Annotated in this window: 48 protein-coding genes and 5 pseudogenes; 27 read left to right on the plus strand and 26 right to left on the minus strand. The window is 70.7% G+C overall.

Going from position 1 to position 56160, the window contains the following annotated elements; translation table 11 throughout:
• The first annotated feature begins 281 nt into the window (after positions 1-281).
• Positions 282-1409 (plus strand): GNAT family N-acetyltransferase, encoded by a 1128-nt coding sequence (locus ACF07V_RS36410; RefSeq protein WP_392160093.1) that lies wholly within the window; start codon positions 282-284, stop codon positions 1407-1409.
• A 20-nt stretch (positions 1410-1429) separates the two neighbouring features.
• Here ACF07V_RS36410 and ACF07V_RS36415 read toward each other — a convergent pair whose 3' ends face one another.
• The gene (locus ACF07V_RS36415) at positions 1430-1888 is read right to left on the minus strand and encodes a hypothetical protein (RefSeq protein ID WP_392160244.1); all 459 of its coding nucleotides are present in this window, start codon (positions 1886-1888) and stop codon (positions 1430-1432) included.
• Between ACF07V_RS36415 and ACF07V_RS36420 the strand changes: the two are divergent.
• Positions 1862-2095: pseudogene (locus ACF07V_RS36420) on the plus strand (ATP-binding protein); the annotation flags it as partial. The gene ACF07V_RS36415 and the pseudogene ACF07V_RS36420 sit on opposite strands and share 27 nt — an antisense overlap.
• On the opposite strand, the gene ACF07V_RS36425 reads toward ACF07V_RS36420, so the two are convergent.
• The 3 genes and pseudogenes from ACF07V_RS36425 to ACF07V_RS36435 all read right to left on the minus strand — a co-directional run bounded on the left by ACF07V_RS36425 (position 2076) and on the right by ACF07V_RS36435 (position 6412).
• Positions 2076-2609: a DnaB-like helicase C-terminal domain-containing protein gene (locus ACF07V_RS36425; RefSeq protein WP_392160095.1), complete on the minus strand. Its 534-nt coding sequence runs from the start codon at positions 2607-2609 to the stop codon at positions 2076-2078. The pseudogene ACF07V_RS36420 and the gene ACF07V_RS36425 sit on opposite strands and share 20 nt — an antisense overlap.
• A gap of 20 nt (positions 2610-2629) precedes the next feature.
• Positions 2630-3412, minus strand: a pseudogene (locus tag ACF07V_RS36430) (replicative DNA helicase); the annotation flags it as partial.
• Positions 3413-3595: 183 nt separating this feature from the next.
• Positions 3596-6412 carry a BTAD domain-containing putative transcriptional regulator gene (locus ACF07V_RS36435; RefSeq protein ID WP_392160097.1) on the minus strand — a complete coding sequence of 939 codons (2817 nt, stop codon included), beginning with the start codon at positions 6410-6412 and terminating at the stop codon, positions 3596-3598.
• Between the two features lie 150 nt (positions 6413-6562).
• Between ACF07V_RS36435 and ACF07V_RS36440 the strand changes: the two genes are divergently transcribed.
• Complete coding sequence (locus ACF07V_RS36440) at positions 6563-6796, plus strand: hypothetical protein (protein ID WP_392160099.1); 234 nt, start codon at positions 6563-6565, stop codon at positions 6794-6796.
• Positions 6797-6986: 190 nt separating this feature from the next.
• Here the strand turns inward: ACF07V_RS36440 and ACF07V_RS36445 are convergent, their stop codons facing one another.
• From ACF07V_RS36445 to ACF07V_RS36465, 5 genes and pseudogenes are all read right to left on the minus strand, one after another.
• On the minus strand, positions 6987-7118 hold the full coding sequence (locus ACF07V_RS36445) for a hypothetical protein (protein WP_392160246.1): 132 nt from the start codon (positions 7116-7118) through the stop codon (positions 6987-6989).
• A 189-nt stretch (positions 7119-7307) separates the two neighbouring features.
• Positions 7308-7487: pseudogene (locus ACF07V_RS36450) on the minus strand (GNAT family N-acetyltransferase); the annotation flags it as partial.
• A gap of 392 nt (positions 7488-7879) precedes the next feature.
• The gene (locus ACF07V_RS36455; RefSeq protein WP_392160100.1) at positions 7880-9379 is read right to left on the minus strand and encodes a hypothetical protein; all 1500 of its coding nucleotides are present in this window, start codon (positions 9377-9379) and stop codon (positions 7880-7882) included.
• Positions 9380-9618: 239 nt separating this feature from the next.
• Positions 9619-10080 carry a hypothetical protein gene (locus ACF07V_RS36460; protein WP_392160102.1) on the minus strand — a complete coding sequence of 154 codons (462 nt, stop codon included), beginning with the start codon at positions 10078-10080 and terminating at the stop codon, positions 9619-9621.
• Positions 10077-10619 carry an NUDIX domain-containing protein gene (locus tag ACF07V_RS36465; RefSeq protein ID WP_392160103.1) on the minus strand — a complete coding sequence of 181 codons (543 nt, stop codon included), beginning with the start codon at positions 10617-10619 and terminating at the stop codon, positions 10077-10079. The genes ACF07V_RS36460 and ACF07V_RS36465 overlap by 4 nt, the downstream gene beginning before the upstream one ends.
• A gap of 531 nt (positions 10620-11150) precedes the next feature.
• Between ACF07V_RS36465 and ACF07V_RS36470 the strand changes: the two genes are divergently transcribed.
• Complete coding sequence (locus ACF07V_RS36470) at positions 11151-11630, plus strand: nuclear transport factor 2 family protein (protein ID WP_392160105.1); 480 nt, start codon at positions 11151-11153, stop codon at positions 11628-11630.
• 724 nt (positions 11631-12354) lie between these two features.
• Here ACF07V_RS36470 and ACF07V_RS36475 read toward each other — a convergent pair.
• A complete protein-coding gene (locus ACF07V_RS36475) occupies positions 12355-12777 on the minus strand; it encodes a MerR family transcriptional regulator (protein WP_392160107.1) in 423 nt (140 codons plus the stop codon).
• A 55-nt stretch (positions 12778-12832) separates the two neighbouring features.
• On the opposite strand from ACF07V_RS36475, the gene ACF07V_RS36480 reads away from it, so the two are divergent.
• Positions 12833-13804: an oxidoreductase gene (locus tag ACF07V_RS36480; RefSeq protein ID WP_392160109.1), complete on the plus strand. Its 972-nt coding sequence runs from the start codon at positions 12833-12835 to the stop codon at positions 13802-13804.
• A 127-nt stretch (positions 13805-13931) separates the two neighbouring features.
• Here ACF07V_RS36480 and ACF07V_RS36485 read toward each other — a convergent pair whose 3' ends face one another.
• On the minus strand, positions 13932-14525 hold the full coding sequence (locus tag ACF07V_RS36485) for a TetR/AcrR family transcriptional regulator (RefSeq protein WP_392160111.1): 594 nt from the start codon (positions 14523-14525) through the stop codon (positions 13932-13934).
• A 108-nt stretch (positions 14526-14633) separates the two neighbouring features.
• On the opposite strand from ACF07V_RS36485, the gene ACF07V_RS36490 reads away from it, so the two are divergent.
• Positions 14634-15545 carry a TIGR03620 family F420-dependent LLM class oxidoreductase gene (locus ACF07V_RS36490; protein WP_392160113.1) on the plus strand — a complete coding sequence of 304 codons (912 nt, stop codon included), beginning with the start codon at positions 14634-14636 and terminating at the stop codon, positions 15543-15545.
• Between the two features lie 347 nt (positions 15546-15892).
• Here ACF07V_RS36490 and ACF07V_RS36495 read toward each other — a convergent pair whose 3' ends face one another.
• Both ACF07V_RS36495 and ACF07V_RS36500 read right to left on the minus strand, forming a co-directional pair.
• Positions 15893-17167 (minus strand): MFS transporter, encoded by a 1275-nt coding sequence (locus ACF07V_RS36495; protein ID WP_392160114.1) that lies wholly within the window; start codon positions 17165-17167, stop codon positions 15893-15895.
• Positions 17168-17184: 17 nt separating this feature from the next.
• Positions 17185-17724 carry an ArsR/SmtB family transcription factor gene (locus ACF07V_RS36500; RefSeq protein ID WP_392160116.1) on the minus strand — a complete coding sequence of 180 codons (540 nt, stop codon included), beginning with the start codon at positions 17722-17724 and terminating at the stop codon, positions 17185-17187.
• 682 nt (positions 17725-18406) lie between these two features.
• On the opposite strand from ACF07V_RS36500, the gene ACF07V_RS36505 reads away from it, so the two are divergent.
• Complete coding sequence (locus ACF07V_RS36505; protein ID WP_392160118.1) at positions 18407-18820, plus strand: hypothetical protein; 414 nt, start codon at positions 18407-18409, stop codon at positions 18818-18820.
• 602 nt (positions 18821-19422) lie between these two features.
• Here ACF07V_RS36505 and ACF07V_RS36510 read toward each other — a convergent pair.
• The 5 genes and pseudogenes from ACF07V_RS36510 to ACF07V_RS36530 all read right to left on the minus strand — a co-directional run.
• Positions 19423-20569, minus strand: a pseudogene (locus ACF07V_RS36510) (IS1380 family transposase); the annotation flags it as partial.
• 122 nt (positions 20570-20691) lie between these two features.
• Entirely contained in the window at positions 20692-20871 is a 180-nt protein-coding gene (locus tag ACF07V_RS36515; RefSeq protein ID WP_392160120.1) for a hypothetical protein, read from the minus strand.
• 235 nt (positions 20872-21106) lie between these two features.
• Positions 21107-22090 (minus strand): GNAT family N-acetyltransferase, encoded by a 984-nt coding sequence (locus ACF07V_RS36520; RefSeq protein WP_392160122.1) that lies wholly within the window; start codon positions 22088-22090, stop codon positions 21107-21109.
• 42 nt (positions 22091-22132) lie between these two features.
• A pseudogene (locus tag ACF07V_RS36525) lies at positions 22133-22859 on the minus strand (IS256 family transposase); the annotation flags it as partial.
• A gap of 6 nt (positions 22860-22865) precedes the next feature.
• Positions 22866-23324, minus strand: coding sequence for a hypothetical protein (locus tag ACF07V_RS36530; RefSeq protein WP_392160124.1), 459 nt, complete (start codon positions 23322-23324; stop codon positions 22866-22868).
• 212 nt (positions 23325-23536) lie between these two features.
• Here ACF07V_RS36530 and ACF07V_RS36535 point away from each other — a divergent pair, with 212 nt between their 5' ends.
• From ACF07V_RS36535 to ACF07V_RS36550, 4 genes are all read left to right on the plus strand, one after another.
• Positions 23537-23953, plus strand: coding sequence for a hypothetical protein (locus tag ACF07V_RS36535; RefSeq protein WP_392160126.1), 417 nt, complete (start codon positions 23537-23539; stop codon positions 23951-23953).
• Positions 23950-28341, plus strand: coding sequence for a WD40 repeat domain-containing protein (locus ACF07V_RS36540; RefSeq protein WP_392160128.1), 4392 nt, complete (start codon positions 23950-23952; stop codon positions 28339-28341). The genes ACF07V_RS36535 and ACF07V_RS36540 overlap by 4 nt, the downstream gene beginning before the upstream one ends.
• A gap of 140 nt (positions 28342-28481) precedes the next feature.
• Complete coding sequence (locus ACF07V_RS36545; protein WP_392160130.1) at positions 28482-29021, plus strand: 2'-5' RNA ligase family protein; 540 nt, start codon at positions 28482-28484, stop codon at positions 29019-29021.
• A 176-nt stretch (positions 29022-29197) separates the two neighbouring features.
• Positions 29198-30259 carry an alpha/beta hydrolase family protein gene (locus tag ACF07V_RS36550; RefSeq protein WP_392160132.1) on the plus strand — a complete coding sequence of 354 codons (1062 nt, stop codon included), beginning with the start codon at positions 29198-29200 and terminating at the stop codon, positions 30257-30259.
• 401 nt (positions 30260-30660) lie between these two features.
• Here ACF07V_RS36550 and ACF07V_RS36555 read toward each other — a convergent pair whose 3' ends face one another.
• The 3 genes from ACF07V_RS36555 to ACF07V_RS36565 form a co-directional block, all read right to left on the minus strand.
• Positions 30661-31233 (minus strand): YrhB domain-containing protein, encoded by a 573-nt coding sequence (locus ACF07V_RS36555; RefSeq protein WP_392160134.1) that lies wholly within the window; start codon positions 31231-31233, stop codon positions 30661-30663.
• 410 nt (positions 31234-31643) lie between these two features.
• Positions 31644-32120, minus strand: coding sequence for a peptidase inhibitor family I36 protein (locus ACF07V_RS36560; RefSeq protein WP_392160232.1), 477 nt, complete (start codon positions 32118-32120; stop codon positions 31644-31646).
• A complete protein-coding gene (locus tag ACF07V_RS36565) occupies positions 32026-32361 on the minus strand; it encodes a helix-turn-helix domain-containing protein (protein ID WP_392160135.1) in 336 nt (111 codons plus the stop codon). Before ACF07V_RS36565 ends, ACF07V_RS36560 begins: the two co-directional genes overlap by 95 nt.
• Here ACF07V_RS36565 and ACF07V_RS36570 point away from each other — a divergent pair.
• From ACF07V_RS36570 to ACF07V_RS36580, 3 genes are all read left to right on the plus strand, one after another.
• Complete coding sequence (locus ACF07V_RS36570; RefSeq protein ID WP_392160137.1) at positions 32354-32587, plus strand: hypothetical protein; 234 nt, start codon at positions 32354-32356, stop codon at positions 32585-32587. The genes ACF07V_RS36565 and ACF07V_RS36570 overlap by 8 nt on opposite strands.
• Before the next feature lie 63 nt (positions 32588-32650).
• Positions 32651-33169 (plus strand): hypothetical protein, encoded by a 519-nt coding sequence (locus tag ACF07V_RS36575; protein ID WP_392160139.1) that lies wholly within the window; start codon positions 32651-32653, stop codon positions 33167-33169.
• The gene (locus ACF07V_RS36580; RefSeq protein WP_392160140.1) at positions 33166-34182 is read left to right on the plus strand and encodes a transporter; all 1017 of its coding nucleotides are present in this window, start codon (positions 33166-33168) and stop codon (positions 34180-34182) included. Before ACF07V_RS36575 ends, ACF07V_RS36580 begins: the two co-directional genes overlap by 4 nt.
• On the opposite strand, the gene ACF07V_RS36585 is transcribed toward ACF07V_RS36580, so the two are convergent.
• Both ACF07V_RS36585 and ACF07V_RS36590 read right to left on the minus strand, forming a co-directional pair.
• The gene (locus ACF07V_RS36585) at positions 34116-35549 is read right to left on the minus strand and encodes a DUF4158 domain-containing protein (RefSeq protein ID WP_392160142.1); all 1434 of its coding nucleotides are present in this window, start codon (positions 35547-35549) and stop codon (positions 34116-34118) included. The two genes, ACF07V_RS36580 and ACF07V_RS36585, sit on opposite strands and share 67 nt — an antisense overlap.
• Positions 35550-35915: 366 nt before the next feature.
• A complete protein-coding gene (locus ACF07V_RS36590; RefSeq protein ID WP_392160144.1) occupies positions 35916-36482 on the minus strand; it encodes a TetR/AcrR family transcriptional regulator in 567 nt (188 codons plus the stop codon).
• Between the two features lie 151 nt (positions 36483-36633).
• Between ACF07V_RS36590 and ACF07V_RS36595 the strand changes: the two genes are divergently transcribed.
• From ACF07V_RS36595 to ACF07V_RS36605, 3 genes are all read left to right on the plus strand, one after another.
• Entirely contained in the window at positions 36634-38103 is a 1470-nt protein-coding gene (locus ACF07V_RS36595) for an MFS transporter (protein ID WP_392160146.1), read from the plus strand.
• Between the two features lie 451 nt (positions 38104-38554).
• Positions 38555-39349, plus strand: a complete 795-nt coding sequence (gene ppk2 / locus ACF07V_RS36600; RefSeq protein WP_392160234.1) for a polyphosphate kinase 2 — start codon at positions 38555-38557, stop codon at positions 39347-39349.
• A complete protein-coding gene (locus tag ACF07V_RS36605) occupies positions 39349-41106 on the plus strand; it encodes a SulP family inorganic anion transporter (protein ID WP_392160236.1) in 1758 nt (585 codons plus the stop codon). Before ppk2 ends, ACF07V_RS36605 begins: the two co-directional genes overlap by 1 nt.
• 125 nt (positions 41107-41231) lie before the next feature.
• Here ACF07V_RS36605 and ACF07V_RS36610 read toward each other — a convergent pair whose 3' ends face one another.
• Both ACF07V_RS36610 and ACF07V_RS36615 read right to left on the minus strand, forming a co-directional pair.
• Positions 41232-42449, minus strand: a complete 1218-nt coding sequence (locus ACF07V_RS36610; protein WP_392160148.1) for a nitrate/nitrite transporter — start codon at positions 42447-42449, stop codon at positions 41232-41234.
• A 354-nt stretch (positions 42450-42803) separates the two neighbouring features.
• Positions 42804-43268, minus strand: a complete 465-nt coding sequence (locus ACF07V_RS36615) for a cyclic nucleotide-binding/CBS domain-containing protein (RefSeq protein WP_392160150.1) — start codon at positions 43266-43268, stop codon at positions 42804-42806.
• A 224-nt stretch (positions 43269-43492) separates the two neighbouring features.
• Here ACF07V_RS36615 and ACF07V_RS36620 point away from each other — a divergent pair, with 224 nt between their 5' ends.
• On the plus strand, positions 43493-44269 hold the full coding sequence (locus ACF07V_RS36620) for a universal stress protein (RefSeq protein ID WP_392160152.1): 777 nt from the start codon (positions 43493-43495) through the stop codon (positions 44267-44269).
• On the plus strand, positions 44266-44961 hold the full coding sequence (locus ACF07V_RS36625; protein ID WP_392160153.1) for a helix-turn-helix domain-containing protein: 696 nt from the start codon (positions 44266-44268) through the stop codon (positions 44959-44961). The genes ACF07V_RS36620 and ACF07V_RS36625 overlap by 4 nt, the downstream gene beginning before the upstream one ends.
• A gap of 214 nt (positions 44962-45175) precedes the next feature.
• On the opposite strand, the gene ACF07V_RS36630 is transcribed toward ACF07V_RS36625, so the two are convergent.
• Entirely contained in the window at positions 45176-46036 is an 861-nt protein-coding gene (locus tag ACF07V_RS36630) for a universal stress protein (protein ID WP_392160155.1), read from the minus strand.
• Positions 46037-46205: 169 nt separating this feature from the next.
• Between ACF07V_RS36630 and ACF07V_RS36635 the strand changes: the two genes are divergently transcribed.
• The 8 genes from ACF07V_RS36635 to ACF07V_RS36670 all read left to right on the plus strand — a co-directional run bounded on the left by ACF07V_RS36635 (position 46206) and on the right by ACF07V_RS36670 (position 56042).
• On the plus strand, positions 46206-47111 hold the full coding sequence (locus tag ACF07V_RS36635) for a universal stress protein (RefSeq protein ID WP_392160157.1): 906 nt from the start codon (positions 46206-46208) through the stop codon (positions 47109-47111).
• The gene (locus tag ACF07V_RS36640) at positions 47108-48190 is read left to right on the plus strand and encodes a universal stress protein (RefSeq protein ID WP_392160159.1); all 1083 of its coding nucleotides are present in this window, start codon (positions 47108-47110) and stop codon (positions 48188-48190) included. Before ACF07V_RS36635 ends, ACF07V_RS36640 begins: the two co-directional genes overlap by 4 nt.
• A gap of 82 nt (positions 48191-48272) precedes the next feature.
• Entirely contained in the window at positions 48273-48728 is a 456-nt protein-coding gene (locus tag ACF07V_RS36645) for an Hsp20/alpha crystallin family protein (RefSeq protein ID WP_392160161.1), read from the plus strand.
• Positions 48725-49228 (plus strand): flavodoxin domain-containing protein, encoded by a 504-nt coding sequence (locus ACF07V_RS36650; RefSeq protein ID WP_392160162.1) that lies wholly within the window; start codon positions 48725-48727, stop codon positions 49226-49228. Before ACF07V_RS36645 ends, ACF07V_RS36650 begins: the two co-directional genes overlap by 4 nt.
• Positions 49229-49277: 49 nt before the next feature.
• Positions 49278-49871, plus strand: coding sequence for a hypothetical protein (locus ACF07V_RS36655; RefSeq protein WP_392160164.1), 594 nt, complete (start codon positions 49278-49280; stop codon positions 49869-49871).
• Positions 49864-52560, plus strand: coding sequence for a cation-translocating P-type ATPase (locus tag ACF07V_RS36660; protein ID WP_392160166.1), 2697 nt, complete (start codon positions 49864-49866; stop codon positions 52558-52560). The genes ACF07V_RS36655 and ACF07V_RS36660 overlap by 8 nt, the downstream gene beginning before the upstream one ends.
• A gap of 318 nt (positions 52561-52878) precedes the next feature.
• Positions 52879-53652, plus strand: coding sequence for an HAD family hydrolase (locus ACF07V_RS36665; protein ID WP_392160168.1), 774 nt, complete (start codon positions 52879-52881; stop codon positions 53650-53652).
• On the plus strand, positions 53649-56042 hold the full coding sequence (locus ACF07V_RS36670; RefSeq protein ID WP_392160170.1) for a glycoside hydrolase family 65 protein: 2394 nt from the start codon (positions 53649-53651) through the stop codon (positions 56040-56042). The genes ACF07V_RS36665 and ACF07V_RS36670 overlap by 4 nt, the downstream gene beginning before the upstream one ends.
• The last annotated feature ends 118 nt before the right edge of the window (positions 56043-56160 follow it).

Here is a 56160-nt window from a genome sequence, read left to right on the forward strand (position 1 = left end):
GACCCACGGCCGGGAGTTCCTCTTCGCCACGAACGGACCAACGAGCAACCGAGCCGACAGTCACATGATCAACAGCTTCTGTTAGGACCTCTTAGAGGTGCCTGTGGGACCCCAACGAATCCTGAGGCCTCGCTTCTGTGTGCGGTGCTGCGGGTGGGCCCAGCTGAGCCGCGGCCTGGGGCAGGTTTCAGCGGCGGCGGGTGGGTAAAGGTCTCGCTTGCTCCGCGGCGCATGTCGCAGCGCCGCGCGATGCTGTGCGACCAGGAAGGCCGAGGGGATCCGTGTCGGAACATGGGCCAGCCGTCCGCTACACCGAAGTCGCGGACCAGGATGTGCGCAGTCTGCGGACGCGTTTGTGCCGGTTGCGCACCGACGCGGGCGCACCGGTCGCCGAACTCGAGGCGGTCTCCTTCCGCGTCCGCTTCGGCGCGGTGGCCGTCGCCGCGGAGGGCATCGGCGGCGTGCAGACCGAGCCGGAGTTCCGGCGGCGGGGACACATGGGCCGGCTCCTGCGCCAGGCGCTGGCCGGCATGGCACAACGGGTGGACGTCGCGTTCGTGTCCGACGGTGTCGAAGGGGTGTACGAGAAGTTCGGTTTCGTCGGCGCTGTGGCAGAGGGGGCTCTGGTCGTCCCCGTGCGCAACGTCGAACGCGCGACCGGGAACGACCCGGCGGCTGCCGTCCCGGGTGTCCGCAGCGGCTCGGCGGCGGATCTGCCGGCGATGGTCCGTCTGTACAACACCGCTCACGCTCAACGCCCCTGGACCCATGAACGGCATGTCGGCTGGAACCGGCTCGTTCCCCAGGCCACGTGGAAGCCCGGGTCGCAGACCCTGGTTCTGCGCAGCCACGACGCCCTGGCGGGCTACGCCGTGCTGGAGGGTCGGGCCTACGGTGACCCCTTGGGGTCGGTGGTCGTGGATGAGCTGGTGGCCGAACACGCGGCTGCGGCAGCCCTGCTGCTCGCGGCCCTCGCCCGGCTGTGCTGGCAGAGGCGCTTGAGCGAGTTCACGGTCCGGGAGCCGGCCGACAGCCTGGTGGGCCGTGTGGCGCGCCACATGGGCTGCACGGAGCAGCGGGGGTTTCGGTCGAGCGGTGGGATGATGGCGGCCGTTCTGAACCGGTCGGCGCTGGTACGCAGGCTGGAGCCCGAGCTGCGCCGCCGGGCCGCTGGACAGCGGCCGGACCAGGGTTACGACACGGCGCTCGCAGCACTGCGGCGCGGCGGTCTGTTCCCCGATGACACGGCGCTCGTCCGGCTGCTTCTCGGCCAGTGGTCGACCGGTGACGCCGATGCAGCGGGCGTGGCGCTGCCCGACCGGTACCTCGACCTTTGTGCGGCCTGGTTTCCCGGAGGCGGCACTCCGTCCCTGCCGACCCCGTACGCCCACCGCCTGGACCGCTACTAGGCGTTGATCGAATGTGCAGGTCACAGCCACTCGTTGACGGCTGCTACGAGGACCGTCGCCTCGTAGCGAGCCGCGAGCTTGTCGACCTCATGGCCACAGCGCGGTGCCTCTCGAGGCGATTGACGCCGCACTCGACCGCGTGCCGAGGCTTGTAGTCCTCCGGGTCGAACTTCGGTGGTCGACCGCCACGGGAGCGTGTTCCTTCGGTTCCGCGCCTGGTCAGCCTTGTCCGGGATGGTGCGGCGGATGCCGCGCCGCCGTAGGTGGGCGCGGTTCTGCCGGGAGGCATACGCCTTGTCAGCGCGCACGCGGTTGGGCCGGGTGCGAGGCCTGCCCACCCCAAGCCGCGGCACCCGCACGCGGCTCAAGCCGACCTCGAACTGCGGGGAGTCACCCCACTGCCCGGCCGTGATGACGATCGACATGGGCTTCTGCCGCTGTTCGACGGTGACATTCCGGTCCGGCACTTCGTCCTCCATGCCGACCAGGACACCCTCCGCGGGCGCATCGCGGGCGACACTGTTGTCGGCCCCAACTCCCCGTTCCGTCTCCAATACCTTGAGCCCTACACCGTGGCGACCCGGACGTGGCTCCACGCCGAGGCCGAAGTCGTCGACACCACACACCTCACGCCCGCACAGGCCGCGCTGCAGATCGCAGAGGCCGTCAGGAGTGCAGCATGTTGACGAACCGGGAGCAGCGGCCCTGGAAGGCCACCGTGATCGTGGCGGTAGGGCCTTGACGGTGCTTGGAGACGATGAAGTCGGCTTCGCCGGCCCGGGGTGAGTTCTTGTCGTAGGCGTCCTCGCGGTGAAGGAGGAGGACAAGGTCGGCCATCTCTTGCAGGGTGCCGGAGTCGCGCAGGTCATTGAGAGTGGGCTTCTTGTCGGTGCGCTGCTCGGGGCCGCGGGTGAGATCGGAGACGGCGACGACGGTGATCTCAAGTTCCTTGGCCAGTGCCTTGAGGCCACGGGCGATCTCGGAGACCTCCTCATGGCGGGAGCCGAAGCGGCGGGTGCCGTAGTCGAGGCTCTGCAGGGTGTCGACGACAACCAGGCGGACGCCGTTGCGCATACGAAGTCGACGGCACTGAGCACGTAGGTCGAGGAGCGTTCCCGACCCCGCGTCCTGGATGTACAGGGGCGCCGCGGCGACGTCAGGCATCCGCCGTGCGAGCCGCTGCCAATCCTCGTCACGCATGTGGCCGTTATACGCATCTGATGGAGGGCCACGCGGGTCTCGGCGGACAGGATCCGCTGGGCGATCTCGTGGCGAGTCGACTGCAGGCTGAACAGCGCACTGGGGATGGCGTGGTTGATGGAGGCGGCGCGGAGGAAGTCCACTGCCAGGGTGGACTTTCCCATCGCGGGACGTCCGGCGACGACGACGAGGTGCCCAGGCATCAGACCGCCGGTCAGCGCATCGAGAGCCGTGAACCCGGTGGGAACGCCGGGTAGCGTTCCGGGCCGGCTGCCGATGGCTTCGATCTCGTCGAGCGCGCCTTCCATCAGCTCGCCGAGCGGCATGGCCGCAGGGGAGGGGGGCCGGCGGCTGGTGGCCTTGAAAAGGGCGCTGTGCGCTGCGTTCAGGACCTCGTCGGCGTCGTCGATGTCCGCTGCTGTCACGAGACGCTCGGCTTCGCGGGCCGCATCGACAGTTGCCCGGAGGGCAGCCGCGTCCCTCACCCGCTGTGCGGCCGAGTGGGGATCCTTGCGGGCACGGGATGACTGGACCAGGTCGCGGACGGTACCGAAGCCGACGGCGTCCAGCTTCCCCCGCTTCTCCAACTCGGCCTCGACCATGGTGGGGTCAGCGGGGCTCTGGGTGCCGAAGAGGTCGAGGATGACCGAGAACAGCAGTCGATGGCCTCGGTCGTAGAAGTCAGTGGGTTCCAGAGTCATGGCGACGTCCGCGATGGAGTCCTTCGACAGCATCATCGCCCCGAGCACCGCGCGCTCTGCTGCGAGATCGACGGGCAGGCCACCCTCATGAGTGCCCGTCATCTTCCTGGCCGCCCTCGTCGTACACGTTGGTCGCAGTCACACGGTACGGTGCCGCCCCGACCCCAGCCACGGACGATCGTCGATTCGTCACATCGGGTGACCCATTGAGCCGCCGTCGCTCGAACCCGGCGCCCGCTCCTGCCGCCCTTCGGCTCCCGTACCGTCCCTCGCTCCCGTCCTCGATCAGTCGTCCGACGGGGCGAGCCCGCTCAGCGCGGCCCCCAGGCGGACCACCCCCTGTGCCTTGACCAGTGAGGTCCCGTGGGCGTCCACGCGGCGCATCAGCGGTGTCATCAGACGTAGCCCGGACGGTGGCTTGTCCGCGCCCACGGCGACGTGCAGGCGGGCCACGAAGCGGGCGAAGCCGGCGGGGCTCGCCGGGTCGTCCGGATCGCCCGCGAACCGCTCGGCCCCGGCCATCGCGGCCTCCGACTCCCCGACGCGTCCCGTGGCGCGCAGGACGAGCGCCAGCAGCACCCCCGACACGTGAAGGCGCCGGGCACTGCCGGTCGCCTCCGCCCAGGCGAGCGCCTCGCGCAGGTCCGTCTCGGCCGCCGCGTACTCACCCACCAGGGATGAGAGCCAGGCCCGCGTGTGCAGCGCCCGCGCTCGGTACTCGGGTTCGCCGGCCTCCGCCGCCCGCCGAGCGGCCGATCCGGCGAGCCGACGGGCGTCCTCGTAGTGACCACGGCTCGGAAAGAGGCTGCAGACCGCGATCAGCGTCAGCAGTTCCACGGCCGTCCGCAGGGCGTCGGGGACCGACGCCAGCGACTGCTCCACGGCAGTGGTCAGTACGGCGTGCTCCGCACGGAACCAGGAACGGGCCTGCTCGGTGCCCTCGAAGGCGATGCCCGGATGGTCCACGGGATGGAACCAGGGGGGCGAGGGGACGTTGTCGGGCAGCGCGGTCCGTGCCACCCGCACCGCGCTGCCGTAGAGGAGGGCGAGGACCCGGCGCAGCGCCGCCGCCCGGTCCTCGGAGCGCTCGGTGGATTCGGCACGGCGTCGGCCGTAGAGCCGGAGGAGGTCGTGCAGGCGATAGCGACCCGGAGCAGGGGACTCCAGCATTCCGGCGTCGACCAGGCCCTCCACGAGCTCCTCGGCCGCGTTCTCCTCGGTGCCGAGCAGCGCGGCGGCGACGGGCAGCGGCACGTCGGGGGCGTCGAGGAGAGACAGAAGACGAAACGCCCTGGCCTGATCGGGCGCAAGGGCCCGGTAGCCGAGCTGGAAGGCGGACTCCACCGCGTGGTCGCCGTGGCTCAGCTCGCCGAGCAGGGTGCGGGTGTCGGTCAGCCGCGCCCCGAAGGCGCGCAGGCCGTGGCGCGGCAGGGCGGCGAGGCGCGCCCCGACGATGCGTACGGCGAGCGGCAGACGGCCGCAGGAGTCGGCCAGGGCCTGGGCGGCCTCGGGCTCCGCGGCCACTCGTGCGGTGCCCGCGAGGGTGCCGAGCAACGTCACCGCCTCTGCCTCGGCGAAGACGTCCACGGCGAAGGAGAGGGAACCGGGGACCGCGACATGAGGCGCCCGCGTGGTGATGAGTACGGCAGAGCCGGCCGTTCCGGGCAGGAGGGGGCGAACCTGGGCGGCGTCCCGGGCATCGTCCAGGACCAGCAGCACACGGCGGTCGGCGAGCAGGGTGCGCAGCAGCGCGGCCCGCTCTTCCAGGTCCAGCGGCAGCCGCTCGGGCGGCGTGCCGAGTACCGAGAGGAGGTCGGCGAGCACTCCGGCCGGGTCCGCGGGAGTGGCGCCGGCACGCAGGCCGACGTACAGCTGCCCGTCGGGAAAGGCCGCGCGCAAGCTGTGCGCCACGTGGACGGCGAGCGCGGTCTTGCCGACGCCGCCGATGCCGGTGAGGGTCGCGACGGCCATTGCCGGGCTGTGCCCGGGGCGGGCCTGGAGCAGGTGATCCCTGATCTCGCCGATGAGCCGGCCGCGCCCGGTGAAGTATCCGATGTCGGAGGGGAGCCGTGCCGCGGCAGTCCTCCTCGCGCCGCCCTGCGCGGTGCCTACGGTCGCAGGCGCTCCGGGCCGTGTGCCAGCCCTTGCGGACGGCTGCCGCTGGTGGCACAAGGCACCGGCCGATCCGAGCATCGGGAGGGACGGGACTGCTGAGCCGCCCGCCGTTGGTGCTCCCGATCGGCGATCGTCCGGGGCGGCCGCGCGGGACGAGGGCAACACGCGGACGCCGGTGCCGCCGGGCCACGCGAGGGAACGCGCTTTTCGTCCCGTACGGAGTCCACGATGCAGGTCCCTCAACTCCTCCGACGGCTGGGTCCCCAGTTCCCGCGCCAGCACGTCGCACACCTCGTCGAACACCCGAGCGGCCTCCACCTGGCGCCCGGTGCGCTGCAGAGCCAGCATCAGCAACCCGTGCGAGCGCTCCCGCAGCGGGAACTCCCTGACCATCGAGCGCAGTTCGGTGACCACCTCCCCGTAACGCCCCAGTTCGACGGCTGCGGCGTACAGGTCCTCACGCGCGGCCGCGAGAGACTCGGTCAGCTGTTCGCGGCGGCGCTCCGCCCAGGGCCCCGGAACTCCGGCCAGGGGGACTCCCCGCCAGCGCCCGACCGCACGCGTCAGCCGCTCGTACACGGCCTCGGCGGTCCCGCCCCGGTCCGCGGTCTCGTGCGCGAACACCTCGGCGTCCACGACAACCGCTGGCGTCGGGAACCGATAGCCGCTCTCCGTGGTGACGATCAGCCGGCTGCGGGACCGCACGGGCCGGTCCGGCTCCAGTGCCGCGCGCAGCTGTGAGACATACGTGCGGACGGCCGAGGAAGCACTGCGCGGTGCGGCAGCCGATCCCCACACCCCTTCCACCAACTGGCCGACCCCGACGACGTGGCCACGCCGCAGCACCAGCATCGCGAACACCGCCTGCTGCTGCGGCGGTCCGAGTGCGATCCGCTCCTCGCCCCACCGGGCGCCGACCGGTCCGAGGAGTCGCACCGCCAGCTGCCCCGATCGTGCCTGCAGCCGCTCCCGCGGTGCCTCCGCCATCCCATCCATGACCAACGTCCCCCTGACCTGCGCCGTCGCTTGTTCCGCACCGCCGGGGCCGGGACGTTCATCGAACGTTGAGCCCTTCCCGGCAACCCGCACCGATCCTTGGACAGCCCGCAACGACACACGACGAAACGGAGCGGATCCATGAAGCACACCATCGGCAGGTGCGGCTGGGCCGTCCTCTGCCGCCTCCTGCCCGCACTCGCCTTGGGCGGCCTGCTCACCGCCGCGCTCACGGAGCCCGCGCACGCGCAACCGCCCGGCGTCGGCCGGGGTGCGCGCCTCCTCACCGAGATCAACCTGCCGACCGTTCAGGGCGCAGTCATCCCGTGCCTTGAGCATCCTTCGAACTGCAGGAGTACGACGAACGGCAGGTGATGCCGATCCACGGGAGCCCGTACGCGGGGGGTCCAGACGGAACCGCACGACCCCATTGCCGTACGAGGCACCGGCCCCCAAGGTCGTTCCCTCCGCACATGCGATGAGCCACGGCGGCGTGGGCGTCGGCGAGTCCCTCCCGTCGAAGGCGCGGGTCTTCGACGGGAGGGCGCTGCGGACGAGACGAGGGCTATGCCTCGAGCTCCTCCGCGTCGGCCGACTCATCCGGCAGACTCGGCGTGTCCATGGCGTCCATGGCGTCGATGCCGATCTCGCTCTCGTCGATCGGCGCGATCCGGTCTCCCGGGCGGGCTGGATCCATGCTGTCCTCCTGTGGTGATCGTGCGTGAGCACGCTCGGTGGTCGCCGCTGGAACCCGGTTGGTTCCCGGCAGGTTCATGAGGGGCGGCGCAGCTGCTCGGCCGACATCGTGAACAGCAGGATGTCGGCGTGGATGCCACGCCGCTCCACGTACTGCTCCTCTCGCCCCCGCTGCTCGAAGGAAGCCGGGACCGTCGGGGCTCTCCGTGAGGTATCCGGCGACGATCGCTTCTGCCTCCGCCTGATCGATCGGCGAGCGCCAGGTCTGGTAGCGGGCGACACAGGCATCAGAGCGGTAGCGGGCGAGGGCCGTCGCATCGTCACGGCTGAACCGCCGCAGCCGAAGGCGACGGGTCACGATGTCGTGCATCGGCCCGTTCTCTCACGTGCCGGTCCTCGAAACCGGAACCGCGGCCGGTCAGACACAACTGAGGGGACTTGAACTACAGGCCTGGGCGGTCACCGGGCCGCTTGCTTCGACCGCGGTGACTCCGTAGGCCGGCGTGACGGCGAGGCCCAGCATCAAGGCCGCCGCCACACCGACCACCACTCGAACTGTCCGCCTGAGCATGATGGTCCTCCATGACCGTGAATTGATTGCCGACTCGTAGTAGGCCGACAGCCGATGGACGGTTGATCAACAACCGGTCAACGGCCCTCTTCGTAGGCCGTCGGGTGCGAGCGACCGCGATGGAGGCCGGAAGAGCGGATCCGCTTCCCGCCCTCCGTCGCGCTCACTGCCCGGACGCAGAGACAGGCGCTTTACCGGAGCTTCCACTGCATGGAGTCGAGGCCGTCCGCGGTGGCGCAGGAGGAGACCGTCAGCTGGCCCTCACCCGTGGGGGCGCTCAGGCACAGGTCGCCCTGCTTGGTGCGGACGCTGTACCAACCAGGACGGTTGGGGGTGGCACGGAATCGCCAGAGCTGGTTGTCGCTCCCGCTGCCGTTCACCTGGTGCGACCAGGCCGTGCCGTTGGCGGAGTTGTAGTCCAGGACCCGGGCATTGGCTCCGGTGAATCCGCTGCGCTCGGTGTAGCGGTTCTCGATGAGGAAGTAGCCACCGCCCTTGTCCCACAGATGCCACTGCTGGTTGTCGGTTCCGGTCGCGTGATAGCCGTAGACGGCGGCGCCGTTGTCGGTCCGGTACGCGAAGAGGTCGGCGAGGTTGTTGTTCCAGTTGGTCAGGGTCGTGACCTTGTCGTGCGCGGGCTGGCCATCGGCGCCCTGCAGGTTGCCGAAGACGGCGAAGGCGGCGTCGCGCCAGGCTGCGCCGGCGGGGTCGTTGCCGTAGCTCCCGGAGAAGTTGCCGATCTGGGTCGGGCCGCTGTCGAAGGTGTCTCCGTTGAGGACGGGGCCGCCGCTCGCGCCACCGGAGAGGTCACTGTCGCCGGTGCAGGGGCCACCGAGGCCCAGGATCTGAGGCGGGTTGTCCGGACCCCAGTAGGGCTGCTTCACGCACGTGTGGAACTGGTTGCTGTTGGCGGGGATCCCCGCGAACACGACCTGAGCCGACAGGGAGCCGGCGTTGAACTGGTAGCCCGAGGAGCCGACGGCATCCTGCACGTGAGTGCCGTTCTGGGTGTTGAGTGCCAGGAAGGCGGTGTCGTCCGTCTGCCGGCCGGCCGAGAAACTCCCGACGACACCGACGCTGCGGAAGGTCCACGTCCCGTAGGGGGCGTGCTCGCCGCCGGCGTCCTTGTAGTAGCCGGGAGAGAACTCGTACACGGCCTTGGGATTGATACCGCCCCGGCCGTCGTCGATGATGCAGTGCCGTGCGGTGGCGACCATGTCCTTGTTGTCGCTGCTGATCACATTGCCGGTGCACACATTGACGAACCACCAGCCGGGGTTGTTCTCGTCCGGCCAGGACATGCGGATGCGGCCGGTCGTGGCCCGCAGCCGGGTGTCCCCGGGAGATCCGGGCGTGAGCATGGTCTTGCCCGTCTCCGCGGGGGAGGTCGCGGGCGCCTTCACGGGCTGCCCGGCGCCGAGTGCCTTGGTTTTCGGGGGAGTGGCGTTCGGCTTCCAGTCCCGCCGTTCGCCCTTGAACGGACGGAGTGTGCCCTTGGCGTCGTGCTGGGCCCAGAAGGCCCGCTGCTGGGCGTCGGTGGCGGTGGCGTTCCTGGAGACGCCACCGTCCGCGGCTCGCGGCGTGGGGGTGGGCGTGGGCGTCGCCGGGCTGCCGGCGTAGGCCGACGCGGTCGGCAGGGCCGCGGTCAGAGTCGCGGCGGCCAAGGCCAGGGTGAGCGCATGTCTGCGCAACGGATTCTCCATTCGATGCGTGGTCGATCGAGATGCATGGAGAGAGTCGACGGCCCGAGTCCATGGGAGATTGACAGAAGATAAACGGGTCCCGGCGCACCGAGCGCGAATGAGCCCGATCAACGCCCCACGGTGGCCTGCCTGGTGGCGGCTGATCGCCCGTACCCCCGGCGGTGGCAGGGAGCCTCCCCCTCACCGGACCGACGCTGGACGGTTACGGGTGAAGCCGGCGCTTGGCGTCAGTACCGGGCGATGACCTGTCGCAAGCCCGTACCCAGGAGGTCCTCCAGCACCCGAACGCGGGCTGGCGGTAGCGGTAGCTCGCATTCCGGGTCCGTGGTCACGAGGCTGTATCTGGCGAAGGCCGCAGCCTCGACATAGTCGAGGGCGTTCAAGTCCGTCCGGGCAGAGCAACAGGGCGTCGTCACGGCAAGTGCGTCGAAATAGCCGTCCGGAAGGGCTGCAGTGTCCATCGCGTTGCCCCACCAGTCTTCGATGTCGGAGCCGCACGCGGGGCACCGAACGCCGCACCAGTTCTCCCCTGGATCAATGAAGGCGATGCCGGGCATGTCCCAGACGTCGTAACCGCCCAACGCCTCAGGAACCAGCAGTCGCAGCCGGGCCTGCGCAGCCTCACTCGCCGCCGGTGCAGGCGAAAAGCGGGGGTCCCTGGGTAGGAGGTGGAGCAGCGTGATACTCATGGGGACGACCAGCCATTCAGCGTTACCTTCGAGCCGTCATTCAGGTAGTGGTGGAGGGCGCTGGCAGTGCTCCGCACAAACGTCTCGGGGATGGCGTCGGCGTCGACCCAGCGGACCTGGGAGTGCTTACGGGGTTCGCGGTTTACGGGTTCGCCGGTCCAGTCGTCCGCTGCGAAGACGACGGTAAGGAAGCCGTTGGGGGCTTCCACGCCCCAGGCGCCGGCGCCGTGGATGATGTGCGCGACGTTGAGAGACTCGGGCTTCACCGTGAGCCCCGTCTCCTCGTAGAGCTCGCGGACCGCGGTCTCGGTGATGGACTCACCCGGTTCACTCTTGCCGACGGGGAGGTCCCACAGGCCCTGGGCGAACTTGGCGTTTTCGCTGCGCTGGAGGAGGACGACGCGATTGGAGGCCTTGTCGTGGACGATGACGGCCGCGACGAGCAGCGTCATCGAACCGATCGCCGGCTTGAGGGTTTCGGAGCTGTCGTCGCTCTGCTGGGCCACGGTGTTCCTTTCGTCGGGAGGGTTGTTGGGCATGTTAGGTGAGGGCCTCGCGGGGCAGGGAGGTCGAGATCGGCGGCGCCGCTCGGCCGGCCGCGCTGGGAGTGCGGTGGCGCTGGTCGCAGAGCGCCGGCGCCGTCCGCACGAAGCGCTGACCCAGGACTGCTTCCCTACGGTGTGCGCTCCCTGCCCGCTGCGCCTGAACGCCGGTGTCGAGCCGTTCGATGACAGCGCGCATAAGGCCGTGAAGGCTGAGGAGTAACCGCCGCCGAGAAGGGCGTGCCCGCGATCACGTGGTGGCTGGCTGCGTTTCCTCCAGGACCTTGACAACTTTGCGCGCCGGCTCCGCCGCATACGGCGGCAGGTCCTCCTCCAAGCACGCGATGCCGCCGGATAGCCGGGCCCTGTCGACGGTTCGCGGGAGTCCCCACGGCCGAACTTCGCCTCCGTTCGTCCGCCGGCGAATCGAATGGGGGAGGAGCGGAAGCGAAGAGCGCGCTCTCCCCGGACGGTGATGGTGCGGAAAAGCCGTTGCTCTGAAGCCTGTTCGGGCTGATAGACAGGGGCATGGACGACAAGATCATGGCCTCGGTCGAGCTGATGCTCGCGGAACGGTCCTGCGAGCGCATCATCGTGGACTTCATCCACCGCCTTGACCTCGGCGACCCGAGTTCGGTGGCCGAGCTGTTCACGCCCGATGGTGTCTGGCACTGGCCTTTCGGGAACCGGCGCATCGAGGGTCGAGAGGCCCTCCGCTCCTACTTCGCCTCTCGGCCGACGGACAGGTTGTCACGCCGTCTGATGACGAACATCCTGGTCACAGTGGAGTCCGACGCGACAGCACGGGCTGTTTCGTATCTGACGACATACCGGGTCGATGGATACTCGGGCGGGATGATCGAGCCCCGGCTTCCGGCGAACGTCGGCCACTACGAAGACACCTTCCGCAAGATCGACGGCGTCTGGCTCCTCGCCAGCCGTACCGTCTTCCTTCCTTTCGGTGGCGGAACGGAACGGCTTCCCGTCGCGGATGCATCAAACGCCTGACGACATCGCTTTGTGGCCCAGCGGCTGTGAGGTGGTCGGGATCCCTGGTGATCAGTGAGGGGCAGTCGAAGGCGAGCGCGTAGTAGGCGCGAAGGACGTGGTTGATCCCGGGGACCAGGTCGCTGATGGTGTTGTTGTTGTCGATCCAGCGATGCGGGATCTCGCTGGCGCAGGCGGGTTGTCACCAAGCCGTGCTTGGCTGGTTTGACGTACCGTCGGCCGATGTGCGGGATGTCTCCGACCCGAGTTTCCTGGCTGTCGTGGAATCAGCACAGCAGCGCGCCCCGTCCTGCGCCCGCCCTCTCCGCCATCACGAGGAGCGCACCGATCGCGGTGACGCGGACGACGCCTCCACGACGCATTCGGGCGCGCCTTTTTGCCGGTGAACCCCCAGCCGGTCCGGCGCTGCTGGATGCAGCCGACCACCACTCCGACGGCCCCGGCGACCTCTGCGCCCACGCACGGAAGGGCCGCGCCCCCGTACTCATACCGGAGGGCAGATCCCTCCAAGGACCAGTCTGCGTCCGCCACCGGATGCCATCGATCGGCCTCCGCCAACCCACCGCCGGCCTACCGCGCATCGCCACCGGTGGCATCGACTCCAGCACGGCCCACTGATCGTCAGAATGCTCCCCTCGCCCTACCCCACGATCACCACGGCCGGGGGCCTGGCGACTGCGATGGTGTGCCCCGCAAGGGGGGGAGAGAGAGCTCGTCTTTGGATTCAGGTCGTGGGGTCCCAGAGGCCGTCGGCTTCCCCTCGGGCGAGGTGTTCGGCATAGACGCCGACCTTCCAAGTGATGACGGAGCGGCACTCCTCCAGTGCCTGAATCTGGGCGTCCACGCGCTGTCGGTGGGTATCGAGGAGCTGCAGACGTTCCACCTCGTTGCCGGGACCGTGCCGTACCAGCTCGGCGAAGCGCTTGAGGTCGGCCAGCGGCATCCCGGATTCCCGTAGTTTGACGCAGATCAGTAGCCATTCGACATCGAGCGCGCTGTACCGGCGCCGGCCGCCGTAGGTGCGCTCGATCGGTCCGACCAGCAGGCCCTCGCGCTCGTAGAAGCGTAGAGCGTGCGCGCTGAGTCCGGTCTGCTCGGCCACCTCGCCGATGCTCAGTGGCTCCGCAGGAGTGTGGGTCGTTGCCATGCGCCAGAGTGTAGGACTTGATCTAGACCTCACTCTAGATCGTAGCTTCGTCGACATGACCAGCATTGATCAGCGGCCGCTCGGCTCGCCCTTCTCCGCCACGAGCACCACCCAGGACGTCATCGCGGGCCTCGACCTCTCCGGCATGAGCGCCGTCGTGACCGGGGGCTACTCCGGACTCGGCCTGGAAACCACCCGCGCCCTGACAGCAGCCGGGGCCCATGTCGTTGTCCCGGCACGCCGGCCGGACGTCGCCCGCATCGCGCTCGCGGACGTGGAAGGCTGCGAGGTCATCCCCATGGACCTGGCCGACGTCCAGAGCGTGCGCGCCGCCGTCGTCAGGATTCGCGCATCCCTGACCCGGATCGACCTGCTCATGGCTGTTGCCGGAGTGATGGCCACCCCGGAACGGCACATCGGCCCCGGCTGGGAGAGTCAGCTCGCCGTCAACCACTTCGGACACTTCACCCTCGCCTGTGGGCTCTACCCGCTCCTGGCCGCCGCCGGCAGCGCCCGCGTCGTGGTCAACAGCTCCGCCGGCCACACCCTGAGCGACATCCGCTGGCACGACCCACACTTCCGTACCGGCTACGACAAGTGGCTGGCCTACGGACAGGCCAAGACCGCCAACGCCCTCTTCGCCGTGCACCTGGATGTTCTCGGCCGTGGTGACGGTGTCCGCGCGTTCGCGCTGCACCCCGGCAAGATCATCACCGGGCTGCAGCGGGAGATGGCACTCCAGGAGCAGATCGACCGCGGCTGGGTGGACGAACGCGGCAACGTGATCGGCGCCGACTTCAAGACCCCGGCCCAGGGCGCTTCCACCGGCCTGTGGGCCGCCACATCCCCCCTCCTCGACGGCCTGGGCGGCCTCTACCTGGAGGACTGCGACGTTGCCGGCGTCTCCGCTCCCGCGACTCCCATGGACGACGGCGGAGTCCGCGCATACGCCGTCGACCAGGATTCGGCCGCACGGCTGTGGGACCTGTCAGCCGCTGCGACCGGCGCCACCCCGATCGCCCACTGACTCCGCCACCCCGCCATGCGCCTCCTGTGGTCGGGGGTCGGCGTGTCGTCGATGACGACGTCGCCGACTTCGAGGATGTGTGACAAGCGGTTGCGGATCTCGGGTTGTCTCCCGGTCCAGACGGGACTCATTCACTCCGGCGTGGTGCCCCGTGCACGGCGTCCAGCACCAGGTCCAGCAGCCGCTCGGGCTGCCCGGCCTGCTTGCTGTGGGCTGTGGAAAGGGCGATCCCGATGACGAGTTGGAGAACGTCGTCGGCTGTCAGGTCGGCGCGGGCCGTTCCGTGCCGTTGAGCTCGGGCGAGCAGGTCGCTCGCCATGTCCAGGATGCGTCGGTGGCAGTCGAAGCCCAACTCGCCGACCGATTCCACCAACAGGGCGCTGCCCATGCCCTGGTTCACGCGGGCATGGGTGAGGAAGGCCCGTAGCCATTGGTCCAGGGCGTCGTCGGCGTTCGGCGAAGTGAGCAGCTGTTCCGCTTCAGCGCGCAGTGTTTCGATTCGGTCCGCGAGTACCGCCGTGAGCAGGGCTGAACGGTTGGGGAAGTGGCGGTACAAGGTGCCGGGGCCCACCCCCGCCCGGCGGGCGATCTCGTTGAGGGACGCGCCGGGCCCGGCTTCGGCGAACACCTCACGCGCCGCCGCCACCAGACGTTCGCGGTTGAGGCGGGCGTCCGTTCGTCTCGGAGGCTCGGCCGGGGTGTGGCTCTGTCTGTTCGTCATCGTCCCGCCCTTCGGTCGGCTCCCGGGATGGCAAACCGGAGAGGTTCTCCGTATTCTAACCGCCAGGAAAACGGAGAACCTCTCCGGAACGCTGCCTGAGGAGTACGGATGACTGACGACGCGCGGACCGGGCTCGGCCGGGTCGGGATCTGGACCTTCGCCTACGAGGGACAACCCGCCGGACGCGTACGTGAATCGGCCGCAGAGCTGGAGGAGTTGGGTTACGGAGCGATCTGGCACGGTGAGGCGTTCGGCCGCGACACAGTGGGCCAGGCGTGGTTACTGCTGTCGGCCACCCGCCGGATCACCGTCGCGTCCGGTATCGCCAACATCGCCTACCGGGACCCGATCGCCATGGCCAACGCGACACGCACACTCGGTGAGGCCTTCCCCGGACGCTACCTCCTCGGCCTGGGCGGACACCGGGTCGACGACACCGTGCATCTGGTGGACGGCTACCCCGTCCCGGCCCGGGGCAGGGCGCTCGCCACGATGCGCGCCTACCTCGAAGCCATGGACGCAACCCCCGCCCACGGCCCCGTACCGGACCCGGCCCCGCGCCGCGTACTGGCCGCCCTCGGCCCGAAGATGCTCCAACTGGCCGCCGAACGCACCTGGGGTGCGCACCCCTACTTCGTGCCCGTCGAGCACACCGCGGAAGCCCGGACGATCATGGGACCGGATGCATTCCTCGGCGTCGAGCAGGCCGTCGTCCTCGACACCGACCTCGGCCGGGCCCGGGAGGTTGCCGCGGCACACGTCGCCGGATACGTCACCATGGCGGCGCACCAGCGGGCCAATGTCCGAAGGCTCGGCTTCGGCGACGAGGACATCGCGGGTGGACCGAGTCGCCGACTGGTGGATGCGATCGTCGCGTACGGCGACACGGAGGCGATCCGCCGCCGCGTGCAGGATCACCTCGACGCAGGAGCCGACCACGTCTGCCTACAGGTACTGGGCGCCGATCCGACGACGCTGCCGGAGCGCGAGTGGCGCGAACTCGCCTCCGCTCTCATCTGACCCGGTCATCGACCGGAGCAAGGGGAGCTGCCCCGCTCCCGGGCGCTGCCCCGCTCCCGGGCGCTGCCCCGCTACCTAGCGCTGACCGGCTCCCTAGCGCTGACTAGCTCCCTGACGCTACCCCGCTGGTCGACGCCGCCCGGCACGCCCGGCACCCCGCGTGACAACCATCTCCACCCCGGACGACCTGCTGAACCTCGATCATGGCGTGCTCCCGGACACGGGCGGCGACCGACAGTGCTTCGTACGCCCGGCACGGCGTTTCGGCCTGTGCGAGATCTCGGATGTCGCTCCGCGTCCGCGTCCGCGACCTGGCCGCAGCAACTTCCCCACGTGTGGGGGAGGAGTCATGACACGGCGGGTGCACTCGCCTGGGCGGGTTCCTTGAGTGCCGGGTGATCCGGGCCGCCGGCCAGGGCTGCGGCGCGCAGGGCAGCTTCGACCCGGCGGTTGTTGGTCATCGTGGCGGTGACGGCGGTCATCGCCAGGAGGAGGCCGGCGGCCGCGTACAGCGGGGTGCGGATGTCGTAAGTGGTGGCCAGCCAGCCGCCGAGGAAGGCCCCGATGGGAGCGGCGCACATGGCCAGCATGCGGGAGGTGGAGGCGACCCGGCCCATGAGGCGGGCGGGGACGACCGTCTGCCGGAGGGAGGGCGCGAGCACCATCGTGGCGCCCATGCCGGCCCCGCAGGCGGCGAGCGCGAGCCCGGCCACGTACGGGTTCGGGGCGGCGGCCAGTCCGAGGATGGCGAGTCCCTCGATGGCGGCGGTGCAGGTCAGTGCGGTGCCGGTGCCGAGTCGTCGGCCGAGGAAGGAGGCGATGCCCGCGCCGAGCAGGCCGCCGGTGGCCTCCGCGGTGAGGAGCAGGCCGAAGCCGTAGGTGTCGATGCCGAGACGCTCGTGCGCGAAGAGGGCGAGGACGGTCTCCACTGCCAGGAAGGCGATGTTCCCGACCGCCGGGCGGAGCGCAAGCCCCAGCAGCAGCCGGTCCCGGAAGACGTACGAGGCACCGGCCCGCGCCTGCCGTAGCAGCGACTCGCGGATCTCCGGCACAGGCCGGGGCGTGGCGGGCAGCGACCGTACGAGCAGGGCGGAAAGAGCGAACGACACAGCGTCGGCGAGCAGCGGGACCGCCCGCCCGAGCGCGAGCAGCGCACTGCCCGCGGGCGGCCCCGCGAAGCCGGACATGGCGGTCTGGGCGCCGCGCAGACGGGAGTTGGCGCGCTCCAGGAGTGCGGGGTCGCGGCCGAGCAGATCCGGCAGATAGGCCGTGGCGGCCGTGTCGAAGAAGAGCCCGCCGAGGCCGAGCAGGAAGGCGACGGCCGCGAGCAGCGGAATGCTCAGCACGTCGAGCGCGGCCGCTGCCGCCGGTATCGCGAGCAGTGCCGCACGCGCCGCGTCCATGACCCACATCGTGCGCCGACGGTCCCAGCGGTCCACCAGTGCACCGCCGAGCACTCCGAAGAGCAGCCACGGCAGCGTCCCGGCGGCCGCGACGACGGCGAGCGCCATCGGATCCCGCGTCAGCGTCAACGCGAGCAGTGGCAGCGCGGCATGCGACACCCCGTCACCGAGCGAGGACACCGTCTGCGCGGTCCACAGCCGCGCGAATCCGGCTGGCAACTTCCTGACATCTGAGGTCACTTGGCGTCCCCCTCGCCCTGCTCGCGTGATGCCGGGTGGAACAGTGCGAAGACGAGGGACGCGTCCGGCAGCGATGGATCGGACAGCTCCCGGAACTCCTCCGCCAATGCCTGCAGCCGTGTCCCCAGCTCCGCGAACTGCTCGTCGGTGAGCCGCAGATGCGCCATCCCGACGTGCCGTTCGCCATCCGGCGGCGATGCCTCCAGGTCCGCCACCGCATGCCGCATCAGTACATCCGGGCCGCCCTCGCCCGGATCCGGCAGCACGATCGACCGCGCGGCCATCGCGTAGTACCGCTCGGTGACACCCCGTACCTTGCGTGTCCGTACGACCTTCACCAGGCCGGCGCGCTCCAGCAGCCGCACGTGATAGCTGGAACTCCCCTTCGCGAGGCCCACCCGCTCGGCGATCTGGGTAATCGTCGCCGGCTCGAAGCGGAGCACGGCCATGATCCGGTGGCGCGTGAGATTGGAGACGGCGCGCAGCTGCTCGTCCGTGGTGACGTGAAACGTCTCGGGAACGTCATCGGTAGGCATGCGAGCAATGGTCAACGATCCTTGACCATTGCGCAAGGGGATTGCGCGCAGACCTCCGAAATCTGCTGCGAGAAGCGCGAGACCTTCTGTCAAAGCCGCCCGTACGCTCCTGAACCGGGCGGCCGTCCAACAGCATTCGCCTCCGGAAGATCCCTCCCGATGACCGGCCCAGCCCCCCGGAAGCCGCCACGGGACCGGACGCGCAGGACGCGGACGCGTCGGCTCAACGAGCAGCTGGCGGCCGTGGGGGCGGACACCGTGCTGACCATCAGCCCCGACCCGGCGTCAGTACGCGCCTTCGGCTCGGACATGGGCGACCTGGCAGCCTGGGAACCGGCCTACCGGGCGGGTCTTCGCCAATCCGGCGAGGTCCACGCGCAACTCCGCTCCGCGTGGAGGACAGAAGCCGGCGCGGGCTGACCGCCCCACTGGCGTGCGATCACCACACGTATCTGCGCGACCGCTACGTCGGGTATGGGTGAATGGTTCAGCTGTGGCTGCTTCTGAGACAGAATTGCAGGTCACGGGGTCTGCGCCCCGCGCCTGCGGGGATGGCCCGACAGGAAGTCGTGGTCCGTCACCGGCACCTGCTGCTCCCCGTGCCCGCGGGGATGGTCCTTGTTTCCTGGCGGGCGGTCGGGTACTGCCTGTTCGGGCGGTAGGAGTGGTTACCCTGACGCTGGTGAGCAGCGAGCGCATGTACACATACGCCGACCGTTTCCTGGGTGAGTTCCGGGAGCTGGAGCACGGCCGTCCGGACGGACCGTCCCTGTACGCCTGCGTGCGTAGCGAGGGCGATCCATACGAAGAGGATCTGGTCCGCTACCTAGGCGCCGGCCAGGTGCTTGCCGCGACCGGATCAGGCGTCTATGACGTCCTCAGTCCGTCGGAAGAGGCGATCGACGCTCTCTGTCTGCTGACGGATGGCGAGTGGTTCTGGCACACGGACCTCGCTCACTACGTCGAGCGGTACCACGTGCCGGTGGATGCCCGCTTCGTCGAGCACGCACGCCTCCGCGGGTGGTCGCCACCGCAACTGAGCGCTGAGGAGATGCTCCGGATCGAAGACGCTTTCTTCCCTGACGACGAGGAGTGAAGGGCTCGGGGATTGCCCCGAGGGCCGGATCAGGCACCCCGGGTACGGACCAGCTTCCAGCGCCCGCTGAGGGGCACCCCAAGGTCCCCCTAGCCACGGAGAAGCAGAACACGTTGTACATCCGCACGCCGTGGATCGACTGGTCGCACCAGACATGGTGGGCGCCCCTCGGATCGGACAGCTGGACGTGGTGGTGACCGTCAACAGCGTGCCGACGGTGTCCGCGACACCGAAAGCTTCGCATGTGTGCGGAGCCACGCTGGAACAGCACCCCGGCGCCAGCGCCTGCGCAGACCGCCCAGTGTGGAGGGAGAACTGGTCTGCGCTCCGCTCCCGCAGGATTATGGCCGGCGCCGCGGCGACCATCGCCACGACGGCCGTGACCACCGTCCCTCGTGCGCCCCGCACGTCCCAAGCTGCCCCGTTGCGGGGACAGAAGCGGACGACGGCACCACCGACTGCCAGTGCCCAGTCGGCAGTCGCGGCGACCGCTCCGATGGCCGAAGTCCACGGCTCCCTTGTCGGTGGGGGCTGGGAACAGCCGGTTGCTGCTGGGCCTCCGAATGTTGATGAGAATTGGCGGCGGTCGCGGGCCACGGAAAGATCTCCAGCCAGACCTGGTTCTGGGCAGTGCGGTGCGGGGGCAGGTTGCGCAGGCCGGTGTCGCGGGCCGCGCGGTTGCGGTCCTCGGCGCGGGCGCGCTGGCGGTGCCGCAGTTCCAAGGCCGCGATCGCGATGCCGGTGGCGTGGGTGGCGCAACAGGTCAGACGCATGCCGTCGGAGTCGGTGAACCTCAACTGCCCTCCGGGATACGGACGTTCCTTGCGCACAATCAACCGGATCCCGGCAGGCGAGTCCTTGAGGAGGTCCCCGGCCAGTTCGGCCACCCGGGCGCCGTCGCGGATCTGGCCGTCCGGTTCGACCTGTGCCGTCCAGGCCGAGTCCGGTACTCGCAGCACGGCGCGGTGGACGGCGTCGGTGAGCGTCATACCGGTCGACTGGGACAGCCACCGGTCGCGCGCAGTGAGGCAGTCCAGGAACTCGTGCCTGCCGCCGGCGGAGTCGGTGCGGATCAGGGTGCGGCGGCCGCGCCTGTACTGCTTGGGCAACTGGGCCAGGGCCAGCCGGGTGGTGGTGATGTGGTCGGCCGCGGTGTTGCTGCCTGCGTTGCCCGGCCGCAAAAGGCGGCCACAGGCTCCCGGACCCGGCCGACCCGTGGTCGACGAACGCGACCAGCGGATGGTGCCCGAAGGTTCGCTTCCAGGTCGCGGTGGCGTCCTGCTTCTCGGAGTGCGTCAGGACCAGCACGCCGTCGATATCCGCGAAGACTTGGCCGTTCGCGTCGGGGCATCGGCCAGGGCCAACTTCCCTACGTGCGCGCGCGCTTCGGCCCTGGCCCGGCGGATCGCGGCCAGCGCATGAGAGCCGGCCCCGGCCATGGTGTCCATCAGTCTGGAGACGGTGGGATCGGAGGCCACTGGTGCGAACAGCGCGGGTTCGGTCCGCAGCACCGCCACGTCTGACAAGCAGTCCCCGCCCAGCGCGACCGTCGGCGCGAGTCCAGCAGGATCTTGCCCAGGTCGTGCACCGCCCGCGGCTTGCGCCCCGGCGCCAGCGCCGCCGATATCGCCGTGTCCAGACCGGTCTTGCGGACGGTCTCCGCCAGCAGCACCCAGTCGCCTGCGAGACCACCGCGCCGCCATCGCCCTGGACGCGGACAGGCGGAGTCGACCCGAGACGCCTGTTCACCTGGAGAGTGCTTCTTTCATCGCAGCTGACAGGACCCCCACCGAGACCCATCGTTGCAGGTCAGAAGCACTCTCCGTTGATCTGATCAAGACCCGGACAAGCCCGCTCGCAAGGGCGCGAGGTTAGCCGTTCTCCCGGCCCGGCAGGGGCGCCCCCTCCAGGAAGGCGTGATAGGCCTCCACGGCTTCCGGATCGACTTCAGGGTTGGAGGGGCCGTAGCGGGCGTCGGTGCGGTCCCGCTTGGGCCCGGAGACCCAGAACTCCTCGTTGGTCTGCACGTCGTAGAAGTTCGCATCGAACATCCCCCCTGCCCGGCGCAGTGTCCTCCCGTGGAAGTACCCGGTGCTCCAGGTCTTCGAGAAGTCCACCCACCCGATCCACGAGGGTCCGCGGTCGGTGTTGTAACCAGTCTTCAATTGCACGAACATGAGGCGTCGAGGCATACGCTCAGGGTCCTGCAAGACCGCGCCCGTGACCAGCCATTTTGGACGCATTGTCAAATCCTGTGGACTGACCCGACAGCCAATGGCCGGTCGATCAAGCAAGCGGCTTGCGATAGCGGACGTACTCGTTCCGCCGCCGGAACCCCACACTCTCGTAAAGGTCGTAGGACCGGTGCGGATTTGCCGTGCCCGTGAACAGCCGAGCGGACGTTGCACCCTGCTCGCGAAGGCTCCGCAGCCCGTCCAGCAGCAGGACCCGGCCGATTCCGAGGCGTCGCTGGTCCGTCCGGACACTCAGCTCTTCCACCTCGCCCACGGTGTGGCCGTGACGGCGGATGGAGCACAGGGCGACGCCGACCATGTCCTGCCCGCTCCAGGCAGCCCTCCAGCATGCCGGGTCGGCGGTGTCGACGAAGTCCCGGAAAGGCCATCTCTGAGTGAAACCGGTGTCCGCATACGAATCGACGACCGTCCTCCAGGCTGCACGGTAGTGGCTCGTCCCGATCGGCCCTGTCCGTATCCCGGCCGGCAGTTCGCCGCCCGGCTCGGGCACCTGATGCAGATCGCCCAGCTCCAGCTCGACCAGGCTGAAAACACGTCGGTAGCCGGCTGCACACAGAAGTGCCGTGGCGTCCTGCTCGGAGACCGAGGCGTTCGCGCCGATCACTGCCGTCCGCGCCGTTCCATGCTGTTTGACGAGCTGGCGGATCCGCTCTTCGGCCCAGCTCAGCATGGCTGAGCCGATGCCCTGGCCGCGATGCTCGGGCAAGAGGTAGCCGCAGTGCAGGTACAGCCACGTATCGTCCCGCTCTTGCCACCACCGGATCGTCGAGTAGCCTACGACGCTCCCGCCGAGCACCACCAGGATCTGGTTCTTCGACGGCTCCTCCCACTTGGCAGAAGCCTCGGCGATCTCGGCCGCCGTCGGGAGCCTATCCACTACCGAATGGACATCGACCCGGTCCCGTTCAACACACCCCAGCCGCACCGCGGCCATGGCGCCGTGGTCTTCGCCGCCGCGATACGGCCGGAACCCGAAGCCGACCGGAAGGTCCTGTCCTGCCGTGCCATCCAACATGACCGGATGTTCTCGAACTTCGAGGCAGGTCCGCCACTCCATTCATGCCGCGGTCGTCCGCGGCCGTCCAACGAGCTGCCCGCTTTCAAAGCGGGCCCCAGCGCGGACGAGGGCAACGAGATGGGGTGCATTCACGGCTCGCCAGCGCGCCTGGGCGGACTCGACGAGCTTGAAGACCATCGCCAGGGCGGCGGCCCTGGATCCGGCGCCCTTGGTGACCTTGGTCCGCAGACGGACGGTCGCGAAGGTCGACCCGACGGGGTTGGTTGTCCGCAGGTGGATCCAGTCCTCGGCGGGGAAGTTGTAGAACGACCAGCAGCTCATCCTCGTCATCGACGATCTTCTTGACGGCCTTGGGGAACTTCGCGCCGTACTGCTTGGCGAACGCCTTGACCGCGGCGGCCGCGTGCTCCCTGTCCTCGGCGTTGCAGATGTCCTGGATGGCCTTCTTCGCCGCGGGCTGAGCTGACTTCGGGACGCTGTCGAGGCAGTTGGCCGTTTTGTGAACCCAGCACCTTTGCTGGCGGGTTTCGGGGAAGACCTCGCTCAACGCGTTCCAGAAGCCCAGGGCTCCGTCGCCGACGGCGAGGATGGGAGCGCGCATGCCGCGCCGCTGGCAGTCCCGCAGCAGGCTCGCCCAGGACTCTGAGGACTCGCGGTAGCCGTCGGCCACCGCGATCAGCTCCTTGGTTCCGTCCGCGCGCACGCCCATGACGACCAGGACCGCGGCCTTCGCCTCCTCCAGTCGTACGCGCAGGTGGATACCGTCGGCCCGCTATACCGGCTCCTCATACAGGTCGATCCCGGCGGGCCTGCGATCAAGGAGCGGACCGAGACGCTCCTCCATGGCAGCCAACCACCCGTCGAGGTCCGCATCGGTGTCGTGAAAGAACCACGAGTGGAAACTTCCCAAGGCATCCCAGTCCAGCGCCGGCTCGTAGCGGAGCTCGCAATGGACCTGCACGTAGCAGTCGTGCTCGTCATCGTCGCTGACGTTGAACTGCCTCGTGAGGTTCACAGTGAACATCGGTCGCCCGCTGGAGGCATACGTGCCGTACTGAAAGAGCAAGCCGTCGGAGTCGGATGTGGGTGCTGTATGGAAGCGCCTCCGCCCGAAACGTACGAAGGCGAGCCACGCACCCCGAGTCGTACCGTCGGCCATCGTCGACTGCCCGGCCGCCAGCTCGGCACGCAGACAGCCGAGGGCGTCCTTCGGCCGCGATCTGTTGGGCATGCCGACTTCCCCTCCCTTGGTGAATCAGCACGATAACCCTGGCGGGTCGCATCGAATCCAGCCCTGGTTCTGATCGGTCCAGCCGCACAGCCAAGCCACGGGACTGGTCCATCGGGCTGATGCCGGGCCGCGTCAGCGTGGTCTCGATCGAGATCAGAGGGACTCGTCGGCTTACGGTGCTTGTCTCGGGTAGTCCGGAGTGAGGGTGCGGGATGGATCCGATGGTGACGGCCGCGGGCACGGCAGTGGTATCGGCGATGGCGACCAGTGCGTGGGAGCAGGCCCGGGACGCGGTCGTGGCGTTGTGGCGCAGGTGGCGTCCGGAACGTGCCGAGCAGGTGGGCGCGGATCTTGAGGCCGTACGGGCGGAGGTGCTGGAAGCCCGTCGGGCGGGCGACGACGAGGCCGAGCGGGCGTTGGCCGGTGCCTGGCAGAGCGAGCTCCAGCGGTTGGTGCGCGAAGACGCTTCGATGGTGGCCGAGGTGCGGCGGCTGCTGGAGGAGAGGCTCGTCCCTGTGTTGCCGGTCGAGGAGCGAACCCGGATCGGGAAGCTGGTGATGAAGGCGGAGGCTTCCGGGCACGCGCGGGTGTTCCAGGCCGGCCGCGACCAGCACATCACCGGTTCGTGAGCGAGCCCGAGAGCGGCGAGACCGGCCTGTACGCCTGGGCCGCCGGCCGGAGCCGGATCTTCCAGGCTGCTCGCGACCAGTACGTGGCCGAGCGGGATCTGCACGTGCACTACGAGGACGGCCTGCGCAGGACCCGGCAGGCCCTGCGGGGCGACGAGCCGGGCGGCGGAGAGTGCCCGTACCCGGGGCTCGCGGCTTTCGACGCCGAACAGGCCCGGTGGTTCTTCGGGCGGGACCGGCTGACCGCCGAGCTGCTCCTCCGCCTCGACGAACGACTGGTCACCGGCGGGCCGCTGGTCGTGACCGCGCCCTCGGGGGCCGGCAAGTCCTCGCTGCTACGGGCCGGCCTGCTGCCCGCGGTCCGGCGTGGCGCGCTGCCGGTCGCGGGCTCGGCCGACTGGCCCCAGGTACTGATCACCCCAACAGCGCAGCCCCTGGCCGCATTGGCCGCGGGCCTGGCCGAGCACACCGGCCTGAGCACCGGGGAGCTCGAAGGCCCGGGCAGCGCGGCGGAGACCGGCCGGTTCGTGGTGGTGGTCGACCAGCTGGAGGAACTGTTCACTCTCGGGGTCGGTGAACGGGAGCAGCACCGCTTTCTCGACCTGCTTGCCGGACTTGCCGGGACGGGACTCGACAGGACGGGACTCGCCGGGACCGGACTTGCCGGGACGGGACTCGACAGGACGGGACTTGCCGGGACCGGACCCGCCGGGACCGGACCCGCCGGGACCGGACCCGGCGGGTCGCGCCCGCGCGCGGTGGTCGTGTACGGGCTGCGGTCGGACTTCTACGGCTCCTGCGCCGGCTTTCCGCAGCTGCGCGAGGCCCTGCGGCAGGGGCAGCTGCTGGTCGGGCCCATGACCCGCGCGGAGTTGCGGGAGGCGATCCTGTTCCCGGCGCGGGACGTGGGCCTGGAGGTGGAGCCGGGCCTGGTCGAGCTGCTGTTGCGCGACCTCGGCGCCGACGCAGACCCGGGAGGGTCCGCGGGCGGAAGGGGCACAGGGACGGAGGATGCTGGAGGCGTCGTCGGCGTGTCCGCAGTCGCTGCGGAGTCCGGGCGCGGGGGAGACGCGGGGGCTGCGGAGTCCGGGCGCGGGGGAGACGCGAGGGCCAAGGGGGCCGGGCGCGGGGGAGACGCGAGGGCCAAGGGGGCCGGGCGCGGGGGAGACGCGGGGGCTGCGGAGTCCGGGCGCGGGGGAGACGCGAGGGCCAAGGGGGCCGGGCGCGGGGGAGACGCGGGGGCCAAGGGGGCCGGGCGCGGGGGAGACGCGGGGGCCGAGGAGGACGGGCGTGAGGGAGACGCGGCGGCCGAGGACGGCGGCGCGTACGAGGTGGGGCGGCTGCCCTACCTCGCTCATGCCCTGCGCGCCTGCTGGCAGCAACGGCACGGCCACACCCTCACCGTGGACGGCTACCGCGCCACCGGTGGCATCCACCAGGCCATCGCTACGACCGCCGAAAGGATCTTCGGCGCACTCGACCCGGCCGAACAGCAGGCTGCCCGCGCGCTGTTCCTGCGACTCGTACGCATCGGTGACGGCACCCAGGACACCCGACGCAGAATCGCCCGTACCGAACTGGCCGACCTCGGTGACGACCCCGTAGCCCTCACTGCGACCGTCGACGCGTTCACCCGCGGTCGGCTGCTGACGCAGCGGCAGGACACCATCGAGATCAGCCATGAGGCCTTGCTGCGTGCCTGGCCTCGGCTGCGCCGGTGGATCGACACCGACCGGACCGGCCTGCTGATCCGCCAACAGCTTGAGCAGGCGGCGCACGAATGGGCCGACAACCGCCGTGACCCGGGCCTGCTCTACCGGGGCCTGCGGCTGCAGACGGCCCGTGACTGGGCGAATCGTCCGGATCACGACCGGCCGAGCGCGACCGCGTCCGCCTTCCTCTCCGCGTCCGGCCGCAACGCCCGGCGTTCGGTCCGGATCCGGCGTTCCGTGATCGCCGGACTCGCGACGCTGGCCGTCCTCACTTCCGCCACGGCGATCGTGGCCCTGCAACAACGCTCCACCGCACAGGAGCAACAGCGGGTCGCCACGAGTCGACAGCTGATGACCCAGGCCGAGTCGGTGTTCCGGACCGATCCCCGGACGGCGCTGAGACTCGGCGTCGCCGCTCACGGGCTCCACGCCGACGCCGACACGTACGGCTCGTTGCAGGAGGCGATCAGCAGCACGCCGTACGCCGGGCAGCTCACCGGCCTCGCCAGCCCGGTGACGTCGGTCGTCTACTCTCCAGGCGGCCGCTACCTCGCGGCCGGCTTCGAGCGGGGCGGCATCATGCTGTGGGACGTGAGTGACCCGCTGCGCCCCCGTCAGCTCGGTGAGGCGATCGCCATTCCGAACACCGTTGGCGTAAAGACCGTGGGGTTCTCCAAAGGCGAGAGCCGGCTCGTCGCGGCGGCCGCCGACGGGGCGGTCGCCGTATGGGATCTGTCCGACCCACGGCATCCGCGGCTCATGGGCACGCCGCTCCGAGGTGTCGAGGACAGCGACACGAGGACCTGGTTGTCGCCGGACGGCACGGTGCTGGCCAGGTCGAGCGAGGCCGCCCCGGGGCTCGAGCTCCTGGACGTGACCGACCCGGCCCGGATCCGGCCGTTCGGGCCGCCGACCGCCGTCACCCGCGAGCGGGTGCAGACCGTCGCGTTCTCGTCCGACGGCAGCTGGATCGCCGCGTCCGGCCGCCACACCTGGGAAGGCCCCGTGACCCTCTGGGACATCCGGCAGCGCCGGGCGCCGCGGCAACTCGGCCGGATCGAGCCCGCGCAGCGCGACCTGGTGGATGCCGTCGCCCTCTCCGCCGACGGCAGGACGCTCGCACTCGGCGGAGCCCTCTTCGGCGCCGCCCTGTGGAACGTCGCCGACCCGACCCACCCGAAACCCTCCCGAGCCTTCACCCGCGTGACGGCCGGTGCGGGTGTGGCCTTCTCACCCCACGGATCCACCCTGGCGACCAAGGGGGAGGGGGACGCCGGGCTGCTGCTCTGGGACGTCACTTCCATCGACGCCCCACGCTCGACCGAACAGCTGACGGCCGGCCAGACGGACTCCGCCAAGGCGTTCTCCCCAGACGGGCTGAGGGCGGCCAGCGGAAGCGTCGACGGCATCATCACCCTCTGGAACCTGGCGCGCGCCGGCCACCCGCGCGCCTTCGGTCCTCCTCTCGCCGCACACACGGGGCAGCACAACAGAATCGACGCCCTGGCCATGTCCGAAGACGGCACCATGCTGGCAACCGGCGCCTCGGACCACACCGTCGTCCTCTGGGACATCACCGCGCCGGCCCGGCCGCGCAGGCTCGCGACTCTGCCCGCTCTGACCGGGCACGCCGACGAAGACGTTCGTGCCGTCGCCTTCGCCCCCGACGGCAGGACCTTGGCCACCGGCGGCAGAGCTCCGGACGACGCTCTGGGAAAGGCGACAGTCGTCCTTTGGGATCTGTCCGATCGCAAGCACCCCAGGCGGCTGGGTTCTCCCCTCACGGGTGCGGGTTTGATCGTGGAGGGTCTGGTGTTCTCGGCCGATGCGAGGACCCTCGTCGCACGCGGGGGCTTCGGTACGACGATCTGGGACGTCGGGGACGCAGCCAGGCCGCGGCGTCGCGCGGAAGTGCTCCACGATGAAATCACGCTGGGCGTCTGGCGGGTCCGTGACGGGCGTCTGCTCGCGCTCGTGGCCGGCTCCGGAAGCCCGACGGTGACGCGCAGTCCGGTGCCTGAACCGACGATCTCGATCACGTACTCGGACAGCGATGGCGTGGTGATCCTCGGTGACAGCACCAGCACGCCGAGTGTGGGGTCGGGAGATCCGAACGGCGCAAGGTTGTGGGACATCTCCGAGCCCGCCCACCCACGCCGACTCGGCCAGGCGCTGGCCGGCCACGCCCATGAGGTGGCAGGAGGGGCGATGTCCCCGGCGGGCAATCTGCTGGCGACCAGTGACATCGGGGGCGCCGTCATCCTCTGGGACCTGAAGGATCCCACCCACGCACGGCGCCTCGGCGAGCCCCTTGGCCCGTACGGCAACGGCCGTCCCAGCGTGCAGTTCGCCCCCTCCGCGGGCTTCATGGCGACCGGCGGGGACGACGGAAACGTCCTCCTGTGGGATCTCGGCAATCCCGCACGGCCTCGTCAGCTGAGCACCGCCCTCCCCACCGCGGGAGGCATCACACAGATGCTGCTGTCGTCCGACGGCCGGATCCTTGCTACCGCCGGCATGGAGGGCAAGGTCGTCCTCTGGGACCTCCGGCCGACCTACGACCTGCGCGACAGCCTCGACCGGACCGCCTGCCTGGTCGCCGGCGGCGGCCTGACCCGCGAGGAATGGGCACGCTATCTGCCCGGCACCGGCTACCGGAACACCTGCCCCGGCTGAACGAAGCTCTGCGGGAGCCAAAGGGCGGCAGTGTGACCGTCTTGGCCGTCCCGCTTGTCGACCTGTTGTGCAGTTCGACGCAATCGTCCAGGGGAAAACGAGCCGTGCCGTCTGTGGTGGAGGTGGCACGATGCGGTGTCATGGCGGATGACAGCGGCAGTGCGTTTCAGGCGGGTCAGACGGGGCTCATCGTCCGGATTCCGGAGGCGGAGCCGGCCGTGCGCGGGTGGCGCGAGCGGTTCGACCCCTCGGCCCGGGCCGGGGTACCGGCCCATGTCACCGTCCTCTTTCCGTTTCTCGACGAGAGTCGAATGGATGCGCGCGTCCCCTCCGCTCTCGCTGAGGTACTGGGCAGCCATCCGGCCTTTGACCTGCGGTTCGAGAGATGCGGGCGGCTCCCGGGCGTGCTGCATCTCGTTCCCGAGCCTGACACGCAGTTGCGGCGGCTCACGGAGGCGATCGCGGGCCGTTGGCCTGAGGCTCCGCCGTACGGCGGCCGGTTTGCCGAGATCGTGCCGCACCTGACCATCGCTCAAGGCCAGGAAGACACCGTCTTGGAGGAGATCGAGACCGGCCTCGTTGACAGGCTCCCTTTCACGACTCACGTCGCTTCGGTCGAACTCATCGTGTACGACGGCGTGAAGTGGCAGGAGCGGGCTTCATTCGCACTGGGCGAATGAAGAATGAAGCCCCCTTACGCTTGGCTGCGCCGCTGCTCCCCGCGCCTGCCGGGAGGGCAGCCTCCGGCCGCTGTACGGCACCGGTCCGGGCGCAGGGCCGGCGTGGTGTCCCGGATTCGCAAATCGGGGATGTCCCTGATGGTGATGTCGGGGTGTCGACGACGACGATGGACCGTATGGTCAAACCCGTCCTGCCGACGCCGACCGGGCCGTATCCGGTCGGTACCGTGTCGGTGTACCTCGAGGACGTCTCCCGCCGGGACCCGTGGGTTGGGGACGTGCCGACGCGTGAGCTGATGATCTCGATCTGGTACCCGGCTGCTGTCTCCTCCGGTCCGCGCGCCCGTTACCTGACGCGCGTCGAGTCGGCTGAGATCCTGGCCGCCTGGCAGGTGTCCATCGCGCCCGACGCGCTGAGTTCGGTGCGCACCAACGCCTTCCCGGACGCTCCGCTCGATCCCGGGCTGCGGGAGCTGCCGCTGGTCGTTCTCTCGCCCGGCTTCACCCGGCCCCGCGCGACTCTCACCTCGATCGGCGAGGACCTGGCCAGCCACGGCTATGTCGCGCTCGCCATCGACCACACCTACGAGACTGTGGCCACCACGTTCCCGGACGGCAGGGTGGCCGCCTTCGCCCTCGGCCACGGGTTTGCGCGCACCCCCGAGTTCTGGCACAAGGTGAAGACCGGACGCGCCCGCGACGTCTCCTTCGTGCTGGACCAGCTACTCGGCAGCAACCCGCCGTGGGCAGGCGCGGCCAGACTGGCCCCGGAACGGATCGGCATGGCCGGACATTCCGCGGGCGGCGCGGCCACCATCGCGGCGATGCTCGCGGACGAGCGCATCCGCGCCGGCAGCGACGTGGACGGCAGCACCGACCCACTGATCCCGGACACCGGCCTGGACCGCCCGTTGCTGTTCCTCGGCCGGGACGGCCAGTACTCTCCCGGTGACGGGCCTGCCGCGGACACCTGGGCCCGGGACTGGCCGCTACTGACCGGCTGGAAGCGCTGGATGGTGGTGGCGGGCGCCAAGCACCACTCCTTCACCGATCTCGGCCTGCTGGCCGACCAGCTCGGCATGCCGCTGGGCGCGACCACCTCGGGGCTGCGCACCATGGCGATCACCCGCACCTACCTGCGCGCCTTCTTCGACCAGCACCTGTGCGACGCCCCGCGAGCACCTTTCGACCACCTGGGCGCGGACCACCCCGAGGTACGGTCCTGCGTGCCGGCCTGATCGTCCGGCCGGCGGGGGCGTTCGCACGGAACATGCGGACGTGGTGGCGAACTTGGCGCAACGACTGAACAGCCCGAGAGATGACACACAGTTTCGGCAGGCAGCTGGACTCCTGTGAAGTTCCCACGTCCATGCCACTTGCGTGCCGTGCCGGGGCGGGCTCTTGCGGAAGGGGTCCTGCCGACGTGCGGCGTACCGGAGCACGGTGTCGAGGCCCCAGGCCAGGTGCCGGGCAAGCTCCCGGGGGGAGTGGCCTTGGGGGAGCAGCCGTGGACCGGTGAGTGCTCTGTCTCCTTCCGTTAGGCCTACCGACCCGCGGGGTCCGACTCGTCCTGAGACAGGCCAGAGGCAGGGCGGCTGTCTCCGGCCGTGTGCCTTCGGTGGATGCGACTTGCCGCACCTCAGAAATCAGCATCAACGCCGTAGGTGCGTACGGCCAGTACACGGTCGACGGGTTTCACCAGCTCCTGGTAAGCGATGGCCAGGAGTTGAGGTGGCACGTTGCCCGCGAGAAGGCCGGATACGTATGCGAGGGCATTCGCTGGGGAGAGCTCAGTCACTCTCCGGCGGAGGGCTCGGACAGCGGCCATGCGCCCGCTCGCTGCTTCGGCTATCGCACGTAGTTCCTCGTGGAGATCATCCACCGGGGTGCGTACCGGCAACCCTCGGATGCGTCCACGGTAGTCGTCCTCCCACGCCCCTTCGATCTCGGAGAGGACTCCGATCGAGTGGAGCCCGCCGTCGGCGCGGTCGACCAGATACGGACCGTATCCCACCTGCATCGCGGTCACGTTGCGCGTTCGCGCATACTCCTCCGATTGGACGTAGACCTTCCAGACGAGGTCGTGCTCGACCACGCTTGTGATCACGCTCCGCGGGAACGGCTCGGCCCCAGCGACAACCCGAGCCTGATGGCAACGCTCCAGCTGTTCCTCAACGATGCGTATCGCGTCATCCCGTTCGATCACCTCCACAGCTTCACGCGGTACATCAGCTCACCGCCAGCGGGTTTCTTCTCATCCAGCCGTCTCACCTGGAAGGTCCGAGATCGCGTCTGCGTCACCCGTCACGAGATATCCACCGCATACGTCCCCGCGTCCGTGGGGGGATGTACCCATGGTCTAGACACCTGAGGGGGGGGGCGGCAGGACGCCCACCAGGATCCGTTGCTGTTGTCGACCTTGCGCAGGCCGCCGCCGGCTAGCCCTTGGTACTGGTAGAGCGAGAAGCCGTCGGCCGTTTCCAGGTCGGGTCGTCCGTCGCCGGAGGTGTCGCCCACGGCGAGGATATGGTCCATGGCGTTCCAGCCGCCGGTGCCGATGGGCCTGCGCGCACCGAGGCAGCCGCCGCTGGTGCCGGGGTAGAGCCAGAGCTTGCCGGTGGCCTACTCCACGCCGAGAAGGTCGGAGCGGCCGTCTCCGTTCATGTCGCCGAACCCGCCGACCCTCGGCGACGTCGCCGTCTCCCAGTAGGGGTACGGCTCCGCCTCGCACTCGCGCAGCGTGGGCACGAGCTTGATGGAGCTGAACCCAGGGCTGTCACTACCGGTGCTGGTCGGATAGGACTGGGCGCGGGTGTCCCAGGAGTACCCGTTCGCGAGTCCATAGTTCTGCTGGTCGTACATGCAGACGTTCAAGCCGGTGCGGTTGTATCGCATCCGGATCTTGTTGTCCCAGCTGCCCAGCGTGGGCACGCTCGTCCTTGTCTTGAACCTCGAGCCCGTACCGTCGCCGCTTGCCCAGCCACAGAAGTAGCCCTGGGGGCAGTCAATGGTCGCCGGCTGCGCGGGCGCCGCGTCGACCCCCAGCAGCCCAGCGATGTGAGCCCTTCTTGGGCTGCCGGGGGAGGTGCTTGGCCCTATCGAGGTGTCCGTACGCCGTCGACCGGGGCACGCCGAGCATGTCGGCGATCTGCTGAACGGGCTTCTCCAGTTCGTCGTAGAGGTGTTGGACGTGCGCGGCCTGGTCCTTGGTGAGGCGCGGCCGGCGTCCGCCGACCCGGCCGCGGGCTTGGGCGGAGGCGAGCCCGTCGTTGGTGTTCGCCACGATCAGCTCGAGCTGGAGCTCGGCGAGTACGGGCAGCATCCCGAACACGGTGCTCAAGGCGTACCGGGAACTGGAGCACGACGGCCTGGTGGCCGCCCGTCCCGGCGTCGGGACGTTCGTGACCCGGACGCTGGCCGACGGCACGCTCGCCGCGCACGGACCGTTGCGCAAGGACCTGCAGCGCTGGCTGACCAAGGCCCGCCTGGCCGGGCTCGACGACGAGAGCATCGAGGCGCTGTTCGTGAACACGTTTCACAACGCCGCCGGAGAGGACGCAGCGTGAGTGCTGTCCTGCGAGCCCAGGGCCTGGGCAAGAGGTACAAGCAGCGCTGGGCGCTGCAGAACTGTGATCTGGACGTCCCCGCCGGCCGGGTGGTCGGCCTGGCTCACCCTGGGAATCGCCAAGCGCCCGGAACTGCTCATCCTGGACGAGCCGGTCGCGGCTCTGGACCCGCTGGCCCGACGGGAGTTCATGCAGGACCTGATGGAGGCCGTCGCCGAGCACGAGCTGAGCGTCGTGCTCTCCTCCCACCTGGTCTCCGACGTGGAGCGGACCTGCGACTACGTCATCGTCCTGGCCGACTCCCGGGTGCAGGTGGCCGGTGAGATCGACGACCTGGTCGCCTGCCACCACCGGCTCACCGGACCCCGCCGGGACCCGGACACGCTCCCGGCCGGTCAGCACGTCATCACCGCCAGCCACACCGAACGGCAGACCACCCTCCTGGTGCGCACCGACACCGCGGTCCACGATCCGTCCTGGACCGTCAGCCCGCTCGGCCTGGAAGACATCGTCCTGGCCTACATGACCCGGCACGCAGATGCGGTACGTGACACCAGGCCCACGCTGGAGGTACTCCGATGATCTGGCTGACCTGGCGCCAGTTCCGTACTCAAGCCGCCGTGATGTTCGCCGTGGTGGCCGCCCTCGCCGCCACCCTCGCGGTCACCGGCCCGCATCTGTCCGACCTCTACCGGACGGCCGGCAGCGGCTTGGTGGAGCAGGTCTCCAGTTCGGACCAGACCCTCTACTACACCGGACTGCTGGTCGCGCTCGCCGTGCCGGCGGTCATCGGGATGTTCTGGGGCGCGCCGCTGGTCTCCCGCGAACTGGAGACCGGCACCCACTACCTCGCGTGGAACCAGGGCGTCACCCGCACCCGCACCCGCTGGCTGGCGACCAAGCTGGGCCTCGGTGCGGCGGCCTCCATGACCGCTGCCGGACTGACCAGCCTCGCGGTGAGCTGGTGGAGCAGCCCCATCGACCGGGCCGTCAACGGTGGCGGCGCGACGGACACGTACTTCCCGCGGCTCGACCCCGTGGCCTTCGCCGCACGGGGTGTCGTCCCCATGGCCCATGCCGCCTTCGCCTTCGTCCTGGGCATCGCCCTCGGCCTGGTCATCCGCCGCACTCTGCCCGCGATGGCCACCACGTTCGCCCTCTACGCCGCCGTCCAGTTCGTCGTGCCGATGTGGATCCGGTCCCACCTGGCGGCTGCGGACCGGACCATCCTGCCGATCGAGCCCGATGGCGCCCCGATCAGCATCCAGGACGGCGCCAGGCAGATCGTCGCGCACCTCGAAGAAGCGCCCGGGGCCTGGGTCACCTCCCAGCAGACGCTGAACGCTGCCGGTCAGCCGGCCCCCGTGCCGTCGTCCTTCGCCGACTGCCTGCGCACCGAGTCGGGCCCGCCCGCCGTGCAGCAGGTCGGCCGCTGCGTGGCCGACCTCGGCGCCCTGGGCTACAAGCAGCAGGTGACGTACCAGCCCGCAGGGAACTTCTGGGCCCTTCAATGGGCTGAGACCGGGCTCTACCTCGGCCTCGCCCTGGCCCTGACCGGGTTCTGCGTCTGGTGGATCCGCCGCCGAGTGACCTGACAGTTCCGGCGCCCACGATGGGAGCGCCCGAGAAGGTCAGCTGGATCGCGGCTGACCCTCGCGGCGTCGACAGGGCCCTCTCGCCATTCAAGATCGACCTCGCCGATATCGGCTGCTCCGTAGGTTCCCAAGGCCTGTACAGACACCGGCCCGCCGGCACGGGGTTCACCTCGGCGCTGCCCGGGCCTGGCCGGAGGCGTCCGCCGGGGTGGGGGGGACGGGGCACTGGGAGAAGCGGCGCGAGGGCGAGTCGCTTGTCCATCTCCAGGCGGAACGTGCCGTACGGATTGATGTCGGACCAGAACAGCGCGGTGAGCCCGCGCCGGTCCTCGTTCGAGAGCTTCTTGCCCAAGCCGGTTCGGCGGGGACCTGCTGAAGCAGCAGCGTGTTGACGTGCACGAGCGCGGACTGGAGCAGGTGCAGGGCGAGCACAGAGGTCTCGACGTGTTCCTTGTCAGGGCCGGTAAGGGGACCGTCCTTGCCGTAGTGGAGCACGGTGTGTTCGCCGACTTCCAGTTCTCCACGACCTGGAGCCCGCCGTGGATCTCCCGGCGCAGGCCGGGAGCGGCGAAGTAGTCGCAGGCGAACTTGCCCTTGTCGTCGACGACGGCCTCGCGCCAGTCCTTGCGTACGACGCCGTCCATCGGCACCTCATCGGCGTCGTCGTAGAAGCGGGTCTTGCCGTCGACGCCGGCGTACTTCTCCAGCAGTCGCATCGCGTCCATCACCGGCCGGGAGGCAGTCTTGTTGCACTTGAAGCCCAGCGGCTTCAGCGGAGGCGGCAGCATCTGCCGGTAGTACGAGCAGTACGACGACCGCAGGGTGGTGGTGCGGACCTCGGCCTCGAAGACCTTCTCGTTCGCCTTCGCCTCGGCCACCAGGTCGCGCAGCGTCCTCTCCCCGACCACCGGGCACAGCGCCGTACGCACCACCTCGTCCGGCTTGCCGATCGCCGCATCGGCGAGCTTGAAGAGGATGCCCTCCTTGCCCCGCACCTTCTTCAGCTCCGCCGTCAGCTGTTCCTCGTCCGCGAGCGTCGACGGCCGGGACCCCAGCGCCTCGCGGATCTGCTTCCGGTGCCGCTTCGCGCTCGCCAGGTCGTACTTCGCAAGCTCGGCCGCCGGCACCTTGACCAGACCGGCGACGTAGTCGACGGCAGGCTGCGCGAACTCCTCGATGAACTCCGGGAACCGGCCCTTGTCTCGAAGAACTTGAGCATCAGGCAGAAGCCGAGCCGGGTCGTGCCGGACTTGTTGGCCACCAGTCCCAGTCCCAGTCGCCAGCCACCAGCGTCCAGCACGCCACAACGTCTTCCGGCGACCACTCCTGTCGGACACCAGCCCCTTGCCGTCGAACTGTCGGTTCATCCGATCAGCCAACGGCGGGGCTCTGTAGCAGGAAACGGTAGGCCCAGACCCGTCAGAACCTGCCGGCTGACTACCTCCCTTACGCGGCACGGAGAAGAGTCTCGACCTGCCGCGCCAGGAAGATATAGCCGATGTCAGGGGCGGCGTCGTGCGGGAAGGTCGCTCTTCCGCCGGAGGAGGCCGGAGCCTGAGCCGGAGCCGGAGCTGGGGAGCCCGGCCCGGTCCGCGAACCAGGTCGACGGATCCGGCCGGGCCGCGTGAGCCGGTCAAAGGCCGGATGCCTGAGCCGGCCGGGCGCGTGTCTGCGAGCACCTCACAACGCCCTGGCGCTGCGTCCGAGGCGTGGTCCTGGTGATCGCGCCGAGGTCACAGCAACCGGTCGACCAGCCCGTCGATGTAGTCCGGGGCGAGCGGGCCCATGTCGAACAGGACGCGGATGTACATCGGGGCCAGGATGTGGTCCAGCACGTCGAGCGCGTCGGGTGCGGGCTCGCCGCGTTCGCGGGCGCGATCGAGCATGGACTGCAGTTGCCGGGTGCGTTCGGCGCGGAGGTCGGCCCCAGCCTGCCGGCCCTGCTGACCGCTGCTCGACAGGGCGACGGCCAGGTGCAGTACCGCCGGACCGTCGGGTCCGGTGATCTCTCGGGCCACTTGGGCCGCGTACGTGCGCAGGTCGCCGGCGAGGCTCCCCGTGTCGGGCATCGGCGACTGCGTGTTGAGGCGAGTGAGTGCCACGTCGGTGAGGAGGGTCTCCAGGCTGCCCCACCGGCGGTAGATGCTGCTGTCGGCCACGCCCGCGCGCGCTGCGACCTCGCCGACGGTGAAGTTGCCGTAGCCGCGCTCGCTGATCAGGTCGGTGACGGCCTGGTGCACCTGCGCGCCGATGCGGGCGCTGCGTCCGCCGGGCCGCCGGGCCGGCTGTCGATCGTTCATGCCCCCACCTTAACGCAGGAGGGACTTGCGTTTGCGAGGCAACCCTCCCTACAGTCGCCTAACGCAGTCGTTGACTGCTTTAGAGCGTTCAGGTGTATCTCCGCCCGCCTCGACCGTGGCGGGGTGCAACTGACGAGTGAGAGGAATCCGCATGGCTGCATCGCATGCGGCCGTAGGCAGTCGATCGAACCGAGCCGTGCTGCTCGCGGTGACCTGCCTAGGCCAGTTCATGGTCCTGCTCGACAACACGATCGTCGGAGCGGCGTTGCCCGACATGCAGCACCGGCTGCACACTCAGCTGACCGGTCTGCAATGGATCGTCGACGCGTACGTTCTGCTGGTCGCCATGCTGCTGCTGTCCGGCGGCGTCTTCGCCGACCGGTTCGGCCGCAAGCGGGTCTACCTGACCGGCGTGGCGGTGTTCACGGCAGCGTCGCTGGTGTGCAGCCTCGCGCCCTCGCTCGGCTGGCTGATCGCCGGCCGCGTGCTGCAGGGCATCGGGGCCGCAGCGCTGAGCCCAGCCTCGCTGGCCCTGCTCGCCGCCGCGTATCCCGTGCCTCAGGAACGCGTCAAGGCGATCGGTCTGTGGGCCGGACTCAGTGGAATCGGCCTGGCCGCAGGCCCCGTGGCCGGGGGAGTGCTGACGGATGCCTTCGGCTGGCCCGCCATCTTCCTGGTCAATCTGCCCATCGGCGTGGTCCTTCTGCTGATCGGTCTGCGCACCCTGGAAGAGACCCGCAATCCGAGCGCCCCCGCCATCGACATCCCGGGGACGATGCTGTCCGTCCTGGGGGTGGGGGTGCTGACCTACGGGCTGATCGAGGGCGGTGCCCGCGGTTGGACGTCGCCGGTGATCCTGGGCAGCTTCACCGCCGCGCTGATCCTCCTCGCCGCCTTCGTCGCCGTCGAGGCGCGTCGTTCCGCTCCGATGCTGCCGCTGCGGCTGTTCCGGCAGCGGCTGTTCACCGTGTCCAACACCGCCATGGTCGTGGTGGGGTTCGCGCTCATGGGTTCGTCGTTCTTCTTCTCCCAGTTCTTCGTGTACGTCCAGGGCAGCTCGATCCTGCGCGCCGGCCTGCAGACCCTGCCGCTGTCCCTCGCCATGGTGGTCGTCAGCCCGTACGCGGGCCGGCTCGCCGCCCAGTACGGCTTCCGCATCGTGATCACCATCGGCCTGGCCCTGGCCGGCCTGGGACTGATGGCGCTCGGCACGGTGCACGCCGACACCGGCTACGGGAACGTGTGGTGGCGGCTGGCAGTCGTCGGCATCGGCTTCGCCCTGACCCTGTCCCCACTGACAGGCGCCGCCATCCAAGCGGTCAGCCCGCAGGAAGGCGGCCTCGCCTCCGGCATCAGCAGCACCACCCGGCAGATCGGCGCGGTTCTCGGCGTGGCGGTACTGGGAGCCATCGTCCGCACCCGGCAATCCGGCGGCGCCTCCTTCGAGGCCGGCATCAACAGCGCTTTCGTCGCGGCCGGCGCCATCACCTTGGCCACCGCCGTGTTCACCGGCCTGTGGCTGGCGAGGTCCAAGCCCGAGGAAGGCTCGGTGGCGCCGCAACGTCGCACCGATCCAGATGAGATCACCACCTCGAACGCGGCATCAGCGAACATCCGTTGACATGAACAACCAGTGGGCGGCCGGCCCCCGGGGCCGGGTACGCGAAGCCACGCCGATCCCCGCGCCTGTGGGGTTGCCCCCTGCGTCACTCGGCCGGTGGAGTGGCCCCACCGCCGCTCCCTGCTCGCGGGGGAGCTCCCTTTCCGCGGGCGAGCGTGTCCCGTCAGGTGGTCTGCTCCCTGGTGCGCGGACCTGGTGCGCGTGGGAATGGTCCCGTTCCCGGAAGGCCAGCCGTGCGCCTGCGGTTCGTGGTGTGCCCTTGCTGGTCACGTCCATGTGGGTGCTCGGCGTGGACCGAGGGCTGCGGCTCATGGTGAGGTGAGCGCGATCCCGGGTTCGGGGCGGGCCTCTCGCCCGTGACACGCCCAGGTCCGAAGGACATCGTTGCATGCGGATGCCTGCCATGACTGACTTGGCCGAAGCGCCGAACGACGACCTGGAGGAGACGGCCATGGGCCTCAACAAGGCGGCCTACGAGAAGGAACTGCTGCGGCTCCAGACGAATCTGGTCCAGCTTCAGGAATGGGTGCGTACGGAGGGCGCCCGGCTCGTCGTCGTGTTCGAGGGCCGGGACGCGGCGGGCAAGGGCGGAACGATCAAACGAGTCGCCGAACACCTCAATCCCCGCGTGGCGCGTATCGCGGCCCTTCCGAAGCCGACGGAGCGGGAGCGCACCCAGTGGTACTTCCAGCGCTATGTGGAGCACCTGCCGGCCGCCGGCGAGATCGTGTTCTTCGACCGCAGCTGGTACAACCGCGCCGGAGTGGAACACGTCATGGGCTTCTGCACACCCGCGGAATACCAGCGCTTCCTGCGCCAGTGCCCCGTCTTCGAGCGGATGCTCGTGGAGGACGGGATCCTGCTCCGCAAGTACTGGTTCTCCGTCAGCGACGCCGTACAGGAGGAGCGCTTCCGGCGCCGGACGGAGGACCCGCTGCGGCGATGGAAACTCTCGCCCATGGACCTGGAGTCCCTCACGCGCTGGGAGGCGTACTCGCGCGCCAAGGACGAGATGTTCGTCCACACGGACACCACGGACTCCCCCTGGTACGTGGTCGAGAGCGACGACAAACGCAGCGCCAGACTCAACATGATCGCCCACCTGCTCGCCTCGGTTCCGTACGAGGACGTGGCCCTGCCGTCACTCGTCCTGCCGCCCCGTCCCGCGCCGACGGGATACGAGCGCCCGCCCAAGACGCTGCAGACCGCCGTACCCGATCACGCGGCCACGCTCCGGAAAGGATGATGCGCGGCGGGCGCGGCCGGCGGCCGCCTGACGAGCCGTCGGCAAGGAGTGCCGTCCCCGCGACGCGTGGAAGACCGTCCCTGCTGCCTGTCGGCCTGCGGGGGTACCGCCGGTCGTGGCTCGGACAGGACGCCCTGGCCGGGGTCACGGTCGCCGCCTATCTGGTGCCGCAGGTCATGGCGTACGCGGGCGTGGCCGGGCTGCCGCCGGTCGCAGGCCTGTGGGCGGTCCTGCCGGCCATGGTCGTCTACGCGCTCATGGGCTCCTCGCGACTGCTGTCGGTCGGGCCCGAGTCGACCACGGCACTGATGACCGCCGTCGCCGTCGGGCCGCTCGCCGGGGGTGATCCAGGCCGGTACGCGGTCCTGGCGGCAGCCCTTGCCGTGGTGGTCGGCCTGCTGTGCCTGGTGGCATGGGCGGTGCGCCTCGGGTTCCTCGCGGACCTGCTCTCGCGGCCCGTCCTCGTCGGCTACCTGTCCGGCGTCGCGCTCATCATGATCGTCGACCAACTGCCCCGGCTCACCGGGGTGCATACGACAGGTTCGGACTTCTTCCCGGAGCTGTACTCCTTCGTCCGGCACCTGGGGCAGGCTCACTGGCCGACCGTGGGGCTGGCCGCCGCCCTGCTCGTCGTGCTCTTCGTGGCGCCCTCGCACTGGACGGTGGTGCCGCGTCCGCTGATCGCGCTGATCCTCGCCACAGGGGCGGTGGCGGTGTTCGGGCTGGACGACCGGTACGGGATCGCCGTGATCGGAGCCGTACCCTCCGGGCTGCCGATGCCCATGCTCCCGTCCCTGGCTGACCTGCCGCAGCTGGTGGTCCCGGCGCTCGGCGTCCTCCTCGTCGGCTACTCGGACGTCATTCTGACCGCCCGGGCCTTCGCGAGGCAGAGCGACCCCCATCCGCTGGACGCCAATCGTGAACTGCTGGCCCTGGGCGCGGCGAACCTGGGAGCGGGCCTGCTCCGCGGATTCCCGGTCAGCAGCAGTGCCAGCCGCACCGCCCTCGCCGAATCCGCGAAGGCCCGGAGCCAGGTGTACTCACTGGTCGGCGCGCTGGCCGTCCTGACGGTGCTGCTCTTCCTGGGGCCCCTCCTGGCCCACACCCCGAGCGCCGTCCTCGGCGCGATCGTCGTCTATGCCGCCGTCCGCCTCATCGAGATCGGCGAGTTCCGGCGCCTCGCCGCCTTCCGCCGCCGAGAGCTGCTCCTGGCGGTCGGGTGTCTGCTGGGCGTCCTCGGCCTCGGCATCCTCTACGGCGTACTCGTCGCGGTGGCCCTGTCGGTCGTCGACCTGTTCGCCCGTGTCGCCCGGCCGCACGACGCCGTGGAAGGGCTCGTACCCGGACTCGCGGGGATGCACGACGTGGACGACTACCCCACGGCGCGCACCGTTCCGGGGCTGGTGGTCTACCGCTACGACTCGCCGCTGTTCTTCGCCAACGCCGAGAACTTCCGCAGTCGTGCCCTGGCCGCGGTGGACGAGCAGAGCTCCCCGGTCCGCTGGTTCGTCCTCAACATGGAGGCGAACGTCGAGGTGGACATCACCGCACTCGACGCTGTGGACGCGCTCCGTCTGGAGCTCGACCAACGGAACGTCGTCTTCGCTCTGGCCCGGGTCAAGCAGGAACTTCGCGAGAATCTGGACGCCTACGGGCTGACGGCCTCGGTGGGCGCCGAGCGGATCTATCCGACCCTGCCCACGGCCCTTGCGGCGTATCGCCGCTGGAGCCACGGGGCCGGGTCCGGCGTGGAGTGACCCGGAGAGCACCGGGAGGAGGTGGAACGACCGGAAGACGACGCCCATCCGACGGGCCCACGATCCCCGGCCCCCCAGGCCCGAACGCTGCACCGAAGAGCCCCATCCGGTGCCGGCGGGCCGGGTCAGGAGTCCGCGGTGGCACGCGTACGTCGCCGGACCACCGTGGCGGTCAGAACGCCCGCGCCCAGCGCGGTGGCGGAGAGCAGGACGAAGCCCCCTGTGTAGTCGTGGGTCACGCTCTCGACCGTGCCCATCACCAGCGGCGGGAAGAAGCCGCCGAGACCGCCCGCCGCCCCCACCACACCCGTCACGGAGCCGACCCGCTCCGGTGGCACCAGTCGGGCGACCAGCGCGAACACCGCGCCTGAACCGGCGCCCAGACCCGCGGCCATGCCCAGGAAGGCCGTCGTGCCGACGGGGACAAGCTCCGCCTCGAAGGCCGCGACCAGGGCGCACGCGGAGACGAGCCCGTACGACACCCCCAGTACCGGCACGGGATGCGTACGGTCCGACAGCCAGCCGCCCACGGGCCGCATCGCCACCGCCAGGACGACGAAACCGGCCGTCCGCAGCGCCGCGTCGGAGCGGCCCAGGTCATGGGCCCGGGTCAGGTAGGTCGGCAGATAGACGCTGAACGCGACGAACCCGCCGAAGGACACGGCGTACAGGAACGCCAGCTGCCAGGTCGCCGGTGTCCGCGCGGCCTGTGTCGTGCGCGAGAGCAGCGACCCCGCCGCGGTTGCGCGGCCCGGACGGTCGTGCAGCAGGAACCGGGCCACCACGGCGTAGACGGCGAGAAGACCGGCCACGAGATCGAACGGAAAGGCGGGTCCGACCGCGTCGGTGAGCTGGACGGTGGTGAACGACGACAGGGCCGTGCCACCGGTCCCGATGCCGAAGATCCCGAGGGCGACGCCCCGGCGCGCCGGCGGGTACCAGGCGTTGACGAACGGGACGCCGACCGCGAAGGCGGTGCCACCGAGCCCCAGGAAGAACCCGCCCACCAGCACCTCCGCCAGCGAGTCGGCGAAATGCCCCAGATACAGCACCGGCAGGATCGTCAGCGCCGCGACCAGCGGGAAGACCCGGCGGGCTCCCCAGCGGTCCGTCAGAGCTCCGGCCGGGATCCGGCCGAGCGCACCCACGACCACGGGGACGGCGACCACGAGGGACTGCTCGAACGAACTGAGATCGAGGTCGTCCCGCAGCCGCGGACCGAGCGGCGCCAACAGGGCCCACGCCCAGAAGCAGAGGGCGAATCCCGTGGTGGCGAGGGCCAGCATCTGCCACGGTCGCGACGCGTCGGCCGTGACAGGCGGTCCTCCTGAGCTCCGGATCATGATGGTCTCCCGGCGATGCCCCGCGCTGCCGTCCTGCTCCCCACCTTCGGGCAGCCGGGGTGCCCGTCCCAGGGGCCACTTGTCCCCTTCTGCCGCCGACCGGCCCTTCGAGTACCGCTTCCAGCGCGTCCGCCCGGCGATACGGCCGCCGGGCGCCGCCCGTACCGACTTCACCGTCGCCCTTGCCGCGGCCACTGCGATGGGCTCCGACCTCGGCTGCCCCGGCCGAGGTCCTCGCCGCGTGCGGGCGGATCGCCCCGTCTGCGCCGGTCTCTCGTGCCTCCGCCTCCACCACGCGGACGGCACCCCGCCCCTTCGACGTCGGTTGGTCGCACACCGGCCGCGTCCCGGCGGTCACGAACGCGTTCCCTCCGCGGGAGGCCCCGGAGGTTCTTCGAGCACGCTCCAGGCGACGGGACCCAACAGGTCGGCCAACCGCTGGAACACGTCGATGAGCAGGTCGTCGACGGTCAGCATGCCCACGACCCGGCCGCCGTCCACTACGGGCAGGCGACGGACGCCGGACCGGCGGAAGGCTCGGTAGGCCACGTGGACGTCGTCGTCGACGCTCACGGTGATGACGGGGGTCGTCATCACCGTGTCGACCGGTTCGGTGTCGTCCAGGCGCCCGGCGAGAGCGCGTACGGCCAGGTCCCGGTCGGTGACGATGCCACGGAGGGTGCCGCCCTCCGTGACCAGCACGGACCCGACGGCGTACTCGGCCATTTCGTGGGCGACCCGTCCCAGAGGCGTTCCCGAGGGGACGGACAGGGCGGGGCGGCTCATCAGATCGGAAGTCTTCAGACCGGATGTCTTCATCGATCGACTCCTCCGGTTCTCGGACCGCCTCCGGTGCACAGATCGTCCCGACGCCCCGCTCAGGGGCGTGTGTCACCACGAATCTGCGCCGTGGGGGTTCCGCCCCGAAAGGGCCGATCGGGGTCTGTTCGGGCCGAGGGCGGGACCGACCGGCCCTATCGAGGCCCCGCGCCCGGTGCGAGCGTGGCGGTGAGCCAACTCGTACGCGGAAGGCGGTGTGGGCGATGGAATCGCCCGTTGTGGTGGGCGTCGACGGTTCCCACGCGAGTCTCGCGGGCTCGGACCGGGCCGTCGACGAGGCGGTACGGCACGGACGCCCGCTGCGGGTCGTGCACGCCTCGCCGTGGGAGCGGTACGAAGGAGTCATGCCGGCCCGGACCACGGAACGACCGTCCGGCCAGGTCCTCGCCGAGAACATCGTCGGTACGGCCTCCGAACGAGCCCGACGCCGGGCACCCGACCTCACCGTCACGGCGGACGTCCTCGCCGAGGACACGGCCACCGCGCTGCTCAGGAAGGGGCAGGGCTCCGTGCTCCTGGCCGTCGGGTCCCGAGAGCAGGGCGAGCAGGCCGACCCCGTGGACTCGGGGGCGGTGCGGTTCGCGTATCGCGAGGCGGCGGTACGGGACGCGGAGCTCGACGTCGTCCGCGCCTGGCGTCGGCCGGCCCATGAACCGGTCGAGCGCCCACTCCCGGCCGGTGAGCCGGGAGCGTACTTCGAGCACCATGCCTCGGAACTCCTCGACAAGGTCTTGGAGACGACGGTGGGCGAGCACCTCGAGGTCCGCCTGCTCAGAAGCACGGTCGAGGGCTCCGCCCAGCGCGTGCTGACCGAGCGCTCCGCCCCAGGCGACCGGCTGGTCGTGGGTGCGCGACGCCGCGAACGACTTCTCGGCCTGGAGCTCGGCAAGGTCGCCCACCGCGCTCTGCACCACGCTTCCCGCCCGGTCGCCGTCATTCCCCAGCACCACTCCGCCCGCTCCCAGGGAGGCCTGTCATGACCCCCACCACAAGGCGCCACATGAGCGACCTCGGCCGTCGCGTCGAGGCCAGGCGTACACACCTCGGCCTGTCCCGGGAGGACGTGGCCGTACGCGCTGGATCCACGTCGGGCTACATCGCACTGCTGGAGGAGCAACTTCCCGCGCCCGGGACCGAGTTCCTGGTCCGGCTCGCGAACGCACTGGAAACGACCGTCCAAGACCTCACCGGGTACAGCGCGGATCTTGCCCCGGGAGGCACCCGGGCCGGGCATCACGCCCGGATGGACGAGATCAGCGAAGCGGAATGCTGGGCACTGCTCGACGACCACGGAGTCGGGCGCGTCGCCGTCAGCGGACACGACGGGCCGGAGATCTTCCCCGTGAACTACCAGGTCGTCGACGGAGAGATCCTCTTCATGACAGCGGCCGACGCACCGCTCGCGCGGGCGGCGAAGACCGGCGCGGCCATCGCCTTCGAGGAGGACCACGTGGACGAGGCCTTCAGTCAGGGGTGGAGCGTCCTCGTCGTCGGCCCCGTGCGCGAAGTGTCGGACGAGGCCACGGCCCGGACGCTCAAGGACGCCGCGTACTCGACGCCGTGGGCCGGAGGCGGGCGGGACACGATCGTGGTGCTCTCACCCAGTCGGGTGACCGGACGGCGCGTCCTGGTGCCAGGCGCTCCCGGTACAGTGCCCGGTCCCGAGTCCTGACGGCACGGCGCCCGGTCCCGAGTCCAGACGAGCGAGCACACCCCCCCCGAGACCCGGGGTCCGAGCACACCCCCACACCCGGGCCCCACACCCGGGCTCTGCGACCCAGGCCCAGGCCCGGGGTTGACCCCGGCGCGCATGGCCGTCGGATCATGCCAAGGGCGACCGCGACCGTCGGCTCACGCCAACGCCACGACAGCGCATGCCCGTCGGCTCACGCCAAAGGCACGACGGTGACCGGCGCGGGACTGTGATGGATGAGCGCGTGGGCCACGTGGCCCAGATGCGGACCGACGGGGATCCTCCGAGTCCGGCGTCCCACGACCACCAGATCCGCGTCCTGCGAAGCCTCGACCAGTTGGTACGCGGGCGAGCCCATGACCGCCTCGGCCGTGACCTCGACACCCGGATAGTGCTTCCGCCACGGACCCACCAGGTCGTCGAGGCCCCCGATGAGACGTTCGCCCAGCTCCTCGTCGATCCCGGGGTCCACCATGGCCGCGTAGCCGTACGAGGCGGGCAACGTCCAGCTGTGCAGGAACCGGAGCGGCAGACCCGTGCGAGCGGCCTCGGTGAACGTGAAGCCGAGCAGGGGCTCACACGGGTGGTCGATGTCGACGCCCACGACGATCCCGTCGCGGGGCGACGTCAGACGCTCGACGCCCGTGCGCACGAGGGTGACCGGTTGCCGTGCCGCGCCGACCACGGTGAGCGACACCGAGCCGACGAGGAACCCGCGGATGCCACCCAGCCCGCGCGATCCGAGCACCGTCAGATCGGACTCGTGCGCGAAGGCGGTCAGCTCCTCGGCCGCCCTGCCACGCGCCTGCTCGATGGACACCTCCAGATCTGGATGGTCCTTCCTCGCGAGGTCGGCCGTCTCCTGCAGCAGGGCCTCGGCTCGCTCTGACAGGGAGCGGGCGTACGCGAGGGGAATCTCCGGAGTGTTCGGCCATTCCTCCACACGCACCAGCCGGAGCGGGACTTCACGCAACACGGCTTCCTCCGCCGCCCAACGGGCGGCGCTGAGGCTTTCCTCCGAGCCGTCCACACCGACGGTGACCTGGGCAGTCATGGCGTGCCTCCTCACACGGGGACTCCACAGCCTCAGCCTCCTGCCCTCCTCCCGCCGGCAGGAGGGGCCGGGCAGGTATCGATCGGGGCCGAACGGCCCATCCCGGGCACAGCCACCGCGATGCCAGCCTGGGAGGGTGATTCCCGGGGCGTATCGCCGAGGAGGAAGCATGACCAGCGAGATCCCCGCCCGTCCGGAGTTGGGCGACGTCGTCGTGGGCGTGGACGGATCCCCCTCCGCGCGCACGGCCACGCTCTGGGCCGCCGCCGAGGCGCACCGCCGGGGCCGCGCCCTGCGCCTCGTCCACGCCGCCGACACCGACCGGCGCGCCTACTGGAGCGACGCCGACTCGATCCAGGCGGTGCGTGAGGCGGGCCGCGACCTGCTGATCGACACGGAGAGCGCGGTCCACGAACGCTTCGCCGACCTCACCGTCACCAGGCAGGTGAGCCGTCGCGAACCGGTGGCCGGTCTCCAAGAGGCCGCCGGCGACAGCGGGACCATCGTGGTGGGAACCAGAGGACTCGGCGGATTCTCCGCGCTCCTGCTCGGCTCGGTGGGGCTGGGTGTGGCGGCCCGCGCGGGGGTGCCCGTGATCGTCGTGCGCGGGGAGGGCGAGCGCCCCGAGACGGGCTCGGTGACGGCCGCGGTGCACGACAACGCCGACCTGGACTGGCTGCTGCTCGCCGCCGCCGAGGCCGACGCCCGCAAGGCCGCGCTGCGGATCGTCAGCGTCTGGAACGTCCTCACCCACGTCGGCAGCGTCGCGACCATGCTCGACGACCTCGACGCGATCGCCCATCAACGCGTGCACGAGGTGAAGGGTCTCGCCGACCGTGTCCGCGAGGTCTACCCCGCGCTGATCGTCGGACAGCATGTGGAGACGGGCACGAGCACCCCCGGGATCCTGATGGAGGCGAGCAGTCGTACCGACCTGCTCGTCATGGGCCGCGGCCGTCGCCCGCTGGGTGTCGGACCGGCTCTGGGACGCGTCGCCCACGCGCTGATCCACCACGCCCACTGCCCGGTGGAGATCGTCCCGACCGCCGGCGTCACACGGGACCAGGAGCCATGAGCGACATCTTGGTCGGTGTCGACCCCCGTGACCTGTCCATCCAGGCCCTGGTCTGGGCCGCGGACGAGGCCGTACGCAGAGGGGCCACGCTGCGTCTGATCGCGGCCGTGCCACCCGTACACGACCGGCTCCGGTACGACGCGCTCGCCCACGAGAGCTCCCTGCGCATCCGCGCGGAGTCGACGCTCGCCAACGCACAGGACCTCGTACGGGAACTGCACGACGGGCTGTGGACCGTGACGGAGCTGGTCGACGGGGTGCCCGCCACGATTCTGCGCGACCGGACGCGGGGTGCCGCACTCGCCGTCGTCGGCTCGCGCCGCCTCGGCAGGGCCGCCGAGGTCCTCAGCGAGGGCTCGGTGGCCGTCCCACTGGCCGCGCGTGCCGACTGCCCGGTCGTCGTGATCCGCGAGCCGGAGCACACGGCCGTCCACCCGCCGCTGATCGTCGTCGGCGTGGACGGCAGCAAGGACTGCCGGGCCGCCGTCGCCTTCGCCGCGGCGGAGGCGAGCCTGCGCGACGCACGGCTCATGGCCGTCTGGGTCTGGCCCCGACCGCTGCTGTCCCGCGACGACGACGCCGAGGGACTGGCCGACCGACGCCGGCTGCTCGCCGAGTCGGTCGCCGGCTTCGCCGAACGCCACCCCGACGTCCAGGTGGAGCAGGTGATCACGCGCGGGCACCCCGTCGAGGCACTCACCCGCGCATCTCAGGACGCGCTCGCGGTCGTCGTCGGACGCAGGGGTCGCGGAGGCTACTCCGGCATGCGGATCGGCTCCACGGTCCACGGGCTGCTGCACCACGCCGCCTGCCCCGTGATCACCGTTCCCCTGCCCGAGGCGGGAGGGACGCTCGATGCCGCCCCAGGGGCCGAGGGGCGTGCAGCCCGGGGTGCAGGTGCGGGACGAGCTGCGGACGCAGGCCGTGCACTGTGGCGCGCCACTCCGCAGGTGTGCGAACCCTCGGGCGCGTCCCGCGTTCCCCATGGGCCGATCGGTCCCCTCCCGGCACGGCCCGTTCGGCCCTCCCGGACAGCCCCCATGGGCACTGCGCCGTGCGAGGGCAGCGCGGGAGGGTGAGTACGAGAGCCGAACCGGGCTCCCGACCCGACCCGAGCCGCTCGCCGGCCCCGTCCGGGACCCGCACACAAGGAGCAGAACGATGACCGGAGACAAGCTGGAACGCAGGCGCAGCCGCTTCCCCGACTTCAATGACTGGTTCGGCCGCGAGTTTCCCGGGCTGCCCGGCTGGCGCCCCGCCACCGCCGCGCACTCCATCCCGGTGGAGGTGTCCAGTGGTGCGGGCGGGTACGTGCTGCGGGCCGAGCTGCCGGGCATGGACCTGGAGGACATCAGCATCACCGTCGACGACAACCTGATCACGGTGGGTGCGGAGCACAGTGAGAGCGAGGAGGACAAGGAGCACTCGGAGTTCCGCTACGGATACTTCCGCCGGACCGTACGCCTCCCGGCCACGATCCCCGCGGACGACGTCGACGCCTCGTACGCGGACGGCATCCTCACCATCCGCGTCCCGGTGCCGGAGGAGAAGGCCGGGGCCCGCCGGACCATTCCCGTGCGGCGAGCCGACAGCGCGGCCGGGGGCGAGCGGTCATGAACACCAAGCGCGTCCTGGTCGCCTACGGCAGCAAGCACGGCGCCACCGCCGGGATCGCGGACGAGATCGGCAGGGCCCTGCGGGACGACGGCTTCGACACGGTCGTCCTGCCGGCCGACGCCGTCACCGACGTCAGCGGCTACGACGGAGTCGTCCTCGGCGGGGCCCTCTACGCGGGGCACTGGAACGGCAAGGCGCGCCGGTGCGCCCGGCGCAACGCCGAGCAACTCCGACACCGGCCCGTGTGGCTGTTCAGCAGCGGGCCCGTCGACAGCTCCGCCGAGCAGCACGACATCCCGCCCGTCCGTGGTGTCGCCCGCCGGATGAAGAAGCTCGGCGCACGTGAGCACGTCACCTTCGGCGGTGCCGTGACGTCCGAGACGCCCGGTCCCGTTGCCCGTTCCATGGTCCGCCACGGAAAGGGCGGGGACTTCCGCAACCCGGAACGCGTCCAGGCATGGGCGCACCACATCGGAAGCGAGCTCGGCACCCCGCGGTGAGTGGCGTTGCCGAGATGTCCGGAGGGCCGTCCCACCCCGGAGGTGCGACATGAGCCGCCACGAGCCGCCGGGTCGCGGGCCCACCACGTCCGGGAGCGGACCCGGTGGGCGCGCCGCCCTGATCCTCGTCCTCGCGATCGCCCTGATCTGCGGTGCCGTCGCCGGCGCGATCCTGTGGGACACCGGAGCCAGAGCCGACCGTGCGCTCGCAGCCCACCGCCACCAGGTGCAGGCCGTCACCACAGGACCGGCCGAGGACCCGCCCATCGCCTCACGGCAGGGCGTCAGGCCGCCATCCATCGCGCCGGCGGTGTGGACGTACCCCGACAACGTGCGGCGGTCCGGGACCGTCCAGGTACCACCGCGGACGCCGCAAGGACGCACGCTGACCATCTGGGTGGACGACCGGGGCACTCCCGCCCGTCCGCCGGGCACGACCGCAGACCTCGTGCCGGCCACTCTCACGGGCGGCATCGCGGTGGCTGGTGCCGCAGCGGCGGCGAGCGCCGGCGCTCTCGCTCTCGTACGACGGCGGTCCGCGGCCCGCAGGTTCGCGGCATGGGAACGCGAGTGGGAGCAGGTGGAGCCGCTGTGGTCCGGCCGGCTCCGGCGCGGTGGCGGCCAGGGATCCGGCGATGGCTGACCGAGCCGATGGCCGCACCGCCGTGGAGCACGCCACCCGGGCCGCCGAGGGGCTGCCCTTCGACCCCAGCGAGCCGCTGCCCCGGCTGCGCCGCGAACTGGACACCGGTACGGAGGGGCTTTCCGCCCGCGAGGCCGCCCGTCGCCTCGCCGTCCACGGACCCAACGAGGTACGACGCAAGGCGCACCCCTCCTTCGTGCGGGAGCTGACCGGACAGCTGCTCCACCCCCTGGCGCTGCTGCTGTGGGCCGCTGCCGCCCTCGCCTTCGTCGCGGACCTCGCCGTCCTCGGCTGGGCGATCCTCGCGGTGATCGCCGTCAACGCGGCCTTCGCCCTGCTCCAGGAACGGCAGGCCGAGCGTGCGGTGGAGACCCTCGCCCGCTATCTGCCCGAGCACGCCCTTGTCGTACGCGACGGCAAGCCCCTGACGGTGGAGGCTCGCGACCTGGTGCCGGGCGACGTGATCGTCCTGGAGGAGGGCGACAAGGTCCCCGCCGACGCGCGCGTCACCGAGGGCGGGGTGGAGGTCGACCTGTCGATGCTCACGGGGGAGTCCGTGCCGGCGGAGCGGATGGCCGCGGCCGGGCTTCTCGGCGCCCCTCTCCTCGAAGAGCCGAACCTCGTCTTCAGCGGGACGACCTGCGTCGAGGGACAGGCCCGGGCCGTCGTCTTCGCCACGGGCCACCACACCGAACTCGGCCGGATCGCCGCACTCAGCCAGCGCACCCGGCGCGAGGCGAGCCCTCTGGAACGGCAGGTCAAGAAGGTCGCCTGGCTCATCGCCGGCGTCGCCACCGGCATGGGGGCGGTGTTCCTCGTGGTCGGCGTGGCCGTAGGCCTTCCCGTGACCGACTCACTGATGTTCGCCATCGGGCTCCTCGTCGCCAACGTCCCCGAGGGGCTGCTGCCGACCATCACCCTGGCCCTCGCCGTCGGCGTACGTGCCCTGGCCCGCCGGGGCGCCCTCGTGAAGCGGCTCAGCGCCGTCGAGACACTGGGCTCCACCGGAGTCATCTGCACGGACAAGACCGGCACGCTCACCCGCAACCGGATGCGGCTCCGGGCCTTGTGGACGGTCGCGCACGGAGAGGAACCAGGCCCCTGGGCGCAGGAGCTGGCCCGGGCGGCCGCCCTGTGCACCACCGTGACCCGCGAGGCCGACGGCGAACTCCACGGCGACCCCACCGAGGCGGCCCTCGTCGCCGGGGCAGCCGAGCACGGCGCCCCGGTGGACCCCGATCGGCGCGACGCGGGGCGCGGCGCCCTGTTCCGCTTCGATCCCCGGCTGCGCCTGATGTCGGTGGTGCAGGACGACGACCGGGAGACGGGCCGCGCGCGGATCGTGGTCAAGGGTGCCCCGGAGGCCGTCCTGGCCCGACTCGTTCCGGGGGATGGCGCGGACAGTGCGCGTACGGCGGCGGAGGGGTTGGCCCGGGGCGGCATGCGCGTCCTCGCCGTCGCCGTACGGGACCTGCCTCCCGGCGCCGGACCGCCCGCACACCGCCAGGACGCCGAGTCGGGGCTGACACTGCTCGGTCTCGTCGGCCTGTACGACCCGCCGCGCCCCGAGGTCGCGGCGGCCGTCCGCCGCTGCCACGAGGCCGGGGTGCGGGTGCACATCGTGACGGGTGACAACGGGGCCACGGCCGAGGCCGTCGCCCGGGAGGTCGGCATCGGGGTGCCGAGGCTGCAGGTCGTCGCGGCATCCGAGTCCCTGGGCGACGAGGAGCTGGACCGGCTCCTGCTGGACGGCGACGCCGAGATCGTCTTCGCCCGCTCGTCGCCCGAGACGAAACTCAAGGTCGCCGACGCCCTGCGGGCGCACGGACGCATCGTGGCCATGACCGGCGACGGGGTGAACGACGCCCCTGCCCTGCACCGGGCACACATCGGGGTCGCCATGGGACGCTCGGGCACGGACGTGGCCCGCGAGGCGGCGGCCATGGTGCTCACCGACGACGACTTCGCCACCATCGTCACCGCGATCGAGTCCGGCCGACGCGTCTACGACAACGTCCGCAAGTTCATCGTGTACATCTTCGCCCACGCCACCCCGGAGATCGTGCCCTTCCTCGTCTTCGCGCTCTCCGCCGGCGCCGTCCCGCTGCCGCTGACCGTGCTGCAGATCCTCGCCATCGACCTGGGCACCGAGACCCTGCCCGCCCTCGCCCTCGGCCGGGAACGCTCCGAGCCCGGCGTGATGGAACGGCCGCCCCGGCCGCCGCACCAGAGCGTGATCTCCCGCGACATGCTCGTCCGCAGCTGGGGCTACCTCGGGGTGACGTCGGCAGCCCTCGTCATGGCCGGGTACTTCTACGTGCTCTGGCGTGCCGGCTGGCAGCCGGGAGACCCGACGGACGCCGGTAGCCCCCTGCACCACGCGTACGTCACGGCCACCACCGCCACCTTCGTCGGCATCGTCACCTGCCAGGTCGGCACCGCCTTCGCCGCCCGCACCGACCACGCAGCCCTCCGCGCCATCGGCATGTTCTCGAACCCGCTGCTGCTCGCCGGCATCGCCTTCGAGCTCGCCTTCACCGCCGCCCTCGTCTACGCGCCCCCGCTCCAGCACCTGTTCGGCACGGCAGCCCTCCCGCTGGACGTCGTCCTGCTCGTCGCGACCTTCCCGGTCCTGGTGTGGGGCACGGACGAGCTGCGGCGCGCTCGGCGGCGGCATCGGCGGATGTAATCCGTTCCCAGTTGCGCCGCCCCAGGTTCGCGAAACCCTGGAAGAGACCGCAGTCGACAAGGATCCGCGCATGATCACCCTCCACCAGGAACTTGCTGCCGGCGACCGCGCCCACCCCGCCCAGGAAGCCGAGCAGGGACGGACGCGGAGCGGCGGGAGCGGGAGTCTGGGCCGCCTCGGACAGGGCCGACCCTCCGCCGGAGTCCGCGCCGGTCCCCACCCCCGCACCCGGAATGGTCGGGCCGCAGGAGCCCGGTGGACCCCGGCGAGGCGCCTACCGGCCCATGCGGCTTCTCTCCTCGCGCCAGGGGCGGGGCGGTGAACGGGCGAGCCCAGGGCGTGCGACCGCCGCGCGCCGTCGTCCTCGACACCGACGGTGTGCTCCTCGACTCCGCCACGGTCCACGCGGCCGCGTGGAAGGTCGCCTTCGACATCTGCCTGTCCGCGCGAGCCCGCGACGGTGAGGAGCAGGCGCCCTTCGACACCGGCGCGGAATACCGGCGGTTCGTCGACGGACGATCGCGCTACGACGGCGCGGAGGCCCTCCTCACCGCCCGGGGTATCAGACTGCCGGCGGGAACAGCCGGGGATCCGCCCGGCTGCGACACGGTGTGGGCGGTGGCCGCACGCAAGGAACAGGTGTTCAGCGGCATGGTCGCGGCCAAGGGTGTTCCGGCCTTCCCGGATGCCGGGCCGGCGCTCGACGCCCTGCAAGCGGCCCACGTACCCCGCGCCGCGGTTTCCGCCTCCCGGCACGCCCGGGCGCTGCTGCGGGCGTCCGGCCTCCACCGGCACCTCACCGTGATCGTGGACGGGCAGGACGCCGCCCGGCTGGGCCTCGCCGGAAAGCCCGACCCCGCTCTCTTCCTCCACGCGGCCGCGGCCCTCGGCACCCGGCCCCGCGAAACCGCCGTGGTCGAGGACGCGCTCGCCGGCATCAGGGCGGCGCGCCGCGGGGGCTTCGGCCTCGTCGCCGGTCTTGACCGCACCCCGGACGGGCGCCTGAGCGCCCGGCTGCGCGAGACGGGCGCCGACCTGACGGCCCCCGACCTCATGCTGCTGGCCCGTACGGTCTGGGGCGAGCGGAGATGACCACGAGCAGCTGGAGCTGGAGGTACGACCGGTACGAACCGGACCGCGAGAGACTGGTCGAAGCGCTCTGCACGCTCGGCAACGGCAGGTTCGCCACCCGCGGCTCGGCACCCGAGTGCACTGCCGACTCGACGCACTATCCGGGCACCTACCTGGCCGGCTGCTACGACCGGCGGACCTCGGTCGTCGCGGGCGAGCGGGTGGACAACGAGGACCTGGTCAATCTCCCGAACTGGACACTGCTGCGCTATCGCTGCCTTCCGGACGACGGGCCGCCCGGCGGCTGGCTGACGCCGGACTCGGAGGACCTGCGCCACTCCGACGTCGCCCTCGATGTGCGTTCAGGAGTTCTCACCTGCCGCCTGCTGTTCCGAGACGGTCGCGGATTCGGCCTGCGAGTCGGCCACACCCGCATGGTCCACATGGGAGCCCCGTGGCTCGCCGCCCAGTGCACGACATTCCGCGCGTACGGCTGGAGCGGCGCCGTCGAGGTGGAGTCGGTCCTCGACGGCGCCGTCACCAACGCCGGCGTCGAGCGCTACCAGCACCTCGAAGGCCGCCACCTCACGGAACACCGGACCGGATTCGAGGCCGACGGAGTCGCCTGGCTGACCTGCCGTACCGTCGATCCGGGCACGCGCATCGCCCTGGCCGTCCGCACGGTCACCCGCCCCGCGCGCCCCGCGCTGGAGGCCGCCACGAGGACCGGCACCGTGCAGACGTACCGGCTGCCGATCGCCCCCCGCCGCTCGGTGATGGTCGCGAAGACCCTCGCGCTGCGCACGTCCATGGACCGGCCCGCCGCCGACCCCCTCACCGCGGCCGGAGACGACGTCGCCCGTGCTCCCACCTTCCCCCAGCTCCTGGCCACCCACGAGGCGGCCTGGCAACGACTGTGGGAACAAGGCGAGTTGCACGTCCCGGGAGAGGCGGGTCGCATTCTGCGCCTGCATCTCTTCCACCTGCTGCAGACGCTCTCCCCGCACACGGCGGAACTCGACGTGGGTGTCCCCGCCCGTGGCCTGCACGGTGAGGCGTACCGGGGTCACGTCTTCTGGGACGAGCTGTTCGTCCTGCCCTACCTCAGCCTCCACTTCCCCGAAGTGGCCCAGTCCCTGCTCCGTTACCGCCACCGCCGGCTCCCGGCCGCCCGCGCGGCGGCGCGCCGAGCAGGCCGGATCGGGGCCATGTACCCGTGGCAGAGCGCGAGTTCGGGCCAGGAGGAGACGCAGGAGCTCCACCTCAATCCGCGCTCAGGGCGCTGGCTGCCGGACCACTCGCGGCTCCAACGGCACGTCGGCTCGGCCGTCGCGTACAACGTGTGGCGGTACGCGCGGTCCACCGGCGACCGCGGGTTCCTGCACTCCGCCGGCGCCGAAGTCCTCCTGGAGGTCGCCCGATACTGGGCCGGGGCGGTCACCTTCGACCCGGCTCCCCGGCGCTATCGCATCCGCGGGGTGGTGGGCCCCGACGAGTACCACGACGCCTACCCGGGCGTGACGGCACCGGGCATCGACGACAACGCCTACACCAACCTGACGGCGGCCTGGGTGCTCGCCCGTGGGCTCGACCTGCTGGGTGAACTGCCCGCCGCCCGGCGGGCGGAACTGCGGGAGCAACTGCTGCTCGACGACGAGGAACTCGCCCGATGGGAGGACGTCTCCCGCCGCTTGTACGTTCCGTTCCACCGGGACGTGGTGAGCCAGTTCGAGGGCTACGGGGACCTGGCGGAACTCGACTGGGAGGCGTACCGGGCCAGGTACGGCGACATCCGTCGCCTCGACCGGATCCTGGAGGCCGAAGGAGACACGGTCAACCGCTACCAGGCGTCGAAGCAGGCCGACACGCTCATGCTCGGCTACCTCTTCCGGCCCCAGGAGCTGTACGCGCTGTTCGCGAGGCTCGGATACCGGATGGACGACGAGACGTGGCGCGCCACCGTGGCGTACTACCTGCGCCGCACGAGTCACGGTTCGACGCTCAGCAGCCTCGTCCATGGCTGGGTGCTGGCCCGGCAGAAGGGAGCCGACGCCTGGCGCTACTGCGAGGAGGCGCTCCTCGGCGACGTGGCCGACGTCCAGGGCGGAACGACCGGCGAAGGCATCCACCTCGGGGCGATGGCGGGCACGATCGACCTCGTCGAGCGCGGCATCACCGGCCTCGAAGCGGGACCGGAGGGCCTCAGGGTGGAACCAGTGGCGCTACGGGAGCTCCCGCGGTTCGCCTTCACCCTGTGCGCCGGCGGTCATCGAGGGGTACGAGTTCGAGTGCTTCCCGGGCGGCTGGCAGTCCGTGTGCCGGCCTCACCCCAGGGCGCGCTCACCGTCGTCCTCCCCGGCGACCGGCGGTTCGCCGTGGCAGCGGGGGAGGAGCGCTGGTTCCGGCTGTGAGCCCCGAGGCGAGGATCCCCTCGGTCCCGGGCCCCCGCCGGCCGATCCGGTGCGCATCCGAGCGGCGATCGCGGCCCGAACCGAGGCGTCCTCGACCGGCGACGTGCTGCGAGCGGGG

The organism is Streptomyces sp. NPDC015661, assembly GCF_043077765.1.
Taxonomy (GTDB): Bacteria; Actinomycetota; Actinomycetes; order Streptomycetales; family Streptomycetaceae; genus Streptomyces.

Bases quoted from the DNA above. Each gene is read 5' to 3' on its own strand.
- ACF07V_RS36415 (WP_392160244.1), bottom strand. From the start codon at position 1,888: ATGGAGGACGAAGTGCCGGACCGGAATGTCACCGTCGAACAGCGGCAG.
- ACF07V_RS36425 (WP_392160095.1), bottom strand. From the start codon at position 2,609: ATGCGTGACGAGGATTGGCAGCGGCTCGCACGGCGGATGCCTGACGTC.
- ACF07V_RS36435 (WP_392160097.1), bottom strand. From the start codon at position 6,412: ATGGCGGAGGCACCGCGGGAGCGGCTGCAGGCACGATCGGGGCAGCTG.
- ACF07V_RS36440 (WP_392160099.1), top strand. From the start codon at position 6,563: ATGAAGCACACCATCGGCAGGTGCGGCTGGGCCGTCCTCTGCCGCCTC.
- ACF07V_RS36445 (WP_392160246.1), bottom strand. From the start codon at position 7,118: ATGGATCCAGCCCGCCCGGGAGACCGGATCGCGCCGATCGACGAGAGC.
- ACF07V_RS36460 (WP_392160102.1), bottom strand. From the start codon at position 10,080: ATGAGTATCACGCTGCTCCACCTCCTACCCAGGGACCCCCGCTTTTCG.
- ACF07V_RS36465 (WP_392160103.1), bottom strand. From the start codon at position 10,619: ATGCCCAACAACCCTCCCGACGAAAGGAACACCGTGGCCCAGCAGAGC.
- ACF07V_RS36470 (WP_392160105.1), top strand. From the start codon at position 11,151: ATGGACGACAAGATCATGGCCTCGGTCGAGCTGATGCTCGCGGAACGG.
- ACF07V_RS36475 (WP_392160107.1), bottom strand. From the start codon at position 12,777: ATGGCAACGACCCACACTCCTGCGGAGCCACTGAGCATCGGCGAGGTG.
- ACF07V_RS36480 (WP_392160109.1), top strand. From the start codon at position 12,833: ATGACCAGCATTGATCAGCGGCCGCTCGGCTCGCCCTTCTCCGCCACG.
- ACF07V_RS36485 (WP_392160111.1), bottom strand. From the start codon at position 14,525: ATGACGAACAGACAGAGCCACACCCCGGCCGAGCCTCCGAGACGAACG.
- ACF07V_RS36490 (WP_392160113.1), top strand. From the start codon at position 14,634: ATGACTGACGACGCGCGGACCGGGCTCGGCCGGGTCGGGATCTGGACC.
- ACF07V_RS36500 (WP_392160116.1), bottom strand. From the start codon at position 17,724: ATGCCTACCGATGACGTTCCCGAGACGTTTCACGTCACCACGGACGAG.
- ACF07V_RS36515 (WP_392160120.1), bottom strand. From the start codon at position 20,871: ATGTTCGATGCGAACTTCTACGACGTGCAGACCAACGAGGAGTTCTGG.
- ACF07V_RS36520 (WP_392160122.1), bottom strand. From the start codon at position 22,090: ATGTTGGATGGCACGGCAGGACAGGACCTTCCGGTCGGCTTCGGGTTC.
- ACF07V_RS36530 (WP_392160124.1), bottom strand. From the start codon at position 23,324: ATGCCCAACAGATCGCGGCCGAAGGACGCCCTCGGCTGTCTGCGTGCC.
- ACF07V_RS36535 (WP_392160126.1), top strand. From the start codon at position 23,537: ATGGATCCGATGGTGACGGCCGCGGGCACGGCAGTGGTATCGGCGATG.
- ACF07V_RS36545 (WP_392160130.1), top strand. From the start codon at position 28,482: ATGGCGGATGACAGCGGCAGTGCGTTTCAGGCGGGTCAGACGGGGCTC.
- ACF07V_RS36550 (WP_392160132.1), top strand. From the start codon at position 29,198: ATGGTCAAACCCGTCCTGCCGACGCCGACCGGGCCGTATCCGGTCGGT.
- ACF07V_RS36580 (WP_392160140.1), top strand. From the start codon at position 33,166: ATGATCTGGCTGACCTGGCGCCAGTTCCGTACTCAAGCCGCCGTGATG.
- ACF07V_RS36585 (WP_392160142.1), bottom strand. From the start codon at position 35,549: ATGAACCGACAGTTCGACGGCAAGGGGCTGGTGTCCGACAGGAGTGGT.
- ACF07V_RS36590 (WP_392160144.1), bottom strand. From the start codon at position 36,482: ATGAACGATCGACAGCCGGCCCGGCGGCCCGGCGGACGCAGCGCCCGC.
- ACF07V_RS36595 (WP_392160146.1), top strand. From the start codon at position 36,634: ATGGCTGCATCGCATGCGGCCGTAGGCAGTCGATCGAACCGAGCCGTG.
- ppk2 (WP_392160234.1), top strand. From the start codon at position 38,555: ATGGGCCTCAACAAGGCGGCCTACGAGAAGGAACTGCTGCGGCTCCAG.
- ACF07V_RS36605 (WP_392160236.1), top strand. From the start codon at position 39,349: ATGCGCGGCGGGCGCGGCCGGCGGCCGCCTGACGAGCCGTCGGCAAGG.
- ACF07V_RS36610 (WP_392160148.1), bottom strand. From the start codon at position 42,449: ATGATCCGGAGCTCAGGAGGACCGCCTGTCACGGCCGACGCGTCGCGA.
- ACF07V_RS36615 (WP_392160150.1), bottom strand. From the start codon at position 43,268: ATGAAGACATCCGGTCTGAAGACTTCCGATCTGATGAGCCGCCCCGCC.
- ACF07V_RS36620 (WP_392160152.1), top strand. From the start codon at position 43,493: ATGGAATCGCCCGTTGTGGTGGGCGTCGACGGTTCCCACGCGAGTCTC.
- ACF07V_RS36625 (WP_392160153.1), top strand. From the start codon at position 44,266: ATGACCCCCACCACAAGGCGCCACATGAGCGACCTCGGCCGTCGCGTC.
- ACF07V_RS36630 (WP_392160155.1), bottom strand. From the start codon at position 46,036: ATGACTGCCCAGGTCACCGTCGGTGTGGACGGCTCGGAGGAAAGCCTC.
- ACF07V_RS36635 (WP_392160157.1), top strand. From the start codon at position 46,206: ATGACCAGCGAGATCCCCGCCCGTCCGGAGTTGGGCGACGTCGTCGTG.
- ACF07V_RS36640 (WP_392160159.1), top strand. From the start codon at position 47,108: ATGAGCGACATCTTGGTCGGTGTCGACCCCCGTGACCTGTCCATCCAG.
- ACF07V_RS36645 (WP_392160161.1), top strand. From the start codon at position 48,273: ATGACCGGAGACAAGCTGGAACGCAGGCGCAGCCGCTTCCCCGACTTC.
- ACF07V_RS36650 (WP_392160162.1), top strand. From the start codon at position 48,725: ATGAACACCAAGCGCGTCCTGGTCGCCTACGGCAGCAAGCACGGCGCC.
- ACF07V_RS36655 (WP_392160164.1), top strand. From the start codon at position 49,278: ATGAGCCGCCACGAGCCGCCGGGTCGCGGGCCCACCACGTCCGGGAGC.
- ACF07V_RS36660 (WP_392160166.1), top strand. From the start codon at position 49,864: ATGGCTGACCGAGCCGATGGCCGCACCGCCGTGGAGCACGCCACCCGG.
- ACF07V_RS36670 (WP_392160170.1), top strand. From the start codon at position 53,649: ATGACCACGAGCAGCTGGAGCTGGAGGTACGACCGGTACGAACCGGAC.